Genomic DNA, 57,671 nt, shown 5'->3' on the forward strand with positions numbered 1-57,671 from the left:
CCGACCGTTCCAGCGCCACCGAGATCTGGGAAAGGGTCATGGCCTGGCCGTGGGCCGCCAGCAGATCGAGGATGTCCAGCCCCTTCTCCAGGGCCGGCGCTGTGTACTTGCGATCCGACATGGCGGGACCTTCGAAACCTGACCTTCCAGCCTCTAGCTTCCGGCTCGCGCTCCGGCAAGCCGGACGAACAGTTCCCGGCGCCCCGGCGTCGAGGTCATTCCACCGTCACCGACTTGGCCAGGTTCCGCGGCTGGTCGACGTCGGCGCCCTTCACCACGGCGACGTGATAGGCCAGGAGCTGGATGGGGGCCGACATCACCAGGGTCGACACCAGCGGATCGCTGGCCGGGGCGGTGACCACCACGCGGGCGCCGGCCGGGGCGTGCCGGGCGCCTTCGGGGTCGGTGATGAACACCACCTGGCCGCCGCGCGCCATCACCTCGCTCATGTTCGAGGCCGACTTCTCGAAATAGCTGTCGTAGGGGGCCAGGATGATGATCGGCGTCTGGTCGTCGACCAGGGCGATCGGACCGTGCTTCAGCTCGCCGGCGGCGTAGCCCTCGGCGTGGATGTAGCTGATCTCCTTCAGTTTCAGCGCGCCTTCCAGGGCCAGGGCCGACATCGGGCCGCGGCCCAGGAACAGCACGTCGCGGGCCTTGGCGATGTCGAAGGCGATCTCCTTGAGGGCGTCCTCCAGGCCGATGGCCTCGGCGATCAGCCGCGGGGCCTCCAGCATCAGCCGGACCATCCGCTGCTCCTCGGCGGCGTCGATCGTCCCGCGCGCCTTGGCGGCGGCGACGGCCAGGGCGATCATCACGCTGACCTGGGCGGTGAAGGCCTTGGTCGAGGCCACGCCGATCTCGGGCCCGCAGTGGATCGGCCAGACCACGTCGACTTCGCGGGCCATGGTCGATTCCTGGGCGTTGACCACCACGGCGCTCTTCATGCCCTTGGCCTTGCAGTAGCGCAGGGCCGCCAGGGTGTCGGCGGTCTCGCCCGACTGCGACATGGCGATAACCAGCGAGCCGGGCCGCAGGGCCGGCTGTCGGTAGCGGAATTCCGAGGCGATCTCGACGTCGACCGGCAGGTCGGCCAGCTGCTCGATCAGGTACTTGCCGATCACCCCGGCGATGTAGGAGGTGCCGCAGGCGACGATCTGGATCCGCTCCAGCGCCTTGAAGTCGACGTCGCCCGGTATGGCGGTGCGGGCGGTCAGGGCGTCGACATAGGCCGAGATCGTCCGCTGGCAGCCTTCCGGTTGGTCGTGGATCTCCTTTTCCATGAAGTGCCGGTAGTTGCCCTTCTCCATCATCACCGCCGAGGCGGGGACCACCTTGACCGGGCGCTGGACGGACGCGCCCGAGGCGTCGAAGATCCTGGCGCTGTCGTGGTCGATGGCCACGTAGTCGCCCTCCTCCAGATAGATCACCCGGTTGGTGAACGGGCCGACGGCCAGGGCGTCCGAGCCCAGGAACATCTCGCCCTGGCCCTCGCCGACCACCAGGGGACTTCCACGACGCGCCCCCAGGACCAGATTGTCGGCGCCCTCGATCAGCACCGCCAGGGCGTAGGCCCCGGTCAGGCGGTCGAGCGTGGCCTTGAACGCCTCCAGCGGCGCCAGGCCCGTGGCCAGCTCGGCGTCGATCAGCTGGGCGATGACCTCGGTGTCGGTGTCGCTCTCGAACGTGCGGCCGGCCGCCTTCAGCTCGGCCTTCAGCTCGGCGAAGTTCTCGATGATGCCGTTGTGCACCAGGGTGACGCGGCCGGCGGTGTGGGGGTGGGCGTTGGTGACGGTGGGCGCGCCATGGGTGGCCCAGCGGACGTGGCCGATGCCGTTGCGGGCGACCAGGGGCTGTTCGGCCAGCACGGCCTCCAGGTTCCTGATCTTGCCTTGGGCTCGCCGGCGCTCGACCCTGCCGCCCCCTGGGCCGTCCACGACCGCCGCGACGCCGGCCGAGTCGTAGCCGCGATATTCGAGCCGCTTGAGGCTGTCGACCAGGCGCCCGGCGACGGGTTCTTTTCCGACGATGCCGATGATGCCGCACATGGGCCATGATCCTTTGTAGAACGCCGCGCCTGGGACTATTGCTACGATGCGGGTTATTTCGCGCTGGGCCTTTAGCATTCGTGCAGATCCAGCCCTCATAAATCTGCATTTCGGATCATTACGCCGTCCGACCTAGATCTAACCGAGACCAGACCATGAGCAAGCGCGCCTATTTCGGCACCGACGGCATCCGCGGCCAGGCCAACAAGCATCCGATGACCGCGGAGGTCGCCCTGCGGGTCGGCCTGGCGGCCGGCAAGCTGTTCCGCTCGCAGGACGACCGCCGCCACCTGGTGGTGATCGGCAAGGACACCCGCCTGTCGGGCTACATGATCGAGCCGGCCCTGGTCGCCGGCTTCGCCAGCGTCGGCATGGACGTGCGGCTGTTCGGACCGCTGCCCACCCCGGCCGTGGCGATGATGACCCGCTCGATGCGGGCCGACCTGGGCGTGATGATCAGCGCCAGCCACAACGACTTCGCCGACAACGGCATCAAGCTGTTCGGCCCCGATGGCTACAAGCTGTCGGACGAGCAGGAGCTGAAGATCGAGGTCCTGATGGACGAGGGCCTGCAGGAAGGCCTGGCGCCGCCGCGCGGCCTGGGCCGGGTCAAGCGCATCGACGACGCCCAGGCCCGCTATGTCGAGATCGTCAAGGCCACCTTCCCGCGCCACCTGTCGCTGTCGGGCCTGAGGGTGGTGATCGACTGCGCCCATGGCGCGGCCTATCGCGTGGCCCCCACCGCCCTCTACGAGCTGGGCGCCGAGGTGATCGAGGTCGGGGTCACCCCTGACGGGACCAACATCAACGCCGAATGCGGCTCCACCCACCCCGAAGCCATGGCCAAGCTGGTGCGGGAATACCGGGCCGACATCGGCGTGGCCCTGGACGGCGACGCTGACCGGCTGGTGATCTGCGACGAGAAGGGCGTGGTGGTCGACGGCGACCAGATCATGGCCATCATCGCCCTGGCCCTGGCCAAGGCCGGCAAGCTGAAGTCGGGCGGCGTGGTCGCCACTGTCATGTCCAATCTCGGCCTCGAGCGGCTGATGACCGACAACGGCCTGAAGCTGGAGCGCACCAGCGTCGGCGACCGCTATGTGATGGCCCGCATGCGCGAGGGCGGCTTCAATATCGGCGGCGAGCAGTCGGGCCACGTGATCCTGTCGGACTTCTCGACCACCGGCGACGGCCTGATCGCGGCCCTGCAGGTCATGGCGGTGATGATCCAGACCGGGCAGCCGATGAGCGCCCTGGGCCGCCAGTTCGAGCCGGTGCCGCAGCTGCTAGAAAACGTCCGCTTCGCCGGCGGCAAGCCGCTGGAGCACAAGACCGTCAAGGAGGCCATCGCCGACGGCGAGGCCCAGCTGAACGGCGCGGGCCGCATCGTGGTCCGCCCGTCCGGCACCGAGCCCCTGATCCGCATCATGGCCGAGGGCGACGACCCGGCGCTGGTCAAGAAGGTGGTCCGGTCGATCGTCTCGGCGGTGAAGGCGGTTTAGTCGCAGAACCTGCGGCCCCGGGGGGCGAAACCTCGTCCTTCGACAAGCTCAGGATGAGGTTTTCCAGCGCCGGCGCCGAAACGATCCTCATCCTGAACCTGTCGAAGGACCAGGATCACGCAGGGGGTTCGACGCCGTTATCTGAGTCCCGAAACGCACTGCGCCCCGAGGGTGGACCCTCGGGGCGCGCGCGGACCTGAGCTGGCGGGCGGCGTCAGGCAGCCGTCTTCCAGTTCGGTTCCAGCACCACGTGCGGCGGGCAGGGCGCGATCTGGCCGTGCGGCAGGCCGCGCAGTTCGTTGGCGAAGCCGTGGTTGACGTCGCGGTGGTGGGCCTCGTCGGCGCGCACCACCTCGACCACGTCGCGCAGGGTCGCGCCGGCTGGCAGGTTCCAGTAGTCCAGCGCGATCTGCGGCGCGGCCACGTTCTCGGACCGGCCTTCGTCGATCTCGGTCAGGTAGTGGGTGTAGCTGATCACCGCTTCTTCCTCGAAATAGCCGACCACGCGGTGGGCGGTCTTGGAGGAGACGAGATAGAGGCCGAAGAAGAACAGGTAGAACACCCACTGGGCGGCCACGACCACGAAGCGTTCGAACATCGTCGGCTTGGCCACCTGGATGAAGGTCATCAGGTGCATCCGCTCGTTTTCGGCCTCGTCCATCAGGGTCTTGATCCAGCCCCGGTCGTCCTCCATCCGGCGCAGGCACTTCAGGTGGTTCAGCGTCGCGCCGACCATGCCAGGCACGGCCGCCACGGTTTCCAGGACCACGGCCCGGTGGCCGTAGCGCTTGGCGAAGAAGGTGTCGGCGAAGAAGCGCAGCAGCTTGACGAAGCCGTAGGCGACGCGGTCCGAGGCGCCGGTGGGCTTGTGGTGGACGGTCAGGTCAATGGCTGGGCTGGTCATGGCGGTTATCCCCGGTTCGGCCCGTGTCGGACCGTTCATGACGCCGTGATACGCCCGCGCCGTCCGCCGCGAAATTCGGGAGCGCCCCCTAACGGACGCTCCCTAAGGGAGGCTACGTATCCCCGTTCGCCGAGGCTTGAAGGCGCCGAAAAAGACCCCCTCGCCCTTTCGGGAGAGGGGGCGGGAGAGGTCTAGTCGCCGTCCACGCCCTCGACGACGGCGCGCAGGTAGTCGACGTGGCGGCGGAAGGCCTTGCGGCCGGCGGGGGTCAGGGCCACGCGGGTGCGGGGCTTCTTGCCGACGAAGTCCTTGGCGATCGCCACGTAGCCGGCCTTTTCCAGGGAGGTCAGGTGGCTGCCCAGGTTGCCGTCGGTGGCCTGGGTCACGGCCTTGAGGCGCGAGAACTCCACCGGGTCGGCGTCGCGCTCGGCGTGCAGCGCGGCCATGATCTTCAGCCGCAGGGGCTGATGGATCAGTTCGTCGAGTTCGGCCATGCTCACGCCCTCCGCAGCCACAGGCCGCCCACGAACAGCCCGCCGCCGCCGACCGCCGCCATCCAGAAGGCCAGCCACGGCTGGAAAAAGAAGAAGCCGACCAGGCTGGCGACGAAGATCGCCGCGCCGATCCACAGGTAGCGAGGGGCGAAGGCGATGCCGGCGCCGGCGTAGACCAGGCCGGTCATCAGCCCCGGATAGACGATGGCCGGTTCGACCGACGTGGGTCGGAAAACCACATAGGTGGCCGCCATGAAGGCCATGATCGCCACGATGGCGGCCCCGACCTTCCAGCCCTGGCCCGCCTTGGCCGCGGCCTTGTCGCCGCGGCGGCCGAGCAGGAGGCTCGCCGCGATGCCGATCGCGTCCAATATCAGCCAGGCCAGGCCCCAGCGTTCGGGCGGCAGCACGCCCATGGCGGTGTAGCCCGCCGCCCAGACGACGCCCCAGACCATCAGGATCGGCCCGCTGACCTGGTAGGTCTTCAGCAATCGGCCGCGGCCGGTCGTGCTCTCGATATCGGCCAGCGCGGACGCCGCCTCGGTCTTGGAAATGCCCATCGCACCCTCCTCTGCAAGTTCGCGCCCAGAGCGCTCTGTGATGCAGAGTTATCATGCGTTGATGCTCTGTCAAGCAGAGTGTTCTGCCGACAAGGCCGATGGGGAAGCGCGCCGATCCCGGACCGACGCGTGAACTCGGCGCTTCCGGCGGTTCCGGGTCTTCGCTACGCCCGGGATGACAACCGTTTGGAACGACGCGCTTAGGCGAAGATCTCGGCCTGGTTCTCGACCGGTCGATACGGCCGCCCGAACAGAGCCCAGTTCATCTTGCGCCAGTGTGGCAGGGTGCAAGCAAGGTAGGCGACCAAGGGAATGATGACCGCGAATGGCCCGAAGATCGGATAGCGGTCCGTCCAGTGGGGATTGGTCGCGTACTGGACGGCGATGTTGCCCAATACCATCACGATCTGAACGATGACCGGCCAGCGGCTCATTCTGACAAGACCCACGATCTGGAAGGTCACGAGAAGCACCGCCAGAAGAAAGTCCGACCAAGGCTGAGCCAGCGGCTTTCCGAGCAAGAGCGCCAAGAGGGAGGCGGCATGCCCGGCCAACAGCAAGCTCAGGATTCCGACCACGATCCAGATCGACAACGGCGTGCGGTGCGGTCGCGTCCTCACCCGATCTTCGGCGCCTTCAGCCGGCGCTTGTTGACGTGCGCCGCCGGGGCCGGGGCCTCGACCTCCTCGGGATACTCGCCCTTGAAGTAGAAGCGCTGCCACGCCTCCTTCATCGCCTCGGGCTCGCGCTTGAAGATCCGGGCGTTGAACTCGCCGCGCTTGGCGGCCCAGGTGTCGTACTGCTTGCGCAGGTCCGGATTGGAGTTCATCGACCGGATCACCGGCTGCACCTGCTCCAGCGGCTTGTCCTGGATCATCATGAAGAAGCAGAACGGCTCGCCCTTCTCGAAGCGCACCGTGCCGGGGCGGGTGAAGATCCAGTTCATCGTGAAGGGGAAGGGCAGCCAGTCGGTCTCGACCAGCCCCGCCAGCGGCTGGACGCCGTCCTTGACGTGGTTCGGCGGGCCCATGGTCCAGATCGACCAGCCCGGCGGGGTGCGGAACAGGTAGCCGGTGTGGAAGGTGATGGTCCCGCGCGAGAAGTGCGACTTGACGAAGTCGTCGAAGCCCGGATGCGGGTGGTCGGAGCGGAAGGTGATGCAGTTCTGGTGCGCCCCGCCGTCCCAGGTCGCCGTGAAGCCGACCGGGCACAGGATCTCCCAGCCGGTGGTGTTGGCCATGGTCAGGGGCAGGCAGCGATAGGGATGGCGGTCGGCGAAATGGTCCATCCAGGCCCGCTGGGGTCGTCCCGGCACGATCTCCGGCGGGCGGGCCTCGGTGGGATAGCACTCCAGTTCCATGCCGGCTCTCTTCTTCCCTAGCTGGTCTTGCGTCTGGTCTAGCCGGCGCGGGCTCGGCTAGGAAGTCCCCCCATGAAGACCTCGATGAAGACCCGCGCCGACCTGTTGTCTTTCCTCGACGCCCACGGCGTCGCTCACGCCACCCTCGACCATCCGCCGGTGTTCCGCGTGGAGGAGGGGCTGGAGATCAAGGCGGCCCTGCCCGGCGGCCATACCAAGAACCTGTTCCTCAAGGACGCCAAGGGCCAGCTGTGGCTGATCTCGGCGCTGGGCGAGACGGCGATCGACCTGAAGCGCCTGCACACGGTGATCGGCTCGGGCCGGCTGTCGTTCGGCAACGCGGACCTGATGCTGGAAACCCTTGGGGTCACGCCGGGCTCGGTCACCGCCTTCGGCCTGATCAACGACACCGACCATCGCGTGCGCTTCGTGCTCGACGCGGCGCTTGCCAAGGCCGACCCGGTCAACTTCCATCCTCTGTCCAACGACGCCACCACGGCCGTGTCGCAGGCGGGCTTCCGTCGGTTCCTGGCGGCCCTGGGGGTCACGCCGATGATCGTCGATTTCGCGGCCATGGCGGTCGTTCATTAAGCCGATCGACCGATTGCGAACCGCGCCCCGAGAGACCATCTTGGCCGCCGGGAGGGGACGCCTGCGTCCCGCCCCCGCCGATCCATTCGGCGCCCCATGCGTTCAAGACCCGCGTATTAGAGAGACCCCATGGCCCTGATCGGCGAAAAACCCGCTCCCATCCAAGCCGGCGGCCCCAATGGGCAAGGGGGGGGCAAGAGCCCGCACATCAAGGACGGCACGGACGCCAGCTTCATGGCCGACGTGATCGAGGCCTCCAAGACCCAGCCGGTGATCGTCGACTTCTGGGCCACATGGTGCGGCCCGTGCCGCCAGCTGACCCCGGCCCTGGAAAAGGCGGTCAACGCCGCCGGCGGCGCGGTCAAGCTGGTCAAGATCGACGTCGACAAGAACCCCGGCTATTCGGGCCAGCTGCGCGTGCAGTCGATCCCCACCGTCTACGCCTTCGTCAACGGCCAGCCGGTCGACGGTTTCCAGGGCGCGCTGCCCGAGAGCCAGGTCAAGGCGTTCATCGACCGCCTGGCCGGGCCGCCGGCCGAGAGCGACGTCGACGCCCTGCTGGCCATGGCCAAGGAGTCGCTGGACCTCGGCGACCTGGGCGGCGCGGCCCAGGCCTTCGCCCAGGTGCTGCAGATGGATCCGGCCAACGTCAAGGCCATCGGCGGCCTGGCCCGCTGCTACCTGGCCGGCGGCGACCTGGAGGGCGCCCGCGAGGTGGCCGCCACGGCTCCGGCCGGCGCCAAGGACCCGGACCTGGAAAGCGTTCGCGCCGCCCTGGCCCTGGCCGAGGACGCCCCGTCCGAGACCGCGCCGTTCGAAAAGCGCCTGGCCGCCAACCCCGACGACCACGAGGCCCGCTTCGAACTGGCCAAGGCCCTGGCCGGCGCCGGCCAGCTTCAGGCCGCTTCCGACCATCTTCTGACCATCATCGAACGCGACCGTGCCTGGAACGACGAGGCGGCCCGCAAGCAGCTGCTGACCGTGTTCGAGGCCGCCGGCTACGCGTCGGAAGTCGCCAAGGCCGGCCGCAAGCGGCTGTCATCGATCCTGTTCAGCTAGGCCAGGTTGGCCGGATAAGGGAGCGTCGCATGCCAGGATCCTATCGAAGGGCGGACGACCTGCCGCTGGTGATCCCGGTGTTCCCGCTGGACGGCGCCCTGCTGCTGCCGGGCGGGCAGCTGCCGCTGAACATCTTCGAGCCGCGCTATCTGAACATGTTCGACGACGCCATGTCGGGCGAGCGGATCATCGGCATGGTCCAGACCCGCCCGGGCGGCGACGTCGAGCGGCCCAACCTGGCGCCCGTCGGCTGCGCGGGCCGGGTGACCAGCTTCGCCGAGACCAGCGACGGCCGCTACCTGGTCACCCTGACCGGGGTCTGCCGCTTCCGGGTCGGCGACGAGCTGCCGGCCCGCGGGCCCTATCGCCAGGTGCGCGCCGACTTCACGGCGTTCGAGGCCGACCTGCGCGAAGGGGCGCCCGACAGCGCCACGGCCGGTGATCCGTCGTCCCTGCTGGACGCCCTGCGCCGCTATCTGGACCACCGCGGCCTGGCCATCGACTGGAGCAGCGCCGAGGCCGCGCCGTCCGACGCCCTGATCAACAGCCTGGCCATGGCCCTGCCGTTCGAGCCGGTCGAGAAACAGGCCCTGCTCGAGGCCCCGACCCTGGCCGAGCGCCGCGACACCCTGGTGGCCCTGCTGGAGATCGACGCGGCGGCCGGCGACGACGAAGACCCGACGATGATCCAATAGGCGGTCTTGCGTCCTTCGAGGCTCGCCTTCGGCTCGCACCTCAGGATGAGGAACTCGCAGCCACGACGCGCCTCATCCTGAGGCGCCCGTGCAGCGGGCCTCGAAGGACGCAAGACGTTTGCCGCCGGTGAAAAACCGCCTACAACACGCCCCATGACCGCCGCTCCGCCGCCTCCGCCCGCCGATCTCGACCCGCGCCTTCTGGAGGTGCTGGTCTGTCCGGTCAGCCGCGCGCCGCTGTTCTACGACCGCGCCCGCGGCGAGCTGATCAGCAACGCGGCCAAGCTGGCCTATCCGATCCGCGACGGCGTGCCGATCATGCTGCCCGAGGAAGCCCGCAGCCTGGAAGAGTAGCGGACGCGCTGTAGGTCCTCCCCCTGTGGGGGAGGTGTCGGCGCAGCCGACGGAGGGGGGAGTGATCCCGCCTCGCCAAGGCTCCCCCACCGATCGCTTCGCGATCGCCTCCCCCCACAGGAGGAGGAACGCTAAAGCGCCACGCCTCGCAGCAGCTTAGGCAGGTCGCCCACCCCGCCGCCGGCCTCGTGCATGAAGAACCGGCGGGCCGGGGCGATGCGGTTGACCGCCGCCATGCCGACGCCGCGCGCCAGGCGCAGCAACGGGTTGTCGTTGGAGAACAGGCGCACGAAGCCGTCGAAGGCCAGGGCGTTGCTGACATTGTCGAACCGCCGCCAGCGGGCGTAGCGCTCCAGCGTCGCCTCGGCGCCGATGTCCTCGCCATTGCGCAGGGCCTCGGCCACCACCTCGGCCAGGGCCGCGGCGTCCTTCAGGCCCAGGTTCAGGCCCTGGCCGGCGATCGGGTGCACGCCGTGGGCGGCGTCGCCGATCAGGGCCAGGCGCGGGGCGACCAGCCGCTCGGCCAGCGACAGCGACAGCGGGTAGACGAAGGTCGGGCCGGCCATCTCGACCCCGCCCAGGAACTCGCCGAACCGCCGCATCAAGTGGGCGTGGAAGGCTTCGGGCGAAGCGCCGCGCAGGGCTTCGGCCCGGTCGGTGCTCTCGGTCCAGACCAGGCTGGCGCGATTGTCCGTCAGCGGAAGAATGGCGAACGGGCCGCTGGGCAGGAAATATTCGTGGGCCACGCCCTGGTGCGGATGCTCCATGCGGACGGTGGCCACGACGCCGCTCTGGCCGTAGCTCCAGCCGATGTCGCCGATGCCGGCGGCCTTGCGCAGCACGCCGTTGCGGCCCTCGGCGCTGACCACTAGCGGGGCGCTGAGGGCCCGGCCGTCGGTCAGGGTCAGGGTCGCGCCGGCCGGGGTGACCTCCAGCGCCTTGGCGGCCGCCGGGGCCAGCACGGTAATGCCCTTGTCGAGCACCGTCCGGGCCAGGGCGGCGCGGATCTGGCGGTTCTCGATCAGGTAGCCCAGGGGCTCGCCCTCGGAACGGTCGGCGATCTCGCCGCTGTCGAAGCGCAGGAAGAACGGCGAAGGTCCGCCCGTGCTCGGTCCGGGGGTCTTGCCGTCGGTGACCAGGATCTGCTCGATGCGCTGGGCGTGGGGCGCCAGGGCCGCGCCGGCCCCGATCGCCCGCCACTGGCGGAACGACGAATAGGCGATGGCCGACGAGCGGCCGTCGAAGCTTTCCGCCAACTGGGCGTCGAACGGCTGGGGATCGACCAGCAGGGCCTTGACCCCCGCCGAGGCCAGGGCGAGCGCCAGGGTGGTCCCGGCCATGCCGGCTCCGGCGATGATGACGTCGGCGTCGTGGTCGCGCATGGGCGGATATGGCGCGCACGGGGCGGTGGTGTCTAGGGGTGGTTCTCGCAACCGATCTTCCCCTCCCCCTTGTGGGGAGGGTGGTCCGCGTAGCGGGTCGGGTGGGGGATCGGTGCAGGGTGCTGGACGGTGCTGGACCTGCTGACTCAGCAGGCCCCACCCGACCCTGGCGCCGCCAGGGCCACCCTCCCCATAAAGGGGAGGGAAGGGTTCTATGCTCGGCGCTCAGCCAACAAAGTCTAGCGATTTCAACGTCCTGAACTTTCTCGACCTAACTTATCCTCACCCCTCCAGCCCGCCCGTATCCTGTACCCACCTCGTTGCATGGAAAGGGCGCATGGCCAGCGACCGATGCGGCGGCGGGGGGCGATCGAGCGGGACTGGGCTGGAGGGGGTTACTCCAGCGTGTCCGGGGCCTTCCATCGTTGGGNGGCGCATGGCCAGCGACCGATGCGGCGGCGGGGGGCGATCGAGCGGGACTGGGCTGGAGGGGGTTACTCCAGCGTGTCCGGGGCCTTCCATCGTTGGGGAGCCCGCCCGTCGTCGGCGTCGAACGGGGATAAAGCGCGAGTATGCCCATAGGCCCGCGCCCCCGGCGTCCGGTTTCTCCCSAAAGGGATCGAGACCGGGTCCGGCTAAGCCTCAACAGGGCTGCCCACCGGACGCTGGCGGAAAACGCATCGCGCGGAGCGATCGGCTTTGTCGAAACGGTATTTATCAAAGAACTCCGGACGATGTCCGGCGCTCCGCGTCCCTTTCCATCAGCTCAGCGAGAGATCGCGTGAGGAAGCAAAGTCGTGTCCGCCAACACTCGCCCCCACCTGACCGCTGCGCGGTCTGTCCGCCCCCGGAGGGGGCGGAGCCGCTTGCGCCTAGGGCAGCGGCCGCGGCTTGCGGTCCTCGCCGATGGCCACGAAGGTGAACACCCCTTGCGTCACCTTGTGGGCCTGCTCGCCGTCGCGGCGGCGGCGCCAGGCCTCGACCTCGACCTTCAGCGAGGTGCGGCCCACATGGACCACCTTGGCGAACAGGCTGACCTCGTCGCCGACGAACACCGGGCTGAGGAAGGTCATGCCATCGACGGCGATGGTCGCGCAGCGGCCCGCCGCGCGGTGGAAGGCGATCGAGGCCGCCGCCAGGTCCATCTGCGACAGCAGCCAGCCGCCGAAGATGTCGCCCTCGGGATTGGTGTCGGACGGCATGGCGATGGCCCGCAGCACCGGCGGCTCGTGCGGCCACTCGGCGGCCTCCCAGGCCTTGGCCAGGGATTCGGCGCGCTGCAGCGCGGGGATGATGTCGGTCATCGCGGCGGTGGCCTAGTGGCCGCCGGAGCCTTCGTAGACCCCCGGGGCCAGCTGCTCGTCCTCGTCGTGGCCGGCGGCGGTCGAGGCCACGAAGCGGCGGTCGCAATAGGGGCAGTCGACGAAGCCGGCCGCGCCCATCTCCAGCCAGACGCGCGGATGGCCCAGGGCGCCGCCGACGCCGTCGCAGGCGATGCGGTGGGAGCGGACCATCACGGTTTCCGGGGCGGGACCAGCGCCGACGTCGACGACCGTGGGCTCCATGGCGGTGGGAGCGGTGGACTTGGCCTTGCGCGCCATGTTCGTGAAACCCTTGAAAATCAGACGCGGCCTTGGCGTGGCGGCGATGCAGGCATACCTATGCGACCCATCGCGCCGTCGTCAATTGAAGGCGCGCCCCTTCGTTTCCCAATACCGCTGCAAAGCGGCGCATCTGGACGCTCCATGGACCTGCCCGCCTACGCGATCGAAGCCGAAGGCCTGTTCAAGACCTATCCCGCCACCAAGACCGCGCCGGAAAAGCGGGCCCTGAACGGCATCGACCTGAAGGTGCCGCGCGGCTCGATCTTCGGGCTGCTGGGGCCGAACGGCGCGGGCAAGTCGACCTTCATCAACATCCTGGCCGGCCTGACCCGCAAGAGCTCGGGCAAGGTGCGGATCTGGGGCCGCGACATCGACGAGCGGCCGCGCGACGCCCGCGCCGCCATCGGCGTGGTGCCCCAGGAGCTGGCCGCCGACGTGTTCTTCACCCCGCGCGAGTCGCTGGAGGTGCAGGCCGGCTTCTACGGCGTGCCCAAGAACGAGCGCCGCACCGACGAGCTGCTCAACGCCCTGGGCCTGGGCGACAAGGCCAACGCCTATGTCCGCCAGCTATCGGGCGGCATGAAGCGCCGGCTGATGGTGGCCAAGGCCATGGTCCACCAGCCGCCGGTGCTGATCCTCGACGAGCCCACCGCCGGGGTCGACGTCGAGCTGCGCCGCCAGCTCTGGCAATATGTGACCGGCCTCAACCAGCTGGGCGTGACCATCGTCCTGACCACCCACTATCTGGAAGAGGCCCAGGAGCTGTGCGACCAGATCGCCATCGTCAACCGCGGCGAAGTGGTGGTCTGCGAGCCGACCGGAACCCTGCTGCGCCGGATGGACAGCCGCAACGTGGTGGTCACGCCCGAAGAGCCCGTCACCGTCGCCCCGCTGCTGCCGGGTTTCGAGACCCGGCTGCGCGGGGCCGGGGCCTTCTCGGTCTCGTACCGCACCGGCCAGTCCAGCGTCGAACAGGTGCTGGCGGCGGTCCGCGCCGAGGGGCTGAAGATCAAGGACATCGCCACCGAGGACCCGGACCTGGAGGACGTGTTCGTGTCGCTGACCTACGGCGATCCTAACGCGAAGGACCCGCTGAAGACCTGAACTTGCCTAAAAGGCCCTCCCCCTGTGGGGGAGGCGGCCCGAATGGGCCGGTGGGGGGATAGGGCAGGCGGTGGATCACTCCCCCCTCCGTCGGCTTCGCCGACACCTCCCCCACAGGGGGAGGAATTAAGGCAGCGCCTTGACGAACGCCCGGACCACCGTCGCCGAGTTCTCGGCCGCGAACTTCAGGAACACCGGGAACTGGTTGCCGGCCGGATCGCCGCCGGCCAGGTCCGACAGGCTGCGGAAGGCGATGAACGGCGTGCGGTTGACATAGGCCACCTGGGCGACGGCGGCGCTTTCCATGTCCAGCACCCGGGCCCCGAACACATCGTGGGCGTATTGCCGGAAGGCGGCGTTGTCGACGAATACCGGCTCCGAGCCGCCCACCCCGCCGACCACCACCTTGGGCGGCTTGGCCAGGCACTGGTCGGCGGCGCAGCGCTTCAAGGTCAGGCCCGCGACGCTGCGGCGGGCCAGGTCCAGCAGGGCCGGATCGACCGGAAAGTCCTTCAAGTCCTCGGGCTTGCCGTCGTCGCGGGCCACGGTCACGGCGCGCGGATACATCATGCCGAAGTTCGTCCGGCCGTCGGTCAGGCCCGGCGTCGGGGCGAAGCCGCCGGGAACCTCGCGGGCATAGGCCATCTCCGACGACTGCACCCAGCGCTCGGGGGCGACCACGTCGCCGACCTCCAGGGCCGGGTCGGCCCCGCCGGCCACGCCCGAAAAGACGATCCGCTCGATCCTGAACCGGTCCAGGGCCCCCTGGGTGGTCATGGCGGCGTTGACCATGCTGATCCCGCTGAGGAACAGCACCACCGGCTTGCCCTCCAGGATCCCGGTGACAAACCGGGTCCCGGCGGCGGCGTATTCGCGCTTGTCGACCGTCGCCGCCTCCAGGGCCGCCAGTTCCGGCGGGAACGCGCTGATCACCGCCGTGCGCGGGGCGGGATCCAGAGGCTCGGCGGCGTGGGCGGAAAGGGGCGCGCTGGCCAGCAGCAGGGTCAGGAGGAGGCGCATGGCGGCTTTCGGGGCGGCTTCGGGTGAAGGCGATTCGCCGGCCACCCTAGCCGCCGCGCTGGCCAGGAGGCGAGGCCTCCCGCGCCGCCGAGCCAAGGATCGGGCGCCGACGCCTCGCGGGCGGGCAGCGCAGGGCGGGGCAGACCATCCCGACGATCCCCGATTGCGTCGCGGGCCGCATCGGTGGAGGTTCACCGCCGGATTTCAGGTGGGGCTTGTATGCGTAATTTGTGGTTTCGGATCGTCCTGGCGCTGACGCTCGCCCTGGGCCTCGGCCTCGCCGGCGCCCAGGCGGCGTCCCCGTCCGGCAAGCGCCTGCCGGTCAAGGTGGTGATCGTCACCACCTTCGAGATCGGGGCCGACACCGGCGACATGGCCGGCGAGTTCCAGCCCTGGGTCGAGGGCTGGCCGCTGAAGCACGAGATCGCCATCCCCGGCGTCCGTCACGTGGCCCGCTATTCCGACGACGGCGTGCTGGCCATCGTCAGCGACATGCGCGGCCGGACGCGGGAAAGCGTGGCGGCCCTGATCCTGTCGGACCAGTTCGACCTGACCCAGGCCTACTGGATCGTCAGCGGCATCGCCGGCGTCGACCCCGCCGTCGCCTCGGTCGGCAGCGCCGCCTGGGCCCGCTACGTGGTCGACGCCGACCCGATCTACGAGCTCGACGAGCGCGACATGCCGGCCGACTGGCCCCACGGCCTCTATTCCAACGACGCCGAACGCCCCAATGTGAAGGGCAAGGCCGAGGGCTCCAGCGCCATGGTCTGGACCCTGGACAAGGGCCTGGTCGACTGGGCCTACGGCCTGACCCGCGAGGTCGGCCTGCCCGACTCTCCGGGCCTGCAGGCCCTGCGCGCGCCGTATGTCGGCGATCCCGAGGGCCAGAAGCCGCCGTTCGTGCTGCAGGGCGACGCCCTGGGCACGGTGCGCTTCTGGCACGGCGCGCATCGCACCCAGTGGGCCCACGACTGGGTGAAGCTCTGGACCGACGGAGCCGGAACCTTCACCATGACCGACTGCGAAGACCAGGGGATCCTCGACGTGCTCGACGCCCACGCCGCGTCCGGAAGGATCGACCGTCGCCGGGTGCTGGTGCTGCGCACCGGCAGCAACTATTCGCGCGGTCCGCTGGGCCAGGCCAGCCTGCCGCACGTGTTCCACGGCGAAGGCCTGAAGGCCGGGTTCGACGCCACCTTCCTCGTCGGCGGCGTGGTCGCCCGCGAGCTCGTCGGCCACTGGGACCGCTACGCGACCACCCTTCCCACCGCCACCCCGACCGGCCGGAGCCGCTAAGCCATGCTCGAACGCCTCTTCGGCCTCAAGGCCCAGGGAACCAACGTCCGCACCGAGGTGCTGGCCGGCGTCACCACCTTCATGACCATGGCCTATATCGTGGTGGTCAATCCGGCGATCCTGGGCGAGGCCGGCATGCCGGTGGCCGCCGTGGCCGCCGCCACCTGCCTGGCGGCCGGCTTCGGCTCGATCCTGATGGGGCTGATCGCCAACTACCCGCTGGCCCTCGCCCCGGGCATGGGGCTGAACGCCTATTTCACCTACACCGTGGTCAAGGGCATGGGCGTGCCGTGGGAGACCGCCCTGGGCTGCGTGTTCCTGTCGGGCGTGGCCTTCCTGGTCCTGACCCTGGTCGGGGTGCGCCAGATGATCGTCGCGGCCATCCCCAAGCCGCTGTTCTCGGCGGTCGCCGCCGGGGTGGGGCTGTTCATCGCGTTCATCGGCCTGAAGGAGGCGGGGATCATCGTCGCCAGCCCGGCCACCACCGTGGCCTTGGGCGACCTGACCACCCCCACCGCGGCCGTCGCGATCCTGGGCCTGGTCCTGATCGCCGTGCTGCAGGCCTGGCGGGTCAAGGGGGCGATCCTGATCGGCATCCTGCTGGCCGCCGCCGCCGGCTGGGCCCTGGGCTTGGCCAAGATCGCGCCGGGGACCTCCAGCCTCGCCGACCTGACCGCCACGGCCTTCAAGCTGGACGTGGCGGGCGCGTTCCACCTGAAAGGCGGCATGGCCTTGGCCATGCTGGAGATCATCTTCGTCTTCCTGTTCGTCGACCTGTTCGACAATGTCGGCACGCTGGTGGCGGTGACCAAGAAGGCCGGCCTGCAGGCGCCGGACGGCTCGATCCCGCGGCTCAACCGCATCCTGCTGGCCGACTCGGCGGCGACCATGGCCGGCGCCGTGGCCGGGATCTCGACCGTGACCAGCTATATCGAAAGCGCGGCGGGGGTGACGGCGGGCGGCCGCACCGGCCTGACCGCGGTGGTCGTGGGCCTGCTGTTCCTGGTCACCCTGTTCTTCGCGCCCCTGGTTCAGGCGATTCCGGCGGCCGCCACCGCCCCGGCCCTGATCCTGGTGGGGGCCCTGATGGTCGGCTCGCTGGTCGACGTCGACTGGGCCGATCCGACGGTGGCGATCCCGGCCTTCCTGACCCTGATCACCATTCCCCTGACCTTCTCGATCGCCAACGGCCTGGCGTTCGGCATCACCAGCTACGCGGTCCTGCGCTTGCTGACCGGCAAGATCGGGAAGAGTGACTGGCTGCTGCTGGTCCTGGCGGCGCTGTTCGTGGTCCGCTTCGTCTATCTGGCGAAAGGCTGACCTCCGCCCGCAAAGACCCGTTTGCGCCGACGCGGCCTTTCGGCTAAGACCGCGCTTCCGCAAGGCGGAAGCACCCGTAGCTCAGCTGGATAGAGCGTTGCCCTCCGAAGGCAAAGGTCACACGTTCGAATCGTGTCGGGTGCGCCAAAAACTTCTTTAAAAACAACTACTTACCCAATATCGCTTTATGGCGGGTGGGCGTGTACGGAAAACGTACGGAACGCGTTTTTTCAACCCTAAACTCCTTCAGGCAGCAAAAGCCTGCTGTTGAGATCGCGGTGCCCCGCTTCAGCTCCACCGAATCCTGCGGCCGATAGTCTCCCAGCGGCGCTACGTCGGCAGATGCTCGCATTAGAGCGCCGACCAACTCGCGCCATGTGTGGACGGCTCCCGGTTGGCAAGGATGATCTGACATTCTGCGAGGCTTGGTCGGTGCGGCCATGTGTTCGACCTGTTGGTGCGGTACGCATGACCGCTGGCCATAATGCCTTCCGCGAAGATGGGTCCCTACCAGCGGAGAGCAGTGCCCGCGCCCCGCGCGCGCATCCGGCGCGTTTGATCCGGCAGTGAGCTCAGCACGGCCCTGGGGCTTGCCGTCGCCCTGATTAGGCGAGACATGACGGCATGAGCCGTCCCTCTCCGTCATCTGGCAAGCCTCCCGTCGCCCACACCGCCATCGTCGGCGACGTCGCATCGATGTGGTCGAAGCTTTGCTGGAACGTCGACCAATTCCGCGACATCCAGGTTTCATACCCTGACGAGCGTGAGCCGCTGGCCTATGCAGCGATCGACGCCTGCATCGCCGCGGCCAGCCTGAAGGATTGGATGCGCAGGGCGCTGCCGCGCGCCGAGCTTGGAGACGCGTTCAACACTGAGTTCGCCGCCGCCATTCCGCTTCAGGCGATGTGCGAGGCCATAGCCAATACCGCCAAACACTCCTCCCACTCCGATGGTCAATGGGGCGGCAGCGTTTCCCTGGACTGGGAGGAAGGTGACGAGTCCGCGCCGGAAGGCTATGTGCTGCGCTATCGCGGTCCGGATGGACAGCCGGCGGGGGTCTACGACCTGGCCGCCAACCACTTCAACCAGCTGCTCGGCGACTGGTGGGCCTTTCTGCTCTCGCGCGGCCTGGTCACAGCGGACCAACGCACCCCCGCCTGGATGCAGCGTAAGCTTCGCAGGATTTTTCCACCGCTCATCGAATAGATCGGCGCGCTGCCGTCGTTCACGCCCCCCCCCTGCCCAGACGACGGCTAGGTCCGTTCCGACGACGGCGCGGCGCCGTAAGCGGAACTTGCGCCCACTCCAAATTCTGGACCTCAGAGGGGGGGGGCGAGTCCGCCCACTCAACCTACACTTGGCGACCGCATGCATTGCCCGGATGAGCCATGGTTGTTACCGTCGAGCTAGAATGTGCGAGACTCTAAGTGGAGGACGGGGCGGCGGTGACGAATTTGGCGATCCGCCTGCAGGAGCTGGATGACGTCGAGCTCGAGGAGTTTGTGGAGCTCTGGGCCGAGCAGCGCCAGAAAGCCTACGTAGAAGTGCTGCGTATCGGCGGTGCCCACGACAAGGCCCGTGATGTAATCGGATTTCGCTCGCCGTCCCGTCACGAGGGTGACTGGGATCTCTATCAGTGCAAGCGCAAGACCTTGCGCTCTAAGCTTGGCAAATCCGAAGCGCTCGTGGAATTGGCCAAGATGGTCTTTCACCACGTGGACGGGGCCTACGCCACGCTACCGGTCAATTTCTACTTCGTGTCTCCCCGGGGAGTGGTGGGCACACTTCTGGACCTGTTCACACACCCAAGTCGCTTGAAGCAAGCACTTCTCGACGAATGGGACGCGGTTTGCAGCACGAAGATCGTCCAGGGGAAGGCCATAGACCTGAGCGCCGAGATTAAGGCAACCATTTCTGGATATGACTTCGCCCGCGTAAGCCACTTTACCGCGCCCGGCATTGTTAAGGATCCCGCCGCCAAGGCCGCGCTGGTTCAGATTCTAAAAGAGCTGCCCGGGGAAGCGCCTGGCGGAGTCGCCCCTGTGCAGGTGGCGGGGGAAGAGCGAGAATACCTGGACCAGCTGCGGGTCGTCTACGAGCAAGCGTCGGGGCAGGCGTTCTCAAGCATTGACGCGGTCCTGGGAGATGCGCGCTACCGCGATCATTTGCGCGATCAGCGCACGCGGTACTTCGAAGCCGAAGCCTTCAAGCGCTTTCACCGGGACAACACCGACAAGCAGCTAGTGGTGCAGTTCGAGAACGATATTTATCACGGGGTGGTCGACGTTCACCGAGAGCCGTGCACCCTATATATCGAGCGGCTCACCTCTGTCATGAAGCATGCCAGTAACCTCAACGCCGCCATAGTCGGCCGCGCCGTGCGTATCCCGGTCAAGCAGGGGATCTGTCACCACCTAGCCAATGAAGGGCGGCTCAAATGGACGAGCTGAGCCCGCGAACGTCGGACCTGTTCAATTCGCCGCTCGAAGCGGGCATCCGGGCGGTGACCGTCCTAGAAAAACTCCGTCCGGTCGAAATGGATCTCGCAGAAATGGTCCTGCTCGACCACGTCGTGGTTCACTCCGCCGACCTGAATGGGCCGCCGAGCCTTCATCCAGATGTGCCAGGTCGCAAAGGCGAGCTGTTGGTTCGGCGTCGCCTGATCGAGTCCAGTCTCGAGCTGATGCGCCGGTTTCACTTGGTGGATTTGAAGGTGTCGGATGCAGGCTTGTCCTATCGCGCGTCCGACGAGGCCGCAGGCTACGTCGAACTTCTGGAGAGCGACTATTCGGAGCGGTTGAAGAGCTGCGCCAATTGGATCGCCGAACAGATCCGATCCAAGGGCAAGGGCGCCTTCCTCACCGAGGTTCGCGCCGCGCTTGGGGACTGGGGCGCGGCGTTCATCGCGTCCGACGACCGGCGAAGGCCTGCCCAATGACTCGCCGCATTATCCTGCGGCGCATGACCTTCACCGGCCCCGGCGTCGCACCAATCGGCGTCCCGCTGGTCGACGGCCTCAACGTGGTCTGGGGTGCCTCTAACACGGGCAAGTCTTTTCTAGTCAAAGCGCTCGACTTTATGACTGGCGCGGGCCCTGAGCGTCTGCCGCCGATCGCCGAGCGAGATTCCTACGACCGCGCCTGGCTGGATCTTGAGCTGCCAGGATCGGGTCAGGTGCAGGTCATGCGAGCCCTGCAAGGCGGTGATTTCGCACTTCGCCAAGGATGGGGCGACCCGGACCCGTCCCGTCCCGTCGCCCAGTTGCTCCACGGCGAACATCGCGGCGCCAACAGCTGGTCGGCAACCCTGCTCGAAGCGATCGGGCTCCGACCCGACCACAAGATTGCGAAGACCCTAGCCGGCGAGAAGAGCACCTTCTCGTTCCGATTCTTTGCGTGATCCTCCCTCGTTTCAGTGGACACCCATGCTAGCTTTTCGGAGCTGGAGAGGAGTGTCTGATGAGCGTGAAGCGTCGGGTCTTTCCGGAGACCTTCAAACGAGAAGCGGTTGACCGTGTCGCCAGCAGCGGCCTTTCGGCCGGTGCGGTGGCCCGGGAGTTGGGGCTGCACGAGACGGTCCTTCGACGATGGATGATGCAGTACGGGACGCAGGCGACGGGGCCGGCGAGGCGCCCCCACACGCAAGCGCCGGCCCCGTCGCCGTCTGATCTGGCCGCCGAGAACGCCCGCCTGCGCCGTGAGAACGATCACCTGCGGATGGAGCGCGACATCCTAAAAAAAGCCGCGCTCATCTTCGGAGCGGCCTCCCGATGAAGTTCGGGTTCGTCGATGAGCACCGCGGCGTCTGGCCGGTTCGGATGGCCGAACACGCCGTTTGGCGAGGTCCTCCGCGCCTGGACCCCGCGCCAGTAGCTCAGATAGCCCCTGGCCCCCAATCTCGGCGACATTTGCCGGATGTGGATCGGATTGAGGTACTCCAGCGGAGCGCCAAGGTCGCCGGCCCGCCACAGGCAGGACGCCAAGTGCGTGCTGCCGCTGCGTGGGGTGCTGGCGATCATGTAGCATGACCTTGGCGGGGCCGAGGTCGGCGCAAAATCGAAATCTGGGCCGTAGAGTTCGTGAAGCTCTGGCATGTCTTGCGTGGAATGTCCGAAGTCGGCGGCCGGTGTCGCGCCGAAGTCCATCGCGCGCGCCGTTTCCTGTCAAATGGATACGACAACCTGAAGTCGCCACGCTCCGGCGGCTCGGACCCCGGGAGTCAAGGCTTGGGTCGCGGAGGCTCGCCAATCGGCGTCACGGGCGCGACACAGCGTACTCGAGCCCCTTTGGGCGTATAGCACTTCGGGGCCTGGGGACAGGCGCCGAAGGCGTCGGCGGCCCGGCATTCGTGGGCCTCAGCGGGATCTTGGCCGCACTCGGCCTGACGGCCAACGCCGTCGACACAAGCCCTGACGAGCGGCTTGGCGGCCTGATCCAAGGCTGGCCGAGCGGTCGCCGCGAACGGCGCCGTCACCAGGAAAAACGTCATCACGGCCACGGCCCGGCGCATTGCATTCTCCCTGAGGTTATCCTTACATACTATCCCAGATTGTGTCGGGAAAGGGCCGGCCTGGCGGCGTGCGAACCGGTGCGACGGTCCTCCTCTCGGTCTTGGCCTTGACCTGGTTTTGCGTGGCGTGGAGCGCACCAATGCAACGACGACCCCAGCGCGGACGGGAAGTTTGGGGGCGCGTCGGGTGAGCGCCCTGGTCCTTGTTCTGGCCCTGGCCATGGGGGCGGAGCCCTCGAGCGCCCGCGTCGAGGTCGAAATCCACCAGAAACGGTTCGAGGCCGGACCGCCACGCTATTCGGTGCCGCTGTCGATCGACGGCGGCGCGCCGATAGAGGCGATGCTCGACACGGGTTCGACAGGCCTGCGCGTGCTGCCGTCGGCCGGGCCCCTGACGGCCAAGGGCGTCCGGCCGGATCGCTACGTCTATCGCAACGGCGTGGTCATGACCGGCGCGATCACGCCCGTTCGGGTGGGGATCGGCGGGCTGCAGGTCAAGGTGGACGTGAGCGCCACCTCCGCGGTCGCCTGCAGCCAGGATCGACCCTCCTGTCCCGCCGCCGCGATCCCGACACAGCAGTATCGTATCGGAGGCTCGACGCCGTCCGACGGCTTTTCGGCGATCCTGGGGGCGGGGCTACGCGCCGGCGAGGCGGAAAACCCCTTGGCCCATCTGGGGGAGCAGGCGTGGATCGTGCTGCTGCCCAAGCCGGGGGACGCTGCGCCCGGCAAGCTCATTCTCAACCCGACACCAGCCGAACGGGCCCGATTCACGCTCTTCTCCCTGACCCGGGATACTCGTCGTCGCGGTGATTTTTGGGCGGACAATACGGTTCCCACCTGCCTGTCGCGCGACGGCGCGGGGGCGCCCCTGTGCGCGCCGACCCTCCTGGACAGCGGGGCGGCGGGCCTCAACTACATCTCCCGATCCGCGCCGGCCTTCGATGATTGGCCGACCGACACAAGTGTGAACCTGAGGTTCGGGCCGCCGGGGAGCACGGCGATGAGCCAGTCATTCGTTCTCGGACGCGGGCCGGCCCGCCTGAATTTCTCGACGCCGCCGGCCAGCTTGCCCTGGGAAGGCCTGAACGCCGGCGTCTTGCCGTTCTATGATTTCGCGGTCCTCTACGACGCCAAGGGCGGCCAGATCGGCCTGGCCCCGAGGGGTGACTTCTCGGCGCCGTGACGGCCGGATGGGCGGGATGTCCGACCGCACTAGCGATGACGAGCATCGATCGTCCCTGTCGCGGTGAAGGCGCTGGCTGGTTCGCGAGACTTTACTATTCGGTGGACGCGGATCGTCGCCGACGGCGGCCGGGTGTTGCGGCTCGGATCAGCGCGCCAAAATTCCTTCGATAGCTCGATGCTACCAAAAGTCGCAATCTGCTCGCGGCTTCCGCTCGCGTGCGGGAAAACCTGACTGTCACAATTGGCCGCTAGGCAGGACGCCGGTCGACGCGAGCGGTTTCCTGTCGTCGCCTCCATGGCGCCGTTCGGCGGCGACGCAGTCTCCAAGCCAGCGGATAACGGATGAGCGCCGCCGACAGGGAAAGAACACGATGGTTCCTGCGAAACGTCCTGCCGCATGAAGCGGCGCTCAGGGGCTGGCTTTCGCGGGCCGCTCCGCCGGGAATCGACGCCGACGACATCATCCAGGAGGCCTATACGATCCTGGCCGAGCTGGAGACCGTGGACGCCATTCGTCATCCGCGCGCCTATCTGTTCCAGGTGGCGCGCTCGGTGATCATGCGGCACGTCCGCCGGGCGCGCATCGTTCCGATCCACACCGTCGACGACCTGGAACGGCTGGAGCAGGCCGAGAACGCGGCCTCGCCCGAGCAGTACGCGATCGACCGCGACGAGTTGCGCCAACTGGCCCACGCGATCGCGGCCATGCCGCTCAAGACCCGAGAGGCTTTCATCCTGCGCCGCGTCCGGGACATGCCCCAGCGCGAGATCGCCGCGCGCATGCAGATATCGGAGAATACGGTCGAGACGCACATTTCCAGAGGCGTCCTCTTCTTGATTGATTGGTTCGGCCGTGGCGGAAACAGGCGGTCCCAAACCTCTAAGACCCTGGAAGCGGAGATCGCCTCGATAGATGGCCGAGCGAGAAACCAGTCGAGACATTGATCAGGCGGCGTCCGACTGGACGGCGCGGCTGGATCGCGGGCCGCTGACCGCCCAAACGGAAGAGGTCTTCCAGGCCTGGCTGCGGGGCGATCCGCGCCGCAAGGGCGCGTTGCTGCGCGCCCGGGCGCTGTCGCTGATGAGCGAGTCCGCCCAGGCGTTGGGGCCCGGCTTCGACCCGGTCGCGTTCGAGGCGCCGGGGCGGCCGGCGCGCTCGCCGCTGTCGCGCCGGCAGGCGCTGGCCTGGGCCGGAGGCGCGGCGGCGGTCGGCGCCCTTAGCGCCCTGGGCGTCGGCGTATCGGCGGCCGGCGCGGTCATCAGCACCGAGCGGGGCGAGATCCGCCTGGCGCCGCTCAAGGACGGATCGACCGTGCTGCTCAACACCCAGACCCGGATCCGGGTTCGGTACAGCCGGGGCGAGCGCCGCGTCACCCTGCTGCGGGGCGAGGCCTACTTCTCGGTGGCCCGCGACGAGCAGCGGCCGTTCGTCGTCGAGGTGGACGGCCGGCGCCTCAGCACGGCGCAGGCGGGATTTCGGGTCCGCAAGCTCGACGCCTATCCGGTCGACGTCCTGGTGAACCAGGGCCGGGTCGATGTCGCAGGCCTGAACCTCACGGCCTTGGCCAGCAGGGTGGCGCTTACGGCCAATACACAGCTGGTCCTCTCCGGTCCGACGGAGCGTCCGCGGCCGGTCGGGCCGGAGGCGGTTACCCGCGAGCTGGCCTGGCGCGACGGCAAGCTGGCGTTCGAAGGCGAATCCCTGAGTCAGGCCGCCGCGGCGTTCGGGCGCTACAGCGACACCCGGATCCAGATCCGCGACCCGGCCCTGGCGCGCGAGCCGGTGACCGGCCTGTTCGCCGCCAACGATCCCGCGGGCTTCAGCCGCGCCATCGCCCGCGTGTTCGACGCCCGAGTCGAACAGGACGGCGACCGAGTCGTGCTGACCCGCGGCGGTCCCCAAGACGGCCGGGCGCATCAAGAAGTTTTTGTTACAAAATAGCGGAAGCCATCGGCTGGCGGCTCTCAACCGCGAACGTCGCGACCTGCGCGGCGATTGGGGGCCGCCAGCCAATGTATTCTCGTCATTCCGTCCTCGCCTGCGGAGCCGCCGTCATCGCGCTCTCGACCGCCGCGCCGGCCCTGGCGCAGGACCGGATCTTCGACATTCCAGCCCAGCCCGCGGTTCGCGCCATTCCCGAACTGGCGCGCCAGGGGCAGGTGCAGATCGTGGCGTCGGCCCGGAATCTCGAGGGTGTCATGACGCCCGCCGTCAAGGGGAGGATGGACGTGCGCACCGCGCTTCGCCGCCTGATCGCCGGCACGCCGCTGCGGATCGACTCCGATGACGGACAGATCATCACCCTGCGGTCGTCCACCCAGGGCGCGACGAACGGCGCGGTCTCCCAGGCGGGGGCCGGCGTGGTGCGCGGCCGTGTTCTCAACACCGCCACCGGCGAGTACGTGCGCAACGCCGAGATCCGCGTCGAAGGCACGACGATCGCCGCCTTCTCCGAGGATGGCGGCGACTTTCGCCTGACCGGCGTCCCGGCCGGCGAGGTCACCGTGGTGGTCAAATATACCGGCCTGCAGGAGGGCCGGGCGATCGTCGTCGTCGCGCCGGGCCAGGCGGCGATCCTGGACGTGGCGCTGAACCCGCTGTCCTACGCCGCCCAGGATGGCGAGGTGGAGGCGATCACGATCGTCGCCCGGCGCGAGGGCCAGGCCAGCGCCATCATGGAGCGCCGCGCCTCGACCAACGCCAAGACCGTCGTCGCCGCGGACAATTTCGGGGCCTTGACCATGGGCGACGTCGGCGAGTTCATGAAGAACATGCCGGGCATCTCGCTGGACTACACCGAGGTGGACGCCACGGCCGTGCGGATCGGCGGCCTGGACCCGAAATACTCGACCTTCACCACCGACGGCGCCCGCATGGCGACGGCGACGTCCAACAACAACAACGGCCGCCAGAACTCGTTCGAACAGATGTCGATCACCGGCGTCGACTCCATCGAGCTGAACAACACGCTGCAGGCCAACATGGACGCCGACTCGCCCGGCGGCGCCATCAACCTGCGCAGCAAGTACGCCTTCCAGCGCAACGGCCGCCTGCTGCGCTTTCAGCTGGGCGGCGTCGCCACCTCGGACTCCGGCCTGTCGCGCAAATACCTGCCGGACGACCGGAAGCACGCCTCGATCTTTCCCTCGGCCCAGCTGGGCTATGCCGACGTCTTCCTGGACGGGCGGCTGGGGATCGCGTTCAACGCCAGCTACAACGCCAATTTCGTCGAGCAGGACCGCATCCAGACCGACTGGTCCTATCTGGCCAACGGCCGGGTCATTCCATATCAGGTCATGTGGCGCCCGGGTCCCAAGCTGACCCACCGCAAGGCCGCCAACCTCAGTGTCGACTACAAGATCACCGACAAGCTGGCCCTGTCCCTGCGCAGCACCTATTCGTTCTACGACGTCGAGTACTTCAACCAGTACACCTATCTGATCTTCGGCACGGCCACGGCCACCCAGGCGACGGCGGACTCCACCCCCACCCACATCGTCGTCAATCCGAACGGGACCAACACCCGCCTGCACACCCAGTACTCGCACCGCTACGCCGGCACGCCGTCATGGCTGTTCGCGCCGAAGCTGGAATATCGCGGCGACACCTGGGAAGCCCTGCTGCGCGGCAGCTATTCCAGCTCGGAATTCAACTTCCGGGACAATTCCAAGGGCTTCTTTCAGCGTACGGACAGTTATCTGACCCGCATCGGCTTCACGCTGGACCGCGCGTCCCAGGACTCCAATGCATGGACCCTGCAGCAGACCGCGGGCCGCTCCTGGAGCGACCCCGCCAGCTTCAACCGCGATGACGATATCAACTTCAACGTTCGCACGTCCGAGTCCGACGCGCAGAACCAGATGTACGGCCTCAACCTCGACCTGAAGAAGAAGCTCGACCTCGGCCCTGTCCAGCTGAAGGTCCTGGCCGGCGCGACCTATCGGACCAATGTCTGGAAGACCAACGAAGGCTCGTACCAGCAGTTCGAGTACAACGGGCCCACCCGCGACCGGACCCAGAAGGCGCCCGAGGCCGTCATTCCGTGGACCCGGAACTACAACTTCCAGATCCAGGGTTTCGACGCCGGCAACCTGAACGCCCAGGATTGGCGCGCCGACAGCAACTACGCCGTCTACGACATCTACCGGGACCACCCCGATTACTTTTTCGCCGACGACTACGGCAACACCAAGCGCACGCTCGACAACAACAAGAAGGTCGGTGAGACGGTCAAGGCCGGCTATTTCGAGATCCAGCCGCGCGTCGGCAAGGCTCAGTTCGACCTCGGCCTGCGCTACGAGAGCACCGAGACCGACGCTCGGGTCGCCGACGTCCGTTCGGACGCCGAGACGAAGGCCGCCGGCTACACGGCCAACACCGTGCCCTTCCTGCTCTACAAGTACCACAACGGGACCTACAAGACCCGCCATGGCGAGTATGACGACTGGTTCCTGAGCGGCGGAGCCAAGTACGACTTCACGAAGAAGCTGGTCGGCCAACTGGCCTTCAGCCAATCGATCCTGCGCCCCGATTACGGCAATCTCGGCGGCGTGGTCGCGGTAGACGACACCAAGCAGGTGGTCACGGTTCCCAATCCACTGCTGAAGCCCGAGCACTCCACCAAGTACTTCGCCAGCCTGCAGTATTTCCTGGAACCCTCGGGGATCATCGGCCTGTCCGCCTACCAGCTGGAGGTGAAGGACATGCAGGTGACCGGCTACGAGTTCGCCGATCCAACGCAAGTCGGCTACAGCCCCGATGACTATCCCGGCTACACCTACCGCAGCGCCACGAACCTGCCGGGCGTCAGCATCAATCGGGGCGTGACGCTGGAATACGACCAGCAGCTGACCTTCCTGCCCGGCGCGCTGCGGGGCCTGGGGCTGCGCGGCTCGATCACCACGATCGACCCCGACGGCGAGCGGGTGAACATGCCCAAGGCGGCGGCCAACTGGGGCCTGCGCTACAGCTACGGCAAGTTCGACGTCCAGCTGACCGGCAACGCCCAGGGCAAGTATCGCACCAGCGCCTTGAGCAACACGCCGTCGACCTCGCCCAACGGCATCCTCTACCACGCCGCCCGCGAGCTCTGGAACGTCAGCGCCAGCTACAAGATCAACAGGAACTTCGAGGTGATGCTGGCTGGACGCAACATCTTCAACGCGCCCGATGTCATCTATTCCAACGTCCGCGACCGGGTGCAGCAGTACAGCATCTACGGCTCAATGTGGAACATCGGCGTCAAGGGCTCCTTCTAGGTTTGAACGCCGGTCCCGCGGCCTCCCCCTGCCGCGGGACCCGGCCGGCCGCGCGCGCCCAGGAGCGCGACGCGCGCGGCCATTCCCCTCCAAATCCATCGTGGAGACCGTCATGGTCCTGAACATCGATCGTCGCGGCGTCGTCCTGGGCGCCGGCCTTGGACTGGGCGCGCTGCTGCTGCCCGCCGGCCGGGCGCTGGCCGCCGACCTCGTCGGCGCCAAGGGGTTCACGCACAGCGTGGCCAGCGGCGAGCCGGGCCCCGACTCCATGCTGCTGTGGACGCGCTATGCGCCCGCGACCGGCGACGGCGTAGTCAGTTTGGAGGTCGAGGTGGCGCTCGACCCGGGCTTTACCAGGGTGGTCGCGGGCGGCGTGGTGCGCACCGGCGCCTATCGCGACTGGACCGCCAAGGTCACGGTCGATGGGCTGAAACCCGGAACCGTTCACTGGTACCGGTTCGTGGCGCCCGACGGCGGCAAGTCGCCGGTCGGCCGCACCAAGACCCTGCCCGTCGGCGACGTCGCCCGCTTCGGCCTGGGCGTCTTCTCCTGCTCCAACCTGCCGGTCGGGCTGTTCAACGCCTATGGCCACGCCGCCGCCCGCCCCGACCTGGACCTGTGGCTGCACACCGGCGACTACATCTACGAAAACGGCCCCGCTTCCATCCATGAAGGCGACTGGGCCGCCGGACGATCGCTGCAGCCGGCCAACGAGATCCTGACCATCGCCGACTACCGCCTGCGCTACGCCGGCTATCGCGCCGACCCCGATCTCCAGCGGCTGCACCAGATGGCGCCGATGGTCGCCTTCTGGGACGACCACGAATCGGCCAACGACAGCTGGGAAGGGGGGGCGCAGAACCACCAGCCGGCGACCGAGGGCGACTGGAACGTCCGCCGCGCCGCGGCGATGCAGGTCTATCGCGAGTGGATGCCGGTGTCGGACGAGCCGTGGAAGGCTTATCCGATCGGCACGCTGGCCACGCTCTACCGCACCGAATCGCGGCTTCTCGGCCGCACCCAGCCGGCCGACATCGGGGCCGCGTTCAAGGCGGAAGATCCCGACGCCGCGCTGAAGGCGTTCCGAGACGGCGTCTGGCGCGACCCGTCGGCGACCATGCTGGGCTCGACCCAGGAGAGTTGGCTCGCACATCAGCTGAAGACCAACGCCCGCGCCACGGCCTGGCAGATGGTCGGCATGGGCACCATCCTCGGACGGACGGTGATGCCGCAGGACGCGCTCGGCTGGCTGCGGCCCGAGGTCAGCGAGCGCAAGGTCAACGGCTACCGGAACAACATCCGCGCCGCCAAGCTGGGCCTGCCGATGTGGATGGACCGCTGGGACGGCTATCCGGCGGCGCGCTCGCGGCTGCTGCAGGCCGCGCAGGCCGCCGACGCCGACCTGGTCATGCTGTCCGGCGACAGCCACAACGCCTGGGCCTATGCGCTCAGCGAGGATGGCCGACCCGCCGGCGTCGAGTTCGCTGGCCACAGCGTCACCTCCAGCGGGGCCGAGGGCGATTTCGGCGCCGATCCCAAGCGGGTCGCCCAGGGCTTCATGGCCGCCAATCCAGAGCTCAAATGGGCCGACACCAGCCAGCGCGGCTACATGATGATCGAGGTGACGCCGCAGCGCCTGACCGGCGAGTGGCTGTTCCTGCGGACGATCAAGGCCCGCGACACCAGCCTGGCGGGCTCGCACCGCATGCACGTCGAACGCGGCCGGAGGGTCTTCGCCGCCTAGGCGGGTCGCGACGACGAGACCTTCCCCGTCCGAGGTCATGCGGTAAGGTGCCCGCCATGAGGGCCCGCGCCCTGCCGCCTTGATGGAGACTGCTCGCATGTGTGACGACGATATCCACCCGGGTCTGGTCCACGATCCCCGCCTGTCGCGTCGGACGTTCGGCCTGGCCGCGGCCGCCCTGGGCGGCTTGGCCGCGACCGCCGCCGGCGCCCAGAGCCCGGTGGTCGAAAAGGACGTCGAGATCAAGACGCCCGACGGCGTGGCCGACGCCGCCCTGTTCTATCCGCAGGGCAAGGGCCGTTGGCCCGCGGTGCTGGTCTGGCCCGACGTGATGAGCCTGCGGCCGGTGTTCCGCGACATGGGCCGGCGCCTGGCCGCCGCCGGCTACGTGGTGCTGGTCCCCAACCTCTATTACCGGGCCAAGAAGGCGCCGGTGATCGAGGGGACGTTCAACTTCGCCAATCCCGATGACCGGGCCAAGCTGACCCCATTGCGCGCGACCGTGACGCCCGAGGGCACGGACCGCGACGCCGTCGCCTATGTCGCCTTCCTCGACGCCCAGCCCCAGACCAACAAGGGCCGCAAGGTCGGCGTGCAGGGCTATTGCATGGGCGGTCCCTTGACCTTCCGCACGGCGGCCGTCGCCCCGGGCCGCATCGCGGCGGTGGCCACCTTCCACGGCGGCGGTCTGGTCACCGACCAGCCGACCAGCCCGCATCTGCTGATCCCCAAGACCCACGCCGAATATCTGATCGCCGTCGCCGACAATGACGACAAGCAGGACCCGACCGTGAAGGACAAGCTGAAGGCCGCCTTCGCCGCGGCCGGACGGCCGGCCAAGGTCGAGGTCTATGCCGGCGCGGCCCACGGCTGGACGGTCAAGGGCGGCCAGGTTTACGACGAGCCCGCCGCCGAGAAGGCCTGGGCCGAGCTGCTGGCGCTGTACAAGAAGGCCCTGGCCTGACGACGATCGGGGAGCGTGGCGGCCCGGGCTACGCTCCCTTTTGTCTGGCGAGGCCCGACCGTGTCGGAAATCGGCCAATCTCGACGGTATTCTGCTAGCGCCGCCGAGGGGCTGGGCTCAGGTTGAGGACCTCAACCCTGGAGCTCGCCATGCAACGCCTCGTCCTTTGGCTGATCGCGGTGTTCGCGTTCGTCGGTGCGGCGCGCGCCGAAATGCCCGCCTTCCCTGCGTCGTTCAGGACCCAGGAGATCGCCGCCAACGACACGACGATCCACGTCCGGGTCGGCGGCCAGGGACCCGCCGTGGTGCTGCTGCACGGCTATGGCGAGACCGGCGACATGTGGGCGCTGCTGGCCGCCGACCTGGCCCGCGACCACACCGTGGTGGTTCCCGACCTGCGTGGCATGGGCCTGTCGGCCCGCGCGGCCGACGGCTACGACAAGAAGACCCAAGCGGGCGACGTGGCCGGGGTGCTGGACGCCCTGAAGATCGGCAAGACCGACGTGGTCGCCCACGACATCGGCAACATGGTCGCCTACAGCTTCGCGGTGCAGAACCAGAAGCGGGTGACGCGCCTGGTGCTGATCGACGCCCCGGTGCCAGGGATCGGCCCCTGGGAGGAAATCCTGAAGAACCCGCTGCTGTGGCACTTCCGGTTCGGCGGGCCCGACATGGAGCGCCTGGTCGCCGGCCGCGAGCGCATCTATCTGGACCGCTTCTGGAACGAGTTCTCGGCCAATCCGGCCAATTTCACCGAAGACGCCCGCGTCCACTACGCCGCGCTCTACGCCCGCCCGGGCGCCATGCACGCCGGCTTCGAGCAGTTCCACGCCTTCGACCAGGACGCCGTCGACGACAAGGCCCTGCTGGTCCAGTACGGCCGGCTGACCATGCCGGTGCTGGCCCTGGGCGGCGAAAAGTCGTTCGGCCCGATGATGGCCACGGTCATGCGCGCGGCGGCTGACAATGTCACCGAGGGCGTGGTGCCGGCCTCGGGTCACTGGATCATGGAGGAGAACCCCAAGGCGACGATCGCCCTGGTCCGCCCGTTCCTGGACAAGCCGCTCTAGATCCCGACGGGTTGTCCGTACGCGCACGAGATCTTGCCTGCTGGCGCACGGGGGCGGACGCGCGCCGCGAAATGCGGCGCCGTCCGCAAGCGTCAGCGGCGCCCCGTCCGCAAACGTGCGACGCCGTCGTGTTTGATTGACCCGTGGCGAGCCGCCGCCTCGCATGGCCTGATCAAACGGGCAACGAGGGGTCACGCATGCCGGTCAGCCGTCGCAGCTTCATTCACGCCGTCGGGGCGGCCGGCGGCTACACCGCCGCTTTCACGGCCATGCAGGCCCTGGGTCTGCTGGCGCCGTCCACGGCGTTCGCCGGCGCGCCGCCCGACCTGGCCAAGGGCGGCGGCGGCAAGGGGGCCAAGGTGATGATCCTGGGGGCCGGGGTATCGGGCATGGCGGCAGCCTGGGAGCTGGGCAAGGCCGGCTACGACTGCACGATCCTGGAAGCTCGGGCCCGCACCGGCGGCCGGGTCTGGACCGTGCGCCGTGGCGACAGGATCGAGATGACCGACGGCTCGCGCCAGGTCTGCGAGTTCGACGAAGGCCAGTACATGAACGCCGGCGCCGCGCGCCTGCCCAGCCATCATCAGATCGTCCTGGGCTATTGCCGCGAGCTGGGGGTGGAGTTGGAGGTCGAGGTCAACACCAGCCGCAGCGCCCTGCTGCTGAACCCCGACGCCAACGGCGGCAAGCCGATCAGGATGCGGACGGCGATCAACGACACCCGCGGCCATGTCTCCGAACTGCTGGCCAAGGCGATCAACACGGGCGCGCTCGACGCCGACCTGACGGCCGACGACAAGCAGCGGATGGTCGCCTTCCTGAAGACCTACGGCGACCTGTCTCCGGACCTCTTCTACAAGGGCTCGCAGCGGGCCGGGCTGAGGATCGAGCCGGGGGCCGGCGACGAGCGGGCTACGCCCTACGACCCGATCAGCCTGAAGGCCCTGCTGGACGAGGACTTGTGGAACGGCGTGCTGTTCGAAGAGACGATCGACATGCAGGCCACCATGTTCCAGCCCAAGGGCGGCATGGACGCCATTCCCCACGCCTTCGCCCAGGCGCTGGGTCCCAAGATCATCAAGCGCCAGTGCGAGGTGCGCCAGATCCGCAAGACGGAGAAGGGCGTCAGGATCGCCTACCGGGACGCGGTGGCCGGCAAGGACCTGGCGATCGAGGCCGACTACTGCATCTCGACCATCCCCTTGCCGGTGCTGGCCAAGATCGACGCCGATTTCAGCCCCGCCTACAAGGCCGCGATCGCCCGCACGCCCTATCGCGACAGCATCAAGATCGCCTGGCAGGCCCCCCGGTTCTGGGAGGGCCCCAAGTACCAGATCTATGGCGGCCTCTCGTTCGTGAAGGGGCCGAGCAACATGGTCTGGTATCCCAGCTACGGCCTGCACACCAAGACGGGGGTGATCCTCGGCGCCTATACCGGCGGGCCGGCGGCCGTCCAGTTGGCCAAGCTGCCGCGGGCCGAGCAGATCGAGCACACCCGCAAGGTCATCGAGGCCATGCACCCCGGTTGCGGCCATCTGCTGGAAAAGCCCCTGCAGGTGCAGTGGGCCGCGGTGCCTCACACGCTCGGCATCGGGGTGGGCTGGGCCAGCGACGACGAGCCGGACTACCGCCTGCTGGGCCAGCCGGACGGGCCGATCCACTTCGCCGGCGAGTATCTCAGCCATGTCGGCGCCTGGCAGGAAGGCGCGATCCGGGCGGCCCATCGGACCATCGTCATGCTCGACGCCCAGCATCGGAAGGGGCAGCCGGTGACCGCCCAGCGGATCATCTGATCCGCAGGCGGACGGTTACCCCTGGCCGGTCTTCATCAGGGCGGCGCGGGAGGGCAGCAGCTGGGCCGTGAACGGCAGCAGGGCCGCCCCGACCGCCGGGCCGTCGGCCGAGGTGGCGGCCCGCTCGACCCGGGCCAGGGCCGGCACGTCGATGATCGCGGCCAGCCTAGCATTGACCGCCGCGACCAGTCGGTCGAGCAGGGCGGTGGGCAGGCGTCCGCCCACATAGATGGCCTCGGGGTTGACCACGCAGCTGATCCCGACGAAAGGCGGGACCAGCAGCCGGGCCGACAGGTCGATCCACGCCTCGACCAGCGCCTGGCCCTCGGCCGACAGGTCGATCAGCTGGTCCGGGCGCTCGACCAGGATCCCGCCCGCCTCGAGATGGGCGTAGAGCGCCGACAGCGACACCACCTCCTGCAGCGAGCGGGCCTTGGTCTCCGGCGAGCTGACCGGCAGGAAGCCGATCTCGCCGCTGCGCCCCTGGGCGCCGCGGAAATAGTCGCCCTCGATCACCAGGCCGCCGCCCAGGCCCGACGAGACCAGGACGTAGAAGAAGCTGGGACGCCGCAGGCCGTGGCCGAACTGCAGCTCGCCCAGGGCGGCGGCGGCGGCGTCGTTCTCGAGGAACACCGGCAGGGGCAGGATCTCGGCCATCAGCTTGCCGATGTCGACCGTGCTCCAGACGCCGTAGTTCTCGGGTCGGTGCGGCAGGTCCACCCGCCCCAGGTCGTCGGGCAGGGCGACGCCGATGCCCGCCAGGCGCGGCGGCTCGCCCTTCCAGCCGGCCAGCATCTTGTGGATCTGGGCCTTGCAGAACTTGGCCACGTCGGCGGGCAGGGGGAATTCGATCTCCTTGCTGGCCCGGGCCCGCACCGCGCCCAACAGGTCCAGCATGACCACGGTGATGTGGTCGCGGTCGATGTTGACGCCGATCGACAGGCAGCCGTCGGGGTTGATCGTCAGGTTCATGGCCGGTTGGCCGCGCGCCCCCTGGACCCGGCCGGCCTCCAGGATCAGGCCGTCGTCCAGCAGGCGCTTGGTGATGTTGGCCACGGCCGGCGGCGTCAGGCCGGTGATCTGGGCCAGGGTCACGCGAGTGATCGGACCGTTGACGCGGATGGCCTGCAGGATGACGCGCTGGTTATGGTCGCCGACCCGCTCGAGATTGGCGCCCGAGAGGCTGGCGCCGGCGGTGCGCTTCCGGTTGGACTTTCGCGAGATTTCCGAGGACGGCATTCGATGACCTTAGACCTAACGCCCTAGTAGCATCGCGATGGGCGCTCGCGATAGCTTCACCGCTATCGACGAATTGTTTAAATTGCTTTCTTTATTCGACGCTGCTGACTATGAGGCAAGCCGGAAGCACCGTAGCGTGTGATCCGGACGTCTGGAGGAAACCGGGTTTGATTCAGGTCGGCGTTGATTTTGGCGGCACGAAGATCGAAGCCGCCGCCCTGTCGCCGGACGGCCGGTTCCTGGCCCGGGTGCGGGCGCCCAACCCTGGGTCCTACGACGCGGCCATCGCCACGGTCCGCGACCTGATCGCCCAGGCCGAGCAGCAGGCCGGCGGTCGCGGCTCGATCGGGGTCGGCGCCCCTGGCTCGGTGTCGCCGCGCACGGGCGTGATGCGCAACGCCAATTCCACCTGGCTGAACGGCCGCCGGTTCCGCGAGGACCTGGAAGCGGGTCTGAGCCGCCCTGTGCGGCTGGCCAACGACGCCAACTGCCTGGCCCTGTCCGAAGCCGTCGACGGCGCGGCGGCCGGCCTTGCGGTGGTCTTCGCGGTGATCATCGGCACCGGCTGCGGCGGCGGCCTGGCGGTCGATGGCAAGCTGGTCGAGGGCGCCAACGGCCTGGCCGGCGAATGGGGCCACGCGCCCCTGCCCTGGCCCAAGCCCGAAGAGTCGCCGGGCCCCGCCTGCTGGTGCGGCCGGCATGGCTGCCTGGAGACCTGGATCTCGGGCACGGGCTTTCGTCGCGATCACGCCGAGCGCACCGGCCAGGCCCTGGCCGGCGAAGAGATCATCGCCGCCGCCCGGGCCGGAGACGCCGAGGCTACGATCAGTTTCGACCGCTATCTGGACCGCCTGGGCCGCGGCCTGGCGGTGATCGCCGACATCGTCGATCCCGACGCCTTCGTGTTCGGCGGCGGCCTGTCGAACGTCGGCGAACTCTACGACCGCCTGCCGGCCTTCATCGAACCTCATGTCTTCTCCGACGGCTGGCGGGCCAGGCTGGCTCCGGCGCAGTGGGGCGACTCGTCGGGCGTGCGGGGCGCCGCGCGCCTGTGGACGCCGGCCGAAGCCGCCGCCCATGCCGTCGCCTGACGGCCGCGCCGTCGCCCTGGCCGTTCTGCTGGCCTTCGGGGCGGCGGGAACGACTTTCGCGAGCGACGGCGTCGAAGTCACCGTCACCGGCGGCGCGATCCACGGCGAGGCGCGCGGCGCCGGGGCGGTCTTTCGCGGCGTGCCCTTCGCCGTCCCGCCCATCGGAGACCGCCGCTGGAAGCCGCCGGCCGCCGTTCCGCCCTGGACCGGGACCCGCGACGCGACAGCTTCGGGTCCGCCCTGCCTGCAGAGGTCCTACGGCTGGAACGCCAAGGACGCCGCCGACAGCCGGGAGGACTGCCTCTATCTCGACGTCCGCACGCCGGCGCTCAAGCCGGCCAAGCCTCTGCCGGTCATGGTCTGGATCCATGGCGGGGCCAACCGGGCCGGATCGGCGCGGGGCACGGTCGAGTCGAGCCTGGCCGACCAGGGCGTGGTGCTGGTGTCGATCCAGTACCGGCTGGGGGCCTTCGGTTTCCTGTCCCATCCCGGCCTGACCGCCGAGGGCGGCGGAGCCTCGGGCAACTACGCCCTGATGGACCAGATCGCCGCCCTGCGCTGGGTGCGCGACAACATCGCCCGGTTCGGCGGGGATCCCGGCAATGTGACGCTGTTTGGCCATTCGGCGGGCGGCCAGGACGTTGGGCTGCTGATGCTGGCTCCCGAGGTGCGCGGCCTGTTCCACAAGGCCATCGAACAGAGCGGCGCGGCGGGCTTCGGCCTGCCCCCGCGGTCCCTGGCTGAGAACGAGGTCCTGGGCCAGGCTTTGGGCCGGGCGCTGGGCGCCAAGGACCTGGACGGGCTGCGCGCCGCCTCGGGTCCGGCCGTGCTCGACGCCGCCGAGGGTCTCAAGCCGCCGATCGCCGACGACGGTTTCGTCTGGCTGCAGGCGGTGGTCGACGGGGCGGTGATCCGTGAGCCGCCGGCCGCGACCCTGGCCGCCGGCCGCCAGGCTCGCGTGCCGCTGATCATCGGCAACAGCGCCCGCGAGCTGTCGCTGTACGGCGGCGCGGCCAACGCCTCGGCCTGGGTGAAAGCCAATTACCAGGACCCAGACCAAGCGCTCCGGCTCTACGGGATCGGCGCCCGGGGCGCGGCGTCGGACGAGACCGCCGACCAGATCGCCGCCGACACCGGCTTCCGCTGTCCGGCGACCTGGGTGGCGGCGCGCCATGTCGCGATTGGCCAGCGGACTTGGCGCTACGAACTGGCGGTCGCCGCCCCCGGCGCCGGACCGGTGCGGCACGGCTCGGAGCTGCCCTTCGTGTTCGACACGCCGCCGGCCGGCGCGACCCCGGCGGTCTGGCCTCTGCTCCAGGCCTACTGGACCAATTTCGCGCGCACCGGTGATCCGAACGGACCGGGCCTGACGCCGTGGCCTGCCCAGACGGCGGCGGCCGAGGCGATCGCCTTCACCCCGTCCGGCCCCCGGACCACGAAAGACGACCGCGGCGCGCTTTGCCGCCTGCTGCCACGACCTTGAAGACGCGTCCCTGAAGACAACCCAGAAGACAAACAAGGGCCCGAAGAGGCCGATCCGAGGAGGAAAGACATGAAAACCAAGTTCGCCCGCCGGATGCTGCGCCTGTCGCTGCTGGCGACCTGCGCCGTCCTGGTCGCCCTGCCGGCCGCCGCCCAGACATCGTCCGTCTACGGCCCCTACAACGCCGACCTGCCGCGCGGCGGCGACGGCTTGTCCAAGCCGCTGGCCGGAAATCTGTTGCCGGCCGAGGGACCCTGGTCGCTGCAGGGCTGGATCGCGCCATCGGCGGCCTCGGCCGGGCGGGTGGTCGTGGCCGGGATCGGCGACCCGGCCAGCGGCGGTCGCTTCATCGGGCTGGAAGACGGCGCGCCGGCCGTCTGGGCCGGAGCATCCGCGGTCAAGGGCGCGACGGCGCTGAAGCCGGGGACCTGGAGCCATGTGGCGGCGGTGTCGGACGGAACGACGGTCACGCTCTATGTCGACGGGACCAAGGTCGCCGAAGGGCCGGCGACGCCGGTTGCTTCGGCCGCCACCGTCCAGCTGGGTCCGCGCAAGCTGGCCGGGACGGCGCCGTTCGGCGGCAAGGTGGCGGGCTTCACGGTCCAGGCCTCGGCCTTGGCCGCCGCGGCCCTGAAGACCCTGGCCTCGACCAAGCCCGACCCCGACCTGACCGTGTACGAGCCCGGCAGCCCGATCTGGCCGGTGCAGGTGCGCCAGATGTACGGCCAGGTGTCGCCGCAGGACGCCTGGACGCGCCCGAAGAGCAAGGCCCCGTTCTCCAAGCCGGTCGCCGTCGCCCCCTATGCCGGCCCCGCCCTGGTCGCCGCGCCGGGCGCGGAAGGCGCTGAGGCGTGGGTCCTGAAGCGCTGGTCGCTGGCCGAAGCGCCGAAGGTCATAGATGCTGAGACAGCGCTGTCAAAAGCTGGCTATGACGCCAAATCCTGGTACGCGGCCACGGTTCCCGGAACGGTGCTGACCACCCTGGTCGACCGCGGCGTCTATCCGGACCCGGACTACGGCCTGAACAACGCGGCCATTCCAGAGAGCTTGAACAAGCAGGACTACTGGTACCGCAGCGAGTTCGTCGCCCCCGCCGGCCAGGAGGGCCGCCACCAGCAGTTGGTCTTCAAGGGGATCAACTATGCCGCCGAGGTCTGGCTGAACGGCGAGAAGCTGGGCCAGCTGAAGGGCGCGTTCATCCGCGGCCAGTTCGACGTCACCGGCAAGCTGAAGCCCGGCGCGGCCAACGTCGTCGCGGTCAGGATCTCGCCGCCGCCGCATCCGGGCCTGGCTCACGAGGAGTCCCTGACCGCCGGGGTCGGCGAGAACGGCGGCATGCAGGCCCTGGACGGTCCGACCTTCATCGCCAGCGAGGGCTGGGACTGGATCCCCAGCGTCCGCGACCGCAACGCCGGCCTGTGGCAGGACGTGGTGCTGCGTTCGACCGGCCCGGTGCGGATCGGCGACAGCCATGTCGTTACGACCCTGCCGAAAGCTGACAACAGCGTCGCCGAGGTCGAGATCGCCGTGCCGGTCGAGAACCTGACGGACGCCCCGGTCCAGGCGACGGTCCGCGCCGCCTTCGACACCGTCGCCGTCGAGAAGACCGTCACCGTCGCGCCCGGCCAGGCCAAGGTGGTGTTCACCCCCGCCGACTTCCCGCAGCTGTCGATCCGGAACCCCAGGCTCTGGTGGCCCAACGGCTACGGCGCCCAGACCTTGTACGGCCTGCGCCTGCTGGCCAGCGTCGACGGCAAGGTCTCCGATCAGAAGGACAGCCGCATCGGCCTGCGACAGATGACCTACGAGCTGTCGCTGATGGACACGCACGGCGAGCTGCGGCGCGTCGAGGTCGATTACGCCAAGGCCCGGCAGCTGGGCCAGGACATCACCGACGGCAGCCACGAAGGCATCCGCAAGGTGACCGACGGCTGGGCGACGTCGCTGACCAAGGTTGGCGAAACCTCCCCGGCGGTCCGCGATGTGCCCGACGCCGGCCTGACGCCCTATCTGGTGATCAAGGTCAATGGCGTGAAGATCGCCGCGCGCGGCGGCAACTGGGGCACGGACGACTGGCGCAAGCGGGTGTCGCGCGAGCGGCTGGAGCCCTATTTCCGCCTGCACAAGGACGCCCACCTCAACGTCATTCGCAACTGGGTCGGGCAGAACACCGAGGACGTCTTCTACGACCTGGCCGACGAGTACGGCCTGCTGGTGCTGAACGACTTCTGGGCCTCGACCCAGGACTTCCAGCTGGAGCCGCAGGACGTGCCGCTGTTCCTGAAGAACGCCGCCGACGTGATCAGCCGCTATCGCAACCACCCTTCGATCGCCCTGTGGTTCGGCCGCAACGAGGGCGTGCCGCAGCCGATTCTCAATGAGGGGCTGGAGGCCCTGGTCCACGACCTGGACGGCACGCGCTGGTACACCGGCAGCTCCAACCGGGTGAACCTGCAGAACAGCGGGCCCTATAACTACCGCGAGCCGGAGACCTATTTCACCGAGCACGCCAAGGGCTTCTCGGTCGAGGTGGGCACGCCGTCGTTCCCGACCCTGGAGGCCTTCGAGGCCGCCGTGCCCGCGCCCGACCGTTGGCCGATCAGCGACGTCTGGGCCTATCACGACTGGCATCCGACCGGGAACGGCGACACCAAGACCTTCCTCGACGCCATGGCCGCCAAGCTGGGCCCCGCCACCAGCCTGGAGGACTTCGAGCGCAAGGCCCAGCTGATGAACTACGAGACCCACAGGGCGATCTTCGAGGGCATGAACCAGGAGCTGTGGACGAAGTCGTCGGGCCGCCTGCTGTGGATGACCCAGCCGGCCTGGCCCAGCACGATGTGGCAGATCCTCAGCCACGACTACGACACCCACGCGGCCTATTACGGAACCCAGAAGGCCGCCGAGCCCGTCCACGTCCAGATGAGCCTGGCCGACCATCGGCTGGCCGTGGTCAACAACGGCCTCGCGCCGATTTCGGGCGCGGCTCTGCGCGCCCGGGTGGTGGGCCTGGACGGCAAGCCGCTGGCCGAGCGGACCTGGCGAATCGACGCCCCGGCCAACGGCGTGGCGCTGGGCGAGACGCTGGACCTGTCGGGCCCGCTGGCCCAAGGCGGCGCGGTGGTGGTGCGGCTGGACCTGACCGCCGCCGACAGCGCGCCGTTGTCGAGCAACCTCTACTGGGTCGCCAAGGACGCCGAGGGCGAGCGCAAGCTGTCGGCCATGGCGGCCCAGGCGGTGTCGATCACCGCCGCCGACGCCAAGGCGGGCGCCGAGACCGTAGTCACCGTGACCCTGGTCAACACCGGCGTGGCTCCGGCCCTGAACGGAAAGCTGACCCTGCTCGACGCCAAGGGCGCGCGGATCTTGCCCGCCTACTATGCCGACAACTACGTCTCGCTGCTGCCGGGCGAGCGCCGGACGGTGGAGATCCGCTATCCGGGCGACGCGAGGGCGGGCGCGAGGGTCGAACTGCGGGGCTGGAACCTGGTCCCCGCCAAGACGGAGGTACGCTGATGCTGGATCGTCGCTCCCTGCTGGCGGGCGGGCTCGCGGCCGTGCCTGGCCTGGCCCTGGCCCAGACCGCCACGGCCCCGCCGGCGCCGAGCCCGGAGGACCTGCGGCTGCGCACCGACTGGCCGTTCCTGCAACGCTACGCCGCCGAGAACGCCGTCGATCGCGACCTGCCGGCCGAACGCCGGCGGGTAGTGTTCATCGGCGACTCGATCACCCAGGGCTGGCGTGACAAGCATCCGGCCTTTTTCACCGACAACGGCTTTCTCGGGCGCGGCATCGGCGGCCAGGTGACCGCCCAGATGCTGGTGCGGTTCTGGCCCGACGTGGTCGCCCTGAAGCCGGCCGCCGTGCACATCCTGGCGGGGATCAACGACATCGCCCAGAACGCCGGGCCCTACGACCTGGCCGCCACCCAGGCCAATCTGCAGGCCATGACCACCCTGGCCCAGGCCAATGGCGTCGCCGTGATCCTGGCCACCGTCATGCCGGCGTTGGACTTTCCTTGGCGGCCCGGCCTGGGTCCGGTGGCCAAGGTCCGCGCCCTGAACGCTTGGCTGAAGGCCTATGCGGCCGAGCGCGGGGCGGTGCTGGCCGACTATACCGCGGTGCTGGACGACGGGGCTGGCGGCATGAAGCCGGGCCTGGCCTACGACGGGGTCCACCCCACCGGCGAGGGCTACGCGGCGGTGGAGCCCGTCACCCTGGCGGCGATCGCGTCGGCCCTGGTCCGGGCGTGACCTGAAATCTGCACCGACAAATTCCCTCCGAAATTCTGTTGTCCCAAGTTGACAGCGCTGTCGGTTGTCCATAGGTTGAAGCTACCGGCGCCTCATAAAAAGCCGGAAGTCCACGGGAGGATGCGCACGCATCCCTCAAAACTCCGCGTCTTGGCTCGTTCGGCTCCGCTGATCGAGGCTGAGAACTGCTGCCGCACATCAGGGGAATGCTAAATGACGACAAAGTCTTACCGATCGCGCACGGCTCTGCTCTGCGCCGCCTCGGCCATGGTGCTGCTGAGCGCCGGCCAGGCCCTGGCCCAGGCCGCGCCGGCCCAGAACGAGGAACCATCCCAGGTTGACGAGGTCATCGTCACCGGCTTCCGGGCCTCGCTGGCGAACGCGCTGAATCTGAAGAAGAACTCGAACCTGATCATCGAGTCGGTGACCGCCGAGGACATGGGCAAGTTCCCCGACCAGAACATCGCCGAGTCGCTGCAGCGCCTGCCGGGCGTGCAGATCGACCGCGAGAACGGCCAGGGCACCAAGGTCCGCATCCGGGGCCTCGACCAGAACGTCACGGTGCTGAACAACGAGATCTTCGTCAGCGGCCTGGAGATCTTCCGCCTCTATGAAGGCAAGATCACCCAGGACAACTCGCTGGAAGGCATCCCCTCGCAGCTGATCGGCGGCGTCGACGTCTACAAGTCGCCCGACGCCTCGCTGCTGGAAGGCGGCCTGGGCGGCATCATCAACCTGAAGACCCGCAACGCCCGCGACCTGGCCGACGACACCACCATCGCCGGCGACATCCGCGGTCAGAAGGGCTCGGGCACCGACTGGACCCCCACCGGCTCGCTGGTGCTGGGCCACAAGTTCAGCGACCGCTTCGCCGTGCTGGGCACGATCTCGTATGACAAAACCGACAGCCATACCGACGTGCTGGCCGGCGAGAACCGCGGCGGCTGGGCCTTCGAGGACCGTCCGCAAGGCGCGGGCACGGTCGACGTCTGGTCGCCGGAGTACCGCTACGCCACCTATCGCGACCAGGAACGCAAGCGCCTGGGCGCCTCGGTGAACCTCGACTTCGCCCTGACCGACTCGCTGCAGCTGACCGGCGACTGGTTCCACTCCGACCTGAAGATCCTGACCTCCGAGGCCTCGATCAAGTTCCCGTTTGCCAACGAGAACGCCAACTATTCGGCGGCCGGCTTCACCAAGGACACCAACGGCGTCCTGCAGACCGGCACGGTCACCGCCAACTCGGCCGAAGGCACCTCGTACGTGCAGAACGCCGAGGCCAAGACCGACAACTTCCAGGTCGGGCTGAACTGGGACAACGGCGGCCGCCTGACCGGCAGTGTCCGGGCGGCCTATTCGACCAGCGACTATGTCAGCGACAGCGGCAACAACGACGTCCGCTACACCCAGTACACCGTGCGCAACGGCACGGCCGCGGGCCTGGTGCCCAACGCCACCGCGCCGGCGACCTTCACCTACACCTATACCAACGGCGACAACCCGACCTTCACCCCGGCCAATCCGAGCCAGTTCACCACCCCCAGCAGCGTCTTCGCCAAGTCGCACTGGGTGTTCGGCGAACGGACCGGCATCGACAACACCTCGGCCCGGATCGACTTCAAGTACCGTCCGGAATTCGGCGAGAACGGCAATCTGGTGATCAGCGCCGGCGCCCGCTACGCCGAGCGCAAGGTCGACTCCGACTTCCTGCTGCTGCTGGCCGACTATTCGGGCAAGGGCGAGCTGAACGGCCAGGCTCTGGGCCAGGACTGGACGCCGCTGGGCTACTTCCAGGACGGCGCCATCGGCTACAAGTCGTGCGGCCTGCCGGCCGGCACGCCGGGCCGTCCGAACTGCGGCCAGACCGCCACCGACGACGGCCGCTTCGGTGCGTCCCCGGCCCTGATCACGCCGTACCAGACGGCGGCCAGCAATCCGGAACGCTTCGAACTGCTGACCGTCGGCGGCATCTCGGCCCTGTTCCAGAACCGCGACCAGATGAAGAACCCGGTCCAATGGCTGTCGGCGCTCTATCCGTCGACGCCGTTCAAGTACTACCGGGACCCGATCCAGTCGTTCAACGTCAAGGAAAAGACCACGACCGGCTACATGATGGCCGACGCGGGCTCCGTCGAGGACCGCTATCACCTGAACGCCGGCGTCCGGGTGGTGAAGACCGAACTGACGATCGACTCCAGCGCCACGCCGACCGTGCCCAACTACTACGGCACCGACAGCTGGAACGGGGTGATCTCCAATCCGGAGCACATCACCACCTCGCGCTCCTACACCGACGTTCTGCCCAGCTTCAGCGGCGTGTTCGACGTCACCGACAGCGACAAGGTCCGCGTCTCGGCGGCCCGCGTCATGTCGCGTCAGAACCTGTTCCAGCTGGGCACGGGCTCCAGCTACAACTTCACCCGCAGCTCGACCCCGGGCCCGAACCTCAACCGCTTCCTCTACACCAACGGCAGCGGCGGCAATCCGGAGCTGGACCCCTACCGCGCCTCGCAGTTCGACGCGGCCTATGAGCGCTACTTCGGCACGCAAGGCCTGCTGTCGGCCGCGGTCTTCTACAAGAACGTCGACTCGTTCATCCAGACCGACACGGTCTCGCGGACGGTGGCCGACGGTTCGGTGGAAGGCGCCACGGCCGGGATCTTCACCCAGCCGGTGAACGGTGAGGGCGGCGAGATCAAGGGCGTCGAACTGGCCGCGCAGTACGCGTTCGCCAACGGCCTGGGCTTTACGGCCAACTACACCTACTCGGACTCCAAGTCGTCCAACGCCAACGACTACCAGGACAACCTGCCGATCCCAGGCGTGGCCAAGCACGCGTTCAACATCCAGGGCTATTACGAGGCGCACGGCTTCGAGGCGCGCCTGTCCTATGCCTGGCGCGACAAGAGCTACCAGGGCAACTTCGCCTTCGGTTCGGGGGCGGACACCCACTCGCTGGGCACCTGGGAGCGAGCCTATGGCCAGCTGGACGGTCAGATCGGCTACGCGGTCAACGACCAGATCAAGGTGGTGCTGGAAGGCATCAACCTGACCAAGGAAGACAGCGGCCGCTACCTGCAATGGGAAAACCTGCCGTTCCGCTACGCCACCGGCGACCGTCGGGTGGTGCTGGGCGCCCGGTTCAAGTTCGGCATGTAGGCCGGACCGGGGCGCACCGTCCGGCGCGCTCCGAGGATTTGAGTTGGAACCTTCGGCCGGTCGGGCGAAGGTTCCCCGGCGTGGCGGCGGCTCATCCCCCGTCGCCCGCCGAGCGCCCGGCGCCGGCCGGTCCCCAGCGGCCGGCGCCGCTTCTTCTCTCGTTTCGGGAGGACGTCATGAGCGACAGGTCCATCCGCTCGATCGCCATCGTCGGCGGCGGCACGGCCGGCTGGATGGCGGCTTGCCTGCTGAGCCAGACTTTGCGCGGCACGGGCTGCGCCATCACCCTGGTCGAGTCGCCCGATATCGGCACGGTGGGGGTCGGCGAGGCGACCATCCCGCCGATTTTCGACTTCCTGAAGCTGATCGAGGTCGATCTCGACGCCTTCATCCCGGCTGCCCAGGCCACGTTCAAGCTGGGCATCAAGTTCGATGACTGGCGCGCGATCGGCGACAGCTACTGGCATCCGTTCGGGACGTTCGGCGTGTCGATCGATCGTCGGCCCTTCCACCACGTCTTCCATAAGGCGCGAGTTCAGGGGCTGGACCCGACGGTGTCGCAGTTCAGCCTGGCCGCCGCCCTGGGCGACGCCGGCCGGCTGGCCCATCCCGATCCCCGCGTCCCCGGGCCGCTGGCCGGCCTGCGCCAGGCCCTGCATTTCGACGCGGTGCTGGTCGCCCGCTTCCTGCGTGACCACGCCGAGCGCCGCGGCGTGCGGCGGCTGGAGCGCGAGGTGGCCGAGGCGAAGCTGCGCGACGACGGCTTCATCGAGGCCCTGGCGCTGAAGGGCGGCGGCGAGCTGGCGGCCGACCTCTATATCGACTGCTCGGGCTTCCGCGGCCTGCTGATCGAACAGGCCCTGGGCGCCGGCTACGAGGACTGGACGCGCTGGCTGCCCTGCGACCGCGCCCTGGCCGCGCCCACCGCCCATGCCGGTCCGCCGCCGCCCTATACCCAGGCCGTGGCCATGGACGCCGGCTGGCGCTGGCGGATCCCGCTGCAGCACCGGGTGGGCAACGGCTATGTCTATTCCAGCGCCTTCATCGACGACGGCGCGGCCCAGGACGAACTGCTGTCGGCGATCGGCCAGCCCCTGGCCGAGCCGCGCAAGCTGAGCTTCACCGCGGGGCGCCGCAAGACGATGTGGAGCCGCAACTGCGTGGCCCTGGGCCTGGCGTCCGGTTTCCTGGAGCCCCTGGAATCCACCAGCATCCACCTGGTGTGCAGCGGCCTCTACAAGCTGCTGGACCACTTCCCCGACCGCGACTTCGCCTCGGTCAACATCGCCGCCTACAACCGCGCCCTGGCCGACGAGTACGAGACCTATCGCGACTTCATCCTGCTGCACTATTGCGTGACGGCCCGCGACGACACGGCGTTCTGGCGCGACCGAACGGCCGCGCCGCTGCCCGATCGCCTGGCCGAGCGGCTGGAGCTGTACCGCGCCTGTGGCCGGGTCGACGCCAAGCCGGGCGAGCTGTTCACCGACCTTTCGTGGTTCTACATCTTCGAGGGGATGGGGGTGACGCCCAAGGCCTATGACCCGCTGGTCGATGCGTCGAATTTCCAGCAGGTGCGGGCCGTCCTGCCCGAACTGACCGCGCGGATCGCTGCGGTCGTGGCCCAGAGCCCCACCCACGAAGCCGCGCTGGCGGCCATCGTCCGCCGCAGCGCCGCCTGAACATGATATCCTCCAAGTCCAATGGTCGGGTACCGCTCACAGCCTATCTAGACAGCGCTGTCAATCTGTGTTGAGGTTTCGCCGTCAGAGGGGCGCCAGCCTCCGCTTCAGGGAAGGAAACACCCACGCACCGCCCGCGCGCCCGATGGCGAGCGGCGTCCGCTCCATTTCGATTCGTCCCGTTCCAGCGCCGACCTGCCGGCGGGGACGACGCGCCTCGTCCGACCCTCCGGCGACGGCGCGCCTGGATCCCCTGTCATCGGGGGCTCTCCAAACTCCGGCGCGACGATGTTCTCCCCGTCGCGCCGGTTCTTTGCCGCGCAATGTTCGCCCGCGCCCGCGTCGTTCGGGCCGCTTCCCGAAGGTGTTGAATGACCGTCCGCTCCCGTCGCCTTGCGATCTCGGCCCTGCTCGCCTCGACCATCGTCGCCTCGGCCAGTCTGGCGAGCATCCCGGCCTTCGCCCAATCCAGCACCGCCCATCCCGATCAATGGCCCGTCGCGGCCAGTCCGGCGGCGATCACCGACGCCAGGACCGAGGCCTTCATCGGTGAGCTGGTGGCTAAGATGAGCGTCGAGGAAAAGGTCGGCCAGACCATCCAGGGCGACATCGCCTCGATGACGCCCAAGGACCTGGAAAAGTACCCGCTCGGCTCGATCCTCGCTGGCGGCAACTCGGCCCCGGGCGGCAATGACCGCGCTCCGCCCCAGGCCTGGACCGACCTGATCGACGCCTACCGCAAGCAGTCGCTGGCCGCCCGGCCGGGTCATGTCCCCATTCCCCTGCTGTTCGGCATCGACGCCGTGCACGGACATAACAACATCGTCGGGGCGACGATCTTCCCGCACAATATCGGCCTGGGCGCCATGCGCGACCCGGCCCTGATCGGCCGCATCGGCCAGGCGACGGCCGAGGAGGTGGCGGTGGTCGGCGGCGACTGGACTTTCGGGCCTACGGTCGCCGTGCCGCGCGACGACCGCTGGGGCCGCAGCTACGAGGGCTATGCCGAGGACCCAGAGGTGGTGAAATCCTATTCGGGCCCCATGACCCTGGGCCTGCAGGGGACTCTCAAATCCGGCCAGCCCCTGGCTGCGGGCCACATCGCTGGATCGGCCAAGCACTTCCTGGCCGACGGCGGCACCGAAGGGGGCAAGGACCAGGGCGACGCCCAGATCCCCGAGGCCGAGCTCGTCGCCATCCACGCCCAGGGCTATCCGCCCAGCATCGACGCCGGCATCCTGACTGTGATGGCCTCGTTCTCCAGCTGGAACGGCCAGAAGATCACGGGCAACAAGAGCCTGCTGACCGACGTGCTGAAGGGGCGGATGGGCTTTCAGGGCTTCGTGGTCAGCGACTGGAACGCCCACGGACAGCTCGCCGGCTGCACCAACACCAGCTGCCCGCAGGCGATGAACGCCGGGCTCGACATGTACATGGCCCCCGACAGCTGGAAGGGCCTTTACGACAGCACCCTGGCCCAGGTGAAGGCGGGCGAGATCCCGATGGCGCGGCTGGACGACGCCGTGCGGCGGATCCTGCGGGTCAAGGTCAAGGCGGGGCTGTTCGAGCGCGTCGCGCCCACCGTCCAGGGCCGCTTCGATCGCCTGGGCGCGCCCGAGCACCGCGCGATCGCCCGCGAGGCGGTGGCCAAGTCGCTGGTGCTGCTGAAGAACGACGGCGTGCTGCCGGTCAAGCCGGGCGCCAAGGTGCTGGTGGCCGGCGCCGCCGACGACATCGGCAAGGCCTCGGGGGGCTGGACCCTGACCTGGCAGGGCACGGGCAACAAGAACAGCGACTTCCCGCACGGCCAGTCGATCTGGGGCGGGATCGAGCAGGCGGTGAAGGCCGCCGGCGGCCAGGCGGAGCTGGCGCCCGACGGCAAGTTCGCCACCAAGCCGGACGTGGCCATCGTGGTGTTTGGCGAGGACCCCTACGCCGAGTTCCAGGGCGACGTGACCAATCTCGGCTACCAGCTGGGCGACAAGGCCGACCTGGCCCTGCTCAAGCGGTTGAAGGCGCAGGGCATTCCGGTGGTGTCGGTGTTCCTGTCGGGCCGTCCCCTGTGGGTGAACCCCGAGATCAACGCCTCGGACGCCTTCGTCGCCGCCTGGCTGCCGGGCAGCGAGGGCGGCGGCGTCGCCGACGTGCTGGTGGCCGGCCAGGACGGCAAGCCCAAGCGCGATTTCCAGGGCAAGCTCGGCTTTTCCTGGCCCAAGCGAGCCGACCAGGGGCCGCTGAACCGCGGCCAGCCGGGCTACGACCCGCAGTTCGTCTATGGCTACGGCCTGTCCTACGCCAAGCCGGGCAAGGTCGGCGTCCTGCCCGAGGACCCGGGCAAGGTGGCGGCGGCCGGCAGCGTCGACCGCTACTTCGTCGACGGCCGAGTGGCGGCGCCGTGGCGGATGGACTTCGTGGGCGCCGGTTCGGTCAAGGCGATCGACGCCGGGGCCCAGGAGAACGCCCGCCAAGCGACCTGGACCGGGCAGGGCATGGTGGCCATCCACGGCCCGCCGGTCGACCTGTCGCGCCAGACCACCGGCGACATGGCGGTGAGCGTCCGTTACCGGATCGACGCGGCTCCGACCGGTCCGGTGACCTTGAGCATCGGCTGCGCCGACGACGCCTCGTGCGCCGGGACGATCGACGTCACCTCCGCCGTCAAGGAAGCGCCGCTGAACGAATGGCGGGACGTGAAGATCAAGCTGTCCTGCTTCCAGGCGGCCGGGGCGAAGATGGACCATGTCACCGCGCCGTTCGTGGTCGGCGCCAGCGGGCCGTTCTCGCTGTCCCTGACCGAGGTGCGACTCGCGTCGAACGAGGGCGACGCTGTCTGCCCGAACTAGGACGCTGCTCGGAAATGAAACCTTCTTCGACAGGCTCAGGATGAGGTTTCTAGGGCTAGGCTCCAAATGGCCCTCATCCTGAGCTTGTCGAAGGAAGAGGACCACGCACGGCGTTGGACGGCGCCAGCAACACAGGGGTCTGGCCCCGCTTAGCCCGGCTTGGCTATACTCGCGCCATGTCCCGCACCACGCCCGCCACCCTCGCCCTGACCAAGGCCGGGGTCGAGTTCACGGTCCATGCCTACGACTACGATCCGGACGCCGACAGCATCGGCCTGGCCGCGGCGGCGGCCCTGGGCGAGGACCCTGGCCGAGTGCTCAAGACCCTGATGGCCCTGGTCGACGGCAAGCCGATGCTGGTCATCGTCCCCTCGGACCGCGAGGTGGCGATGAAAAAGCTGGCGGCGGCGGCCGGCGGCAAGTCGGCCCAGATGATGAAGCCGGCCGACGCCGAGCGGATCAGCGGCTACAAGGTCGGCGGCATCAGCCCGTTCGGGCAGCGCAAGCCGCTGCCGGCGGTGATCGAGGCCGACGCCCTGGCCGAGACCTACGTCTATATCAACGGCGGCCAGCGCGGCCTGCAGGTGAGGCTGGATCCCAACGCCGCCAAGGCGGTTCTGAAGGCGGCGGCGGCCCAGGTGTCTTCCTGATCCGCCTCTCCGGCCAACGAATTCATGAAGCGGGCCAGTACCGCATCGCCACGTCGCAGCGCTCGTAGCGGCCGCCGAACAACGCCATGATCTCGGCGTCGTGCTGGAAGCCGAGCTTCTCGTAGAGGTGGATGGCTGCCGCGCACTTGCGGTTGGTCAGCAGGTACAGCCGGTCGGCCACGCCCATGGCCTCGGCCCGCTCGAGCGCCGCCGCCAGCAGGAACTCGCCGACCTTGCGGCCCCGCGCCGCTTCCAGGACGCCCATCTTGGTCAGCTCGAACCAGCCGTCCTTCATCCGCATGATCGCGCAGGTCCCCACCACGCCGAGGTCCGGGGTCTGGGCGAACAGCACCGCCCCGCCCTTGTCGACGATCAGCGCGCGCGGGTTCTCCAGCAGGGTGACGTCGTTTTCCTCCAGCGTGAACATCTGCGAAATCCAGGCGGCGTTGATCGCGTAGAAGGCTCCGGCCAGGTCGTCGGAGAACTCGCGGACCGTCAGGCCGCGCGCCGCGGTCACGCGATCGACCAGCGACCTGGCGTCGAGCCGCGCCTCCAAGGCCGAAATCTGGTCGAGCAACGCCTGCTCGCCGCCGTCGCAAAGCTCGGTCACGGCCGCCGCGACCCGGGGCCAGATCTCCCGCTGGGCCGCGCCGATCACCCGCGCACCGTCCTCGGTCAGCGATAGGGTCTTGTGGCGCAGGTCGCGCGCCCCGCGGCTAACCGCGACCAGGCCCTGGTCCACCAGGCCCTGCACGGTGCGGGTGATGGTCGGCTGGCTGAGTCGCAGGCGCTGAGCCAGGGCGCCGATTGTCAGGGCGCCGTCCTGCTTCAGCGCCGCCAGCAGCACCTGCTGTGCGGGCTGGATCGGCAGGTCGTGCGCCTGGAGAACGGCCGTCGCTTCCGCCTGGAGGCGGTCGGACAGCCGCTTGAGCCGGCTGCCGAGAAAGGCCGGCCCAAGGTCGGCGAGGGTGTCTGGAGTCATCGCGCGCCTCATCAATATAGCGCGCTATATATAACTGCCTAAGCGGGCTGGAGCAAGCAGCGGCGGCGCGCCGACCGAATCCGGGCAGGCGCGTCGCTCGCCGTTCATCTCGCCGACGATCGGGACGTCGAACCTATTGGCAAGGCATGGCGTCGCCGCCGTCCAGGTCGATCCGATAGCACAGCTCCACGCCGCTCTCGGTTTCGCGGACGATAACCGAAACCTCGTTGTCGGCGTCGACGGGCGGACGCCACATCTCCACGAAGGCGATCGCCGCCTCCTCGAAACTGGACGCATCCACGGCGTGGCCATGGCTGCGGTCGTCGTCGCGGGCGTGAACGCGATAGGTCTGGATCTCGGACATCAGTCGCTCCTTCCGGCTGAAAACGCCCGAACCCGCGAATGGATTCATCGGTCGAAAGCCCGATCGCAAATGGAGGTCTGGTTTGGCGTTTGGACACTCACGCATTCGCTCGCCGGCCGAGCGTTCGCTCCAGGAACGGCCTCATGCGGCGGACGACTTGTTCGAGTTGAACCTCGAGCAGCCAATGGCCGCCGTCCAGAAGGTGGAGTTCGGCGTCGGGCAGGTCGCGCAGATAGGCCCGCGCGGACGCTTCGGGCATGTAGCCGTCCTGCGGTCCCCACAAAATAAGCGCCGGCGGCCGGTGGTCGCGCAAATAGGCCTGATAGCGGGGAAACCAATCGAGATTCTGTTGCAGCCCGGCCAGGACGTCGACGGTGATCGCCTTGCGCCGCGGCGTCATCAGCGCCCAATGCAAGGTCCAGAGGTCGGGCGGGATCAGGTCGGCCAGCTCGGGCCGCACGTCGTTGAGGAACTCCGCCTTGAATTCCTCCTCGGTGACGGCCTGGGCCAGCGCCGCCCGCGCTTCGGCTTCAGGGCGGCGGAGAATATCGAAGAGCCCTTCGTACTTCGGCCCGAACGCGTCCTCGTAGATGTCGCCGTTCTGGATGATCACGGCCGTCACCGCCTCCGGCCGCGCGATCGCCAGCCGAAGGCCGATCTGCGAGCCGAAGTCATGGAGGTAGAGAGCGAAGCGGTCGACGCCAAGCCTGTCGAGGAAGCGCGCCAGGAACGCCGCATACCCGTCGAAGTCGTAGGCGAAACCAGCGGGGGTGTCGCTGTAGCCGCAGCCGGGGAAGTCCGGCGCCAACAGGCGCCAGCGATCGGAGAGCGCCGGCATCAAGGCGCGAAATTCGTAGGATGAGCAGGGATAGCCGTGCGGCAGCAGGATCACCGGCGCATCGGCGGCGCCGGCCTCCCGGTAGAAGACCTCATACCCGTCAAGCTTGAGCCGCCTGTGCGCTACCGCCGCTAAGGTCACCTGAGCCGCTCCGCTCCGAGGATGGAGCCCCCAGCTCAAGAACCGGCTCGTCTGGCCCGGGTTCCGCCAGCGGACGCCCTTCCGCCTCTCCGAACGGGCGCTGCTAGCCTCCGGACGCGCCCTAGACGTCCACCTCGGCGTCCAGCGCATTTTCCTGGATGAACTCGCGGCGGGGCTCGACCAGGTCGCCCATCAGGCGGCTGAACATGTCGTCGGCGTCGTCGGCGTGGTTGACGCGGACCTGCAGCAGGGTGCGAGCCTCGACGTCCAGAGTGGTTTCCCACAGCTGGTCCGGGTTCATCTCGCCCAGGCCCTTGTAGCGCTGGATCGACAGGCCCTTGCGGCCGGCGTCCAGCACCGCGCCCACCAGGTCGAGCGGGCCGCGCACGGTGGTCGACTTGTCCTTGCGCCGGAAGACGGCCGAGCCGGAGAAGATGTCGGCCAGGGCGCCGGCCCGTTCGGCCAGCCGGCGAGCGTCGGCGGCGTGCAGCAGGCCGTCGTCCAGCACCACGCTTTCGGTCACGCCGCGGCGGATCCGCTTGAAGACGAACGCGGTGTCGCCGCGCTCGCCCGACCACGGGCCGTCACCTTCCTCCGCATACAGATCAAGTCGTTTGGCGGCGGCGGCGATGTCGGGCGCATCCCCGAACAGGCCGGCCAGGGCCGCCTGCTCGATGGCGAAGGCGGGCGCGCGCTGCGACAGGCGGTCGATATTGCCCTTGGCCTGGCGGCACAGCTGGACCAGGGCCAGCAGGTCCTGGCCGGTGCGGCGCTCGCCCGAGGGCAGGTCCAGTTCGGCCCCGTCGACCCCTTCGTCAACCAGGAAGGCGTCCATCTCGCTGTCATCCTTAAGGTAGCGCGAGGACTTGCCCTTGGCGGCTTTGTAGAGCGGCGGCTGGGCGATGTAGATGTAGCCGCGCTCGATCAGCTCCGGCATCTGACGGTAGAAGAAGGTCAGCAGCAGGGTGCGGATGTGGGCGCCGTCGACGTCGGCGTCGGTCATCAGCACGATCTTGTGGTAGCGCACCTTGTCCGGGTTGAAGTCGTCGCGGCCGATGCCCGCGCCCAGGGCCGTGATCAGCGTGCCGATCTGGTCGGACGACAGCATCTTGTCGAAGCGGGCGCGCTCGACGTTCAGGATCTTGCCGCGCAGGGGCAGGACGGCCTGGTTGTCGCGGTTGCGGGCCTGCTTGGCGCTGCCGCCGGCCGAGTCGCCCTCGACGATGAAGATCTCGGACTTGGCCGGGTCGCGCTCAGAGCAGTCCGCCAGCTTGCCCGGCAACGAGGTGATGTCGAGCGCGCTCTTGCGACGGGTCAGTTCGCGGGCCTTGCGGGCCGCTTCCCGGGCGGCGGCGGCCTCGGCGATCTTGCCGACGATGGCCTTGGCCTCGTTCGGATGCTCCTCGAACCAAGTGGCCAGGCCTTCCTGCACCAAACTCTCGACCGCCGGGCGCACTTCGGACGAGACCAGCTTGTCCTTGGTCTGCGAGCTGAACTTGGGGTCCGGCACCTTGACCGACAGCACGCAGGTCAGGCCTTCGCGGGCGTCCTCGCCCCCGACGCTGACCTTTTCCTTCTTGGTGATGCCCGAGCTCTCGGCGTAGCCGGTGATGATGCGCGTCAGCGCGCCGCGGAACGCCGACAGGTGCGTGCCGCCATCCCGCTGCGGGATGTTGTTGGTGAAGCACAGCATGTGCTCGTGGTAGCTGTCGTTCCACCACAGGGCCAGGTCGACCTCGACCTTGTCCTTGCGGCCGCGGATGACGATCGGGGTCTTCAGCAGCGGGGTCTTGGCCTTGTCCAGGTGGCGCACGAAGGCCTCGATGCCGCCCTCGTAGTGCAGCTTCTCGAGCCAGGGCTCGGCGTCGCGGTCGTCCTTGAACCAGATGGTCACGCCCGAGTTCAGGAAGGCCAGCTCGCGCAGGCGATGCTCCAGCGTCTTCCGGTCGAACTCGATGAAGGCGAAGGTGTCCTTGGACGGGAAGAAGGTCACCTCGGTGCCGGTCAGCACCTCGCCGGCCTTGGGACCGTCGGCGCGGATGGGCGAGTCGCCGGTCACCTTCAGCGAGGTCACCGCGTCGCCGCGCTCGAAGCGCATCTGGTGGCTGTGGCCGTCGCGGTGGATCTTCAGTTCCAGCCAGTCGCTGAGCGCGTTGACCACCGAGACGCCCACGCCGTGCAGGCCGCCCGAAACCTTGTAGCTGTTCTGGTCGAACTTTCCGCCGGCGTGCAGCTGGGTCATGATGACCTCGGCCGCGCTGACGCCCTCGCCCTCGTGGATGCCGACCGGAATGCCGCGGCCGTCGTCGGTGACCGTCACCGAGCCGTCGGCGTTGAGGATCACCTCCACCCTGGTGGCGTGGCCGGCCAGGGCTTCGTCGATGGCGTTGTCGACCACCTCGTAGACCATGTGGTGCAGGCCCGAGCCGTCGTCGGTGTCGCCGATGTACATGCCGGGGCGCTTGCGCACCGCGTCCAGGCCCTTGAGCACCTTGATGGAGTCGGCGCCGTACTCGCCGGTCATCACTTCGGGGGCCGACATTTCCGAACCGTCGGCGGTGGTGAGGCGATCGGTGTTGGCGTCGGCTTCAGGGCCTTTGGTCTCTTCGGTCATACGTCTTCCAATGCGGTCAGGCCGAGTTCGCTGACGCGAACGCCCAGAGCCCGACCTTTCAGATGGTCGAACAGCGACTCGTCGGTGCCTGTCAGAAAAGCCTGCAGGCCGAGCGCCGTGATTTCGTCGGCCAGGGCGGCCCGCCTTTTCAGGTCGAGATGCGCGGCGACTTCGTCGAGCAACAATATAGGATTCGGCGCGTCCTTCGCACGCGAAAGTCGCGCGGCCTGGGCCAAAACCAGGTTCAGAATCAGCGCTTTCTGCTCCCCGGTCGAACATTCCGCGGCGGGACGGTCCTTGTCGACGTGGTGGATGGCCAGATCGCCCCGGTGCGGGCCGGTCAGGGCGCGTCCGGCGGCCCCGTCGCGAGGGCGGGCGGCGGCCAGGGCGACGGCGAGCCGGGCCTCGATTTCGCCGGCCTCGACGCCGTCCAGCGCCAGTCTTTCCCACTCGCCGGTCAGGGCCAGGCGAGCGCGGGGGAAGGGGCGGTCGCCGCGGCCGTCGATCTCGGCCTGCAGGGCCCGGAGCGTCCGGGCCCGGGCCGCCGCCATCAAGGCTCCGGCCTGGCCCAGCCGGGCCTCCAGGGCGGCCAGCCAGATGGCGTCGGCCGGCTGGCCGGTCTCCGCGGCGTCGGTCAGCAGCCGCATGCGCTCGCGCTGGGTCTTGTCATAGGCGTTGGCGTGGCGGGCGTGGTCGGGCTCGCCGGCGAACACCAGGCGGTCGAAGAACTTGCGCCGCTCGCCCGCCGCCTCGAGGAACAGCCGGTCCTGGGCCGGGGTCAGCCAGATGGGGCGAACATAGTCGGCCAGGCGCCCGGGCGGGACGGTCTCGCCCTCGACACGGACCACCCGGCGGGCCGCGCCGGCCAGCTCGACGCCGGTTCCCAGCCGCACCGGCTCGTCGTCTCCGGCCTGGGCCTCGGCGGCGACGGCCCAGGCGCGGCCCCCGGCCTCGCCGGGCAGCCGGCGGCCGACCTCGGTCAGGCCGGAGCCTCGCAGGCCCTTGCCCGGCGACAGCAGGCTGACGGCCTCCAGCAGGTTGGTCTTGCCCGCCCCGTTGGCCCCGAACAGATAGACGCTGGCCCCTTCCGGACAGAGCCGCGCGCGCTCGTACGAGCGGAAGTCGGTCAGGGTCAGCGAAAGGAGGGCGGCGCGGCTCACCCACGCGTTCTTAGAGCATCGCGCGGAAAAGTGGACGCCGGTTTTCCGCAAGAGCGATGTGAATCGCGGGACTTGCCACAGCCTGTTCGGGTCCCAGGTCCGAGCGCCGCGATCAGCCCAGGTCGCGTCGGCGGCCGATCGAGGCGTGAGCCATCAGGCGGGCGGGGTGACGCAGGGCGTGGGCCATGTGTGGCCCGGCCACCAGGGCCAGCGCCCAGGCGGTCCCGCTGAAGACGATGGCGGCGATGCGGTCCCAGCGCGTGTGCATGGCGGCCTCCTTGCGATGCGCCTTCCGCTGTGCGCCCCGATCGTGGCGTAGGCGGGTTGGGACGGCGCCCGAATCTGGGCCTCGCCCGGAGCCGGTCGCGCGAGGCCTACCGTTCCTGGTCGGTCGAGCGCATCAGGATCTCGTTGATCATCACGTGCGGGGGCCTGGAGACGGCGTAGAGGATCGCGTCGGCGACGTCCTCGGCGGTCAGCTGGCGCATGGCCTCGGCCGAGGTGTTCACGGCGGACTGCACGGCCGCGACGGCGATGTGGTCGCGCAACTCGGTGGCGGCCATGCCGGGGGAGATCACGGTCACCCGGATGTTGTCCTTGTGGACCTCCTTGCGCAGCGACTCGGAGAAGCCGGCCACGCCGAACTTGGTGGCGGAATAGGCCGCGGCCATCGGGTTGGCGACATGGGCGGCGGTCGAGGCGATGTTGACGATGTGGCCGTCCTTGCGAGCGGTCATGCCGGGCAGGGCGGCCTGGGTGGCGGCGATCAGGCCCAGCAGGTTGAGCTCCAGCATCGACCGCCAGCGGGCGAGGTCGGCGGTGGCCACGGGCTCCAGGTACATGACCCCGGCGTTGTTGATCAGGATGTCGACCCGCCCGAAGGTCTCCTCGGTCTCACGGACCGCGCGCTGGGCCTGGGCCTCCTTGGTGAAGTCGGCGACGATCACCAGGGCCTCCCCACCGAGCGCCTCGATCCGGCCGGCCAAGTCGCGCAGGCGATCCTCGCGACGGGCGGCCAGGGCCACCTTGGCGCCGGCCTTGGCCAGGCCCAGGGCCACGGCCTCGCCAAAGCCCGACGACGCGCCGGTGACCAGGGCCACGCGGCCGCTCAAATCCTTGCTCATGGGATGCTCCTCGTCGGCGCCGGAAACGCCCGTCGAGGATATAGGCGCTCGAGCCCCGTCGGCGCCAGGGCGCGGTCAGCCGAACTTGTAGCCGCAGAGCTTGTTGCCATCCAGGTCGCGGAAATAGGCGAAATAGGCGCCCGGCATCCGCTCGCCGGGCGCGCCCTCGCAGGTCCCGCCCAGTTCGATGGCCTTGGCGTGGAAGGCGTCGACCGCCTCGCGGCTCTC

At 68.8% G+C, this 57,671-nt stretch carries 48 protein-coding genes, 1 tRNA gene and 1 pseudogene (1 of these 50 running past the window's edge); 30 read left to right on the top strand and 20 right to left on the bottom strand.

Annotated features, from left to right (window positions below):
* Together ASD47_RS26100 and glmS are read right to left on the bottom strand one after the other, a co-directional pair.
* A partial coding sequence (locus ASD47_RS26100; protein WP_156402205.1) for a helix-turn-helix domain-containing protein occupies positions 1-121 on the bottom strand: 121 nt, incomplete at its 3' end.
* Between the two features lie 94 nt (positions 122-215).
* The gene (gene glmS, locus ASD47_RS10835) at positions 216-2,048 is read right to left on the bottom strand and encodes a glutamine--fructose-6-phosphate transaminase (isomerizing) (protein WP_056755743.1); all 1,833 of its coding nucleotides are present in this window, start codon (positions 2,046-2,048) and stop codon (positions 216-218) included.
* Between the two features lie 155 nt (positions 2,049-2,203).
* On the opposite strand from glmS, the gene glmM reads away from it, so the two are divergent.
* Positions 2,204-3,550, top strand: coding sequence for a phosphoglucosamine mutase (gene glmM / locus ASD47_RS10840; protein WP_056755747.1), 1,347 nt, complete (start codon positions 2,204-2,206; stop codon positions 3,548-3,550).
* Between the two features lie 214 nt (positions 3,551-3,764).
* Here the strand turns inward: glmM and ASD47_RS10845 are convergent, their stop codons facing one another.
* From ASD47_RS10845 to ASD47_RS10865, 5 genes are all read right to left on the bottom strand, one after another.
* Positions 3,765-4,454, bottom strand: coding sequence for an alternative oxidase (locus tag ASD47_RS10845; protein WP_056755749.1), 690 nt, complete (start codon positions 4,452-4,454; stop codon positions 3,765-3,767).
* A gap of 191 nt (positions 4,455-4,645) precedes the next feature.
* Positions 4,646-4,948 (bottom strand): transcriptional regulator, encoded by a 303-nt coding sequence (locus tag ASD47_RS10850; protein WP_056755752.1) that lies wholly within the window; start codon positions 4,946-4,948, stop codon positions 4,646-4,648.
* 2 nt (positions 4,949-4,950) lie between these two features.
* On the bottom strand, positions 4,951-5,508 hold the full coding sequence (locus ASD47_RS10855; RefSeq protein WP_056755755.1) for a hypothetical protein: 558 nt from the start codon (positions 5,506-5,508) through the stop codon (positions 4,951-4,953).
* 200 nt (positions 5,509-5,708) lie between these two features.
* Entirely contained in the window at positions 5,709-6,101 is a 393-nt protein-coding gene (locus ASD47_RS10860) for a hypothetical protein (protein WP_156402206.1), read from the bottom strand.
* A gap of 23 nt (positions 6,102-6,124) precedes the next feature.
* Positions 6,125-6,868 (bottom strand): DUF6065 family protein, encoded by a 744-nt coding sequence (locus tag ASD47_RS10865; protein WP_056755760.1) that lies wholly within the window; start codon positions 6,866-6,868, stop codon positions 6,125-6,127.
* Between the two features lie 84 nt (positions 6,869-6,952).
* Here ASD47_RS10865 and ASD47_RS10870 point away from each other — a divergent pair, with 84 nt between their 5' ends.
* The 4 genes from ASD47_RS10870 (at position 6,953) to ASD47_RS10885 (ending at position 9,567) form a co-directional block, all read left to right on the top strand.
* Positions 6,953-7,459: a prolyl-tRNA synthetase associated domain-containing protein gene (locus tag ASD47_RS10870; RefSeq protein ID WP_056756056.1), complete on the top strand. Its 507-nt coding sequence runs from the start codon at positions 6,953-6,955 to the stop codon at positions 7,457-7,459.
* A 129-nt stretch (positions 7,460-7,588) separates the two neighbouring features.
* Positions 7,589-8,518: a co-chaperone YbbN gene (locus ASD47_RS10875; RefSeq protein ID WP_056755762.1), complete on the top strand. Its 930-nt coding sequence runs from the start codon at positions 7,589-7,591 to the stop codon at positions 8,516-8,518.
* A 29-nt stretch (positions 8,519-8,547) separates the two neighbouring features.
* The gene (locus ASD47_RS10880; protein WP_056755765.1) at positions 8,548-9,213 is read left to right on the top strand and encodes an LON peptidase substrate-binding domain-containing protein; all 666 of its coding nucleotides are present in this window, start codon (positions 8,548-8,550) and stop codon (positions 9,211-9,213) included.
* 153 nt (positions 9,214-9,366) lie between these two features.
* A complete protein-coding gene (locus ASD47_RS10885; protein ID WP_056755768.1) occupies positions 9,367-9,567 on the top strand; it encodes a Trm112 family protein in 201 nt (66 codons plus the stop codon).
* A gap of 131 nt (positions 9,568-9,698) precedes the next feature.
* Here the strand turns inward: ASD47_RS10885 and ASD47_RS10890 are convergent, their stop codons facing one another.
* The 3 genes from ASD47_RS10890 to ASD47_RS10900 all read right to left on the bottom strand — a co-directional run bounded on the left by ASD47_RS10890 (position 9,699) and on the right by ASD47_RS10900 (position 12,550).
* Positions 9,699-10,949 (bottom strand): UbiH/UbiF/VisC/COQ6 family ubiquinone biosynthesis hydroxylase, encoded by a 1,251-nt coding sequence (locus tag ASD47_RS10890; protein ID WP_056755771.1) that lies wholly within the window; start codon positions 10,947-10,949, stop codon positions 9,699-9,701.
* An 872-nt stretch (positions 10,950-11,821) separates the two neighbouring features.
* The gene (locus tag ASD47_RS10895) at positions 11,822-12,253 is read right to left on the bottom strand and encodes an acyl-CoA thioesterase (protein ID WP_028040450.1); all 432 of its coding nucleotides are present in this window, start codon (positions 12,251-12,253) and stop codon (positions 11,822-11,824) included.
* Positions 12,254-12,265: 12 nt separating this feature from the next.
* Positions 12,266-12,550, bottom strand: a complete 285-nt coding sequence (locus ASD47_RS10900; RefSeq protein ID WP_082564574.1) for a zinc-finger domain-containing protein — start codon at positions 12,548-12,550, stop codon at positions 12,266-12,268.
* Between the two features lie 144 nt (positions 12,551-12,694).
* On the opposite strand from ASD47_RS10900, the gene ASD47_RS10905 reads away from it, so the two are divergent.
* Entirely contained in the window at positions 12,695-13,657 is a 963-nt protein-coding gene (locus ASD47_RS10905; protein WP_056755775.1) for an ABC transporter ATP-binding protein, read from the top strand.
* Positions 13,658-13,783: 126 nt separating this feature from the next.
* Here ASD47_RS10905 and ASD47_RS10910 read toward each other — a convergent pair whose 3' ends face one another.
* Positions 13,784-14,677: a 5'-methylthioadenosine/S-adenosylhomocysteine nucleosidase gene (locus ASD47_RS10910; RefSeq protein ID WP_056755778.1), complete on the bottom strand. Its 894-nt coding sequence runs from the start codon at positions 14,675-14,677 to the stop codon at positions 13,784-13,786.
* A gap of 219 nt (positions 14,678-14,896) precedes the next feature.
* Between ASD47_RS10910 and ASD47_RS10915 the strand changes: the two genes are divergently transcribed.
* The 16 genes and pseudogenes from ASD47_RS10915 (at position 14,897) to ASD47_RS10990 (ending at position 33,820) form a co-directional block, all read left to right on the top strand.
* Positions 14,897-15,973: a purine nucleoside permease gene (locus ASD47_RS10915; protein ID WP_056755782.1), complete on the top strand. Its 1,077-nt coding sequence runs from the start codon at positions 14,897-14,899 to the stop codon at positions 15,971-15,973.
* A 3-nt stretch (positions 15,974-15,976) separates the two neighbouring features.
* Positions 15,977-17,293: an NCS2 family permease gene (locus ASD47_RS10920; protein ID WP_056755785.1), complete on the top strand. Its 1,317-nt coding sequence runs from the start codon at positions 15,977-15,979 to the stop codon at positions 17,291-17,293.
* 70 nt (positions 17,294-17,363) lie between these two features.
* Positions 17,364-17,440, top strand: a tRNA-Arg gene (locus tag ASD47_RS10925).
* 477 nt (positions 17,441-17,917) lie between these two features.
* Entirely contained in the window at positions 17,918-18,499 is a 582-nt protein-coding gene (locus ASD47_RS10930) for a hypothetical protein (protein WP_056755788.1), read from the top strand.
* Between the two features lie 221 nt (positions 18,500-18,720).
* Positions 18,721-19,743: an ABC-three component system protein gene (locus ASD47_RS10935; RefSeq protein ID WP_056755791.1), complete on the top strand. Its 1,023-nt coding sequence runs from the start codon at positions 18,721-18,723 to the stop codon at positions 19,741-19,743.
* On the top strand, positions 19,731-20,231 hold the full coding sequence (locus ASD47_RS10940) for an ABC-three component system middle component 2 (RefSeq protein ID WP_056755794.1): 501 nt from the start codon (positions 19,731-19,733) through the stop codon (positions 20,229-20,231). Before ASD47_RS10935 ends, ASD47_RS10940 begins: the two co-directional genes overlap by 13 nt.
* Positions 20,228-20,692, top strand: coding sequence for a hypothetical protein (locus tag ASD47_RS10945; protein WP_056755797.1), 465 nt, complete (start codon positions 20,228-20,230; stop codon positions 20,690-20,692). Before ASD47_RS10940 ends, ASD47_RS10945 begins: the two co-directional genes overlap by 4 nt.
* A gap of 59 nt (positions 20,693-20,751) precedes the next feature.
* Positions 20,752-21,113, top strand: a pseudogene (locus tag ASD47_RS26110) (transposase); the annotation flags it as partial.
* A gap of 876 nt (positions 21,114-21,989) precedes the next feature.
* Positions 21,990-22,988: a hypothetical protein gene (locus ASD47_RS10955; protein ID WP_056755804.1), complete on the top strand. Its 999-nt coding sequence runs from the start codon at positions 21,990-21,992 to the stop codon at positions 22,986-22,988.
* A 344-nt stretch (positions 22,989-23,332) separates the two neighbouring features.
* The gene (locus ASD47_RS10960) at positions 23,333-23,935 is read left to right on the top strand and encodes an RNA polymerase sigma factor (protein WP_056755808.1); all 603 of its coding nucleotides are present in this window, start codon (positions 23,333-23,335) and stop codon (positions 23,933-23,935) included.
* A complete protein-coding gene (locus tag ASD47_RS10965) occupies positions 23,904-24,932 on the top strand; it encodes a FecR domain-containing protein (protein WP_056755811.1) in 1,029 nt (342 codons plus the stop codon). The genes ASD47_RS10960 and ASD47_RS10965 overlap by 32 nt, the downstream gene beginning before the upstream one ends.
* A gap of 71 nt (positions 24,933-25,003) precedes the next feature.
* Positions 25,004-28,249 (top strand): TonB-dependent receptor domain-containing protein, encoded by a 3,246-nt coding sequence (locus tag ASD47_RS10970; protein WP_056755816.1) that lies wholly within the window; start codon positions 25,004-25,006, stop codon positions 28,247-28,249.
* A 112-nt stretch (positions 28,250-28,361) separates the two neighbouring features.
* Positions 28,362-29,993 carry an alkaline phosphatase gene (locus tag ASD47_RS10975; protein WP_056755819.1) on the top strand — a complete coding sequence of 544 codons (1,632 nt, stop codon included), beginning with the start codon at positions 28,362-28,364 and terminating at the stop codon, positions 29,991-29,993.
* 97 nt (positions 29,994-30,090) lie between these two features.
* A complete protein-coding gene (locus tag ASD47_RS10980) occupies positions 30,091-30,957 on the top strand; it encodes a dienelactone hydrolase family protein (protein WP_056755822.1) in 867 nt (288 codons plus the stop codon).
* A gap of 149 nt (positions 30,958-31,106) precedes the next feature.
* Positions 31,107-32,027: an alpha/beta fold hydrolase gene (locus ASD47_RS10985; protein ID WP_056755825.1), complete on the top strand. Its 921-nt coding sequence runs from the start codon at positions 31,107-31,109 to the stop codon at positions 32,025-32,027.
* 197 nt (positions 32,028-32,224) lie between these two features.
* A complete protein-coding gene (locus tag ASD47_RS10990; protein WP_056755828.1) occupies positions 32,225-33,820 on the top strand; it encodes an FAD-dependent oxidoreductase in 1,596 nt (531 codons plus the stop codon).
* Between the two features lie 15 nt (positions 33,821-33,835).
* On the opposite strand, the gene ASD47_RS10995 is transcribed toward ASD47_RS10990, so the two are convergent.
* Positions 33,836-35,059: an ROK family transcriptional regulator gene (locus ASD47_RS10995; protein WP_056755831.1), complete on the bottom strand. Its 1,224-nt coding sequence runs from the start codon at positions 35,057-35,059 to the stop codon at positions 33,836-33,838.
* A 167-nt stretch (positions 35,060-35,226) separates the two neighbouring features.
* On the opposite strand from ASD47_RS10995, the gene ASD47_RS11000 reads away from it, so the two are divergent.
* The 8 genes from ASD47_RS11000 (at position 35,227) to ybaK (ending at position 50,220) form a co-directional block, all read left to right on the top strand.
* Complete coding sequence (locus tag ASD47_RS11000; protein WP_056755835.1) at positions 35,227-36,150, top strand: ROK family protein; 924 nt, start codon at positions 35,227-35,229, stop codon at positions 36,148-36,150.
* Positions 36,137-37,633 carry a carboxylesterase/lipase family protein gene (locus ASD47_RS11005; RefSeq protein WP_056755837.1) on the top strand — a complete coding sequence of 499 codons (1,497 nt, stop codon included), beginning with the start codon at positions 36,137-36,139 and terminating at the stop codon, positions 37,631-37,633. Before ASD47_RS11000 ends, ASD47_RS11005 begins: the two co-directional genes overlap by 14 nt.
* A gap of 69 nt (positions 37,634-37,702) precedes the next feature.
* On the top strand, positions 37,703-41,149 hold the full coding sequence (locus ASD47_RS11010) for a LamG-like jellyroll fold domain-containing protein (RefSeq protein WP_200945253.1): 3,447 nt from the start codon (positions 37,703-37,705) through the stop codon (positions 41,147-41,149).
* Entirely contained in the window at positions 41,149-41,886 is a 738-nt protein-coding gene (locus ASD47_RS11015) for an SGNH/GDSL hydrolase family protein (protein ID WP_056755839.1), read from the top strand. Before ASD47_RS11010 ends, ASD47_RS11015 begins: the two co-directional genes overlap by 1 nt.
* A 213-nt stretch (positions 41,887-42,099) precedes the next feature.
* Positions 42,100-45,045, top strand: coding sequence for a TonB-dependent receptor (locus ASD47_RS11020; protein WP_056755842.1), 2,946 nt, complete (start codon positions 42,100-42,102; stop codon positions 45,043-45,045).
* 176 nt (positions 45,046-45,221) lie between these two features.
* The gene (locus ASD47_RS11025; RefSeq protein ID WP_056755846.1) at positions 45,222-46,727 is read left to right on the top strand and encodes a tryptophan halogenase family protein; all 1,506 of its coding nucleotides are present in this window, start codon (positions 45,222-45,224) and stop codon (positions 46,725-46,727) included.
* A 371-nt stretch (positions 46,728-47,098) separates the two neighbouring features.
* Complete coding sequence (locus tag ASD47_RS11030) at positions 47,099-49,570, top strand: exo 1,3/1,4-beta-D-glucan glucohydrolase (protein ID WP_056755849.1); 2,472 nt, start codon at positions 47,099-47,101, stop codon at positions 49,568-49,570.
* Between the two features lie 176 nt (positions 49,571-49,746).
* Positions 49,747-50,220 carry a Cys-tRNA(Pro) deacylase gene (gene ybaK, locus ASD47_RS11035; RefSeq protein WP_056755852.1) on the top strand — a complete coding sequence of 158 codons (474 nt, stop codon included), beginning with the start codon at positions 49,747-49,749 and terminating at the stop codon, positions 50,218-50,220.
* 22 nt (positions 50,221-50,242) lie between these two features.
* Here the strand turns inward: ybaK and ASD47_RS11040 are convergent, their stop codons facing one another.
* The 8 genes from ASD47_RS11040 to ASD47_RS11070 all read right to left on the bottom strand — a co-directional run.
* Positions 50,243-51,202 (bottom strand): bifunctional helix-turn-helix transcriptional regulator/GNAT family N-acetyltransferase, encoded by a 960-nt coding sequence (locus ASD47_RS11040; RefSeq protein WP_056755856.1) that lies wholly within the window; start codon positions 51,200-51,202, stop codon positions 50,243-50,245.
* A gap of 133 nt (positions 51,203-51,335) precedes the next feature.
* Entirely contained in the window at positions 51,336-51,566 is a 231-nt protein-coding gene (locus ASD47_RS11045) for a DUF5961 family protein (RefSeq protein WP_056755859.1), read from the bottom strand.
* Positions 51,567-51,663: 97 nt separating this feature from the next.
* A complete protein-coding gene (locus ASD47_RS11050) occupies positions 51,664-52,545 on the bottom strand; it encodes an alpha/beta fold hydrolase (protein WP_056755862.1) in 882 nt (293 codons plus the stop codon).
* Positions 52,546-52,666: 121 nt separating this feature from the next.
* A complete protein-coding gene (gene gyrB / locus ASD47_RS11055; protein ID WP_167531083.1) occupies positions 52,667-55,159 on the bottom strand; it encodes a DNA topoisomerase (ATP-hydrolyzing) subunit B in 2,493 nt (830 codons plus the stop codon).
* A complete protein-coding gene (recF, locus tag ASD47_RS11060; RefSeq protein WP_056755865.1) occupies positions 55,156-56,319 on the bottom strand; it encodes a DNA replication/repair protein RecF in 1,164 nt (387 codons plus the stop codon). Before recF ends, gyrB begins: the two co-directional genes overlap by 4 nt.
* Positions 56,320-56,431: 112 nt before the next feature.
* Entirely contained in the window at positions 56,432-56,587 is a 156-nt protein-coding gene (locus ASD47_RS27135; protein WP_164468866.1) for a hypothetical protein, read from the bottom strand.
* 106 nt (positions 56,588-56,693) lie between these two features.
* Positions 56,694-57,443: an SDR family NAD(P)-dependent oxidoreductase gene (locus ASD47_RS11065; protein WP_056755868.1), complete on the bottom strand. Its 750-nt coding sequence runs from the start codon at positions 57,441-57,443 to the stop codon at positions 56,694-56,696.
* Positions 57,444-57,518: 75 nt separating this feature from the next.
* A protein-coding gene (locus tag ASD47_RS11070; protein ID WP_056755871.1) for a VOC family protein crosses the window boundary here: on the bottom strand, positions 57,519-57,671 show its final stretch. The gene runs 222 nt beyond the window's last position; only the last 153 of its 375 coding nucleotides appear in the window; its start codon lies beyond the right edge, outside the window; it ends in the stop codon at positions 57,519-57,521.

It is taken from the genome of Caulobacter sp. Root1472 (genome assembly GCF_001426985.1).
GTDB classification, from domain to species: domain Bacteria; phylum Pseudomonadota; class Alphaproteobacteria; order Caulobacterales; family Caulobacteraceae; genus Caulobacter; species Caulobacter rhizosphaerae.

What these genes read in the sequence shown, in the direction of transcription:
- glmS (WP_056755743.1), bottom strand. Translation starts at nt 2,048, where the DNA reads ATGTGCGGCATCATCGGCATCGTCGGAAAAGAACCCGTCGCCGGGCGC.
- glmM (WP_056755747.1), top strand. Translation starts at nt 2,204, where the DNA reads ATGAGCAAGCGCGCCTATTTCGGCACCGACGGCATCCGCGGCCAGGCC.
- ASD47_RS10845 (WP_056755749.1), bottom strand. Translation starts at nt 4,454, where the DNA reads ATGACCAGCCCAGCCATTGACCTGACCGTCCACCACAAGCCCACCGGC.
- ASD47_RS10850 (WP_056755752.1), bottom strand. Translation starts at nt 4,948, where the DNA reads ATGGCCGAACTCGACGAACTGATCCATCAGCCCCTGCGGCTGAAGATC.
- ASD47_RS10855 (WP_056755755.1), bottom strand. Translation starts at nt 5,508, where the DNA reads ATGGGCATTTCCAAGACCGAGGCGGCGTCCGCGCTGGCCGATATCGAG.
- ASD47_RS10865 (WP_056755760.1), bottom strand. Translation starts at nt 6,868, where the DNA reads ATGGAACTGGAGTGCTATCCCACCGAGGCCCGCCCGCCGGAGATCGTG.
- ASD47_RS10870 (WP_056756056.1), top strand. Translation starts at nt 6,953, where the DNA reads ATGAAGACCCGCGCCGACCTGTTGTCTTTCCTCGACGCCCACGGCGTC.
- ASD47_RS10875 (WP_056755762.1), top strand. Translation starts at nt 7,589, where the DNA reads ATGGCCCTGATCGGCGAAAAACCCGCTCCCATCCAAGCCGGCGGCCCC.
- ASD47_RS10880 (WP_056755765.1), top strand. Translation starts at nt 8,548, where the DNA reads ATGCCAGGATCCTATCGAAGGGCGGACGACCTGCCGCTGGTGATCCCG.
- ASD47_RS10885 (WP_056755768.1), top strand. Translation starts at nt 9,367, where the DNA reads ATGACCGCCGCTCCGCCGCCTCCGCCCGCCGATCTCGACCCGCGCCTT.
- ASD47_RS10890 (WP_056755771.1), bottom strand. Translation starts at nt 10,949, where the DNA reads ATGCGCGACCACGACGCCGACGTCATCATCGCCGGAGCCGGCATGGCC.
- ASD47_RS10895 (WP_028040450.1), bottom strand. Translation starts at nt 12,253, where the DNA reads ATGACCGACATCATCCCCGCGCTGCAGCGCGCCGAATCCCTGGCCAAG.
- ASD47_RS10900 (WP_082564574.1), bottom strand. Translation starts at nt 12,550, where the DNA reads ATGGCGCGCAAGGCCAAGTCCACCGCTCCCACCGCCATGGAGCCCACG.
- ASD47_RS10905 (WP_056755775.1), top strand. Translation starts at nt 12,695, where the DNA reads ATGGACCTGCCCGCCTACGCGATCGAAGCCGAAGGCCTGTTCAAGACC.
- ASD47_RS10910 (WP_056755778.1), bottom strand. Translation starts at nt 14,677, where the DNA reads ATGCGCCTCCTCCTGACCCTGCTGCTGGCCAGCGCGCCCCTTTCCGCC.
- ASD47_RS10915 (WP_056755782.1), top strand. Translation starts at nt 14,897, where the DNA reads ATGCGTAATTTGTGGTTTCGGATCGTCCTGGCGCTGACGCTCGCCCTG.
- ASD47_RS10920 (WP_056755785.1), top strand. Translation starts at nt 15,977, where the DNA reads ATGCTCGAACGCCTCTTCGGCCTCAAGGCCCAGGGAACCAACGTCCGC.
- ASD47_RS10930 (WP_056755788.1), top strand. Translation starts at nt 17,918, where the DNA reads ATGAGCCGTCCCTCTCCGTCATCTGGCAAGCCTCCCGTCGCCCACACC.
- ASD47_RS10940 (WP_056755794.1), top strand. Translation starts at nt 19,731, where the DNA reads ATGGACGAGCTGAGCCCGCGAACGTCGGACCTGTTCAATTCGCCGCTC.
- ASD47_RS10945 (WP_056755797.1), top strand. Translation starts at nt 20,228, where the DNA reads ATGACTCGCCGCATTATCCTGCGGCGCATGACCTTCACCGGCCCCGGC.
- ASD47_RS10960 (WP_056755808.1), top strand. Translation starts at nt 23,333, where the DNA reads ATGAGCGCCGCCGACAGGGAAAGAACACGATGGTTCCTGCGAAACGTC.
- ASD47_RS10965 (WP_056755811.1), top strand. Translation starts at nt 23,904, where the DNA reads ATGGCCGAGCGAGAAACCAGTCGAGACATTGATCAGGCGGCGTCCGAC.
- ASD47_RS10970 (WP_056755816.1), top strand. Translation starts at nt 25,004, where the DNA reads ATGTATTCTCGTCATTCCGTCCTCGCCTGCGGAGCCGCCGTCATCGCG.
- ASD47_RS10975 (WP_056755819.1), top strand. Translation starts at nt 28,362, where the DNA reads ATGGTCCTGAACATCGATCGTCGCGGCGTCGTCCTGGGCGCCGGCCTT.
- ASD47_RS10980 (WP_056755822.1), top strand. Translation starts at nt 30,091, where the DNA reads ATGTGTGACGACGATATCCACCCGGGTCTGGTCCACGATCCCCGCCTG.
- ASD47_RS10985 (WP_056755825.1), top strand. Translation starts at nt 31,107, where the DNA reads ATGCAACGCCTCGTCCTTTGGCTGATCGCGGTGTTCGCGTTCGTCGGT.
- ASD47_RS10990 (WP_056755828.1), top strand. Translation starts at nt 32,225, where the DNA reads ATGCCGGTCAGCCGTCGCAGCTTCATTCACGCCGTCGGGGCGGCCGGC.
- ASD47_RS10995 (WP_056755831.1), bottom strand. Translation starts at nt 35,059, where the DNA reads ATGCCGTCCTCGGAAATCTCGCGAAAGTCCAACCGGAAGCGCACCGCC.
- ASD47_RS11005 (WP_056755837.1), top strand. Translation starts at nt 36,137, where the DNA reads ATGCCGTCGCCTGACGGCCGCGCCGTCGCCCTGGCCGTTCTGCTGGCC.
- ASD47_RS11010 (WP_200945253.1), top strand. Translation starts at nt 37,703, where the DNA reads ATGAAAACCAAGTTCGCCCGCCGGATGCTGCGCCTGTCGCTGCTGGCG.
- ASD47_RS11015 (WP_056755839.1), top strand. Translation starts at nt 41,149, where the DNA reads ATGCTGGATCGTCGCTCCCTGCTGGCGGGCGGGCTCGCGGCCGTGCCT.
- ASD47_RS11020 (WP_056755842.1), top strand. Translation starts at nt 42,100, where the DNA reads ATGACGACAAAGTCTTACCGATCGCGCACGGCTCTGCTCTGCGCCGCC.
- ASD47_RS11025 (WP_056755846.1), top strand. Translation starts at nt 45,222, where the DNA reads ATGAGCGACAGGTCCATCCGCTCGATCGCCATCGTCGGCGGCGGCACG.
- ASD47_RS11030 (WP_056755849.1), top strand. Translation starts at nt 47,099, where the DNA reads ATGACCGTCCGCTCCCGTCGCCTTGCGATCTCGGCCCTGCTCGCCTCG.
- ybaK (WP_056755852.1), top strand. Translation starts at nt 49,747, where the DNA reads ATGTCCCGCACCACGCCCGCCACCCTCGCCCTGACCAAGGCCGGGGTC.
- ASD47_RS11040 (WP_056755856.1), bottom strand. Translation starts at nt 51,202, where the DNA reads ATGACTCCAGACACCCTCGCCGACCTTGGGCCGGCCTTTCTCGGCAGC.
- ASD47_RS11045 (WP_056755859.1), bottom strand. Translation starts at nt 51,566, where the DNA reads ATGTCCGAGATCCAGACCTATCGCGTTCACGCCCGCGACGACGACCGC.
- gyrB (WP_167531083.1), bottom strand. Translation starts at nt 55,159, where the DNA reads ATGACCGAAGAGACCAAAGGCCCTGAAGCCGACGCCAACACCGATCGC.
- ASD47_RS27135 (WP_164468866.1), bottom strand. Translation starts at nt 56,587, where the DNA reads ATGCACACGCGCTGGGACCGCATCGCCGCCATCGTCTTCAGCGGGACC.
- ASD47_RS11065 (WP_056755868.1), bottom strand. Translation starts at nt 57,443, where the DNA reads ATGAGCAAGGATTTGAGCGGCCGCGTGGCCCTGGTCACCGGCGCGTCG.